The sequence below is a fragment of the Spirosoma harenae genome (assembly GCF_054776975.1).
Genome location: NZ_BAAHBD010000006.1, coordinates 230,687 through 288,357 on the forward strand (window position 1 = coordinate 230,687; position 57,671 = coordinate 288,357).

The window sequence follows — 57,671 nt, forward strand, 5'->3', positions numbered from 1 at the left end:
CAGTCGGGTCTTTTGAAAACGTCATGTAAAGCACCGTGTAACTAGCCGTCAGACGGATATCGGTGACCCGAATATCAGGGTCTTGCGAGTGTCCTAGCCCGCCTTGAGGATCAGGGTAAAGCCGTGGTTGGTATGCCACTACTGGCTGATTAGCCTGGTAATACTCAGCACCATCCGCAGGAGCGTTCACAGTTGCGGGCCGGTTCGAGGTACAGGCCGATAGCAGCAGAAGGAGGGCAACGATGGCTTTCATGGTTTCAAATTAGGTGCTTTTGCCCAAATAACCAAGAATCTACGTCGTCTGTTTAGCCAGGACATCAGCTCCCAGAGTTTCCCATATCTGATCGTATACATCCGTGGCTGACAGCGACTTACCAACGTTTCGGCTACTAACAAATACGGGATGATGTTCGGGTGCAGTCCCTACTCGCCCGTGCGATCCTTTCACAAGGGTAGCGTCGAGTGAAATCACATCCATGAGATACCGGAAACCAAGCAGTTTTCGACCCAATTTATAGCCTGCTCTCAGTTTAATGAACGGATTAGTCTGATCCATAAACATTTCGACAGGATCATAACCGGGTTTCTGGTGAATGGCAACCAGCCGGGCATAATCTGGGGCGCGGGCATCATCGAGCCAGTAATAATAGGTAAACCAGCTATTCGCATCAGCTACGACAACCAAGTCGCCAGAGCGTTCGTGGTCGATGTGATAGGCCTTCTGTTGCTCTTTATCCAGCACTAATTCAATGCCCGGCGTCTTTTCGAGTAGCGAACGTACTTTATCAAAAACCGACGGGTCATTGATATACACGTGAGCGATCTGGTGATCGGGGGTAGCGAAAGCCGGAGAAGCTCCCGCATCGAATACTTCCAAACCACGCTCTTCCCGATACCGTATCATACCGGCTTCGCGCAGAATCCGGTTGATATGAATCGGATTGCTTACGTTCGTAATACCATACTCAGATAAGACAATTACCTCCGCACCTTTTTGCTCGTAATATTGAATCAGGTCGCGGCAAACGTCGTCGATTTCGCGGAGATCAGTAGCAATTTTTGAAAAATCCTGCCCAAATTTTTGCACGCAATAATCCAGATGTGGCAGGTAGATCAGTGTTAGCGTTGGGTTGTGCCATTTGTCTACCAACATCGACGCATCGGCAATCCAACGGCTGCTTTTTATCGTAGTTGCCGGTCCCCAGAATTGAAATAACGGAAACGTGCCCAATTCTTTCGTGAGCCGGTCGCGGAGGTCGCCGGGGTGAGTGTAGCAATCCGGAATTTTCATTCCATCCGATGGATATTGTGGGCGGGGCGTAGCCGAAAAATCTGCGGTGGAATACATATTATACCACCAGAACATCTTTGAAACCGTGAAATTTGGATCTATCTTTTTCGCCCGTTCCCAGATTTTTTCACCCGCTACCAATTTATTGGACTGCTTCCAGAACTTTACTTCACTATCCGTCCGATCGTACCAGCCATTACCAACAATACCCGTTTCGCTAGGCCACTTACCCGTCACGTACGTCGACTGAACTGACGTAGTTACGGCCGGAAGCATAGGATCGATTGTAGCCTGGTGTTTACCGGCAAACCATTGTTTGAGAAAAGGCGTGTGCTCACCAATCAGTGAATACGACAGACCGACAACATCAAGGACTACAGTTTTTTTCATAATGAGGAAGTATAAACGATAAGTGATAAACGATGAGTGATGAACATTTTTTTAATACTCATCACTCATCGTTTATCTCTCATCACTACTAATTGATTTTTGTACCCACTTCATTTCTCGTTCAATCGAATCGACTAAGGATAGTTTTAATTCTTTGGGTAATACTTCCCAGGTATAGGTTTCTACCTCAAGCTGATTGGTAAATTTCCGGTCAGCCTGTAGCCGTAATACCTCGAGAATATCGTCCTGTGTGGATGTCAAGACGCCATAATCGGCCACAAACAAAGGCACATGAAAATGTGATCGCCATTCAACATGATCTTCATTCAAGGCAGCCAGGGCTTCGGGCAAATCGGCAAAATGCAGCAGTTCATCCGTTCTGGTTCGGGCAACTACCTGATGCAGATACGTTGGTTCGTTAAACTGCTCAAACGCCTTCCGAACGATCTCACGACCCGCCTGATCTTCAGGAAACTCTGCTTTTAAAGCCGCACTGATTTGAATTTTACCGACTCGTAAGCCGTATTCTTTAAGTTTATCCAACACATCAGCCGGACGTTCGTAACCCACGGCGAAATGGCAGACATCGAAGCATAATCGAACGTGCGCACAGATGGTTTCTTCGGCTTCCGTATCCGTCATACCAAACTGTTCGCTGATCTGTTCAATGCCCATGGGCAACAGATAGTCCGTGAACCAGGCAATAAACTCGTCTGTATTTTCAATAATACCATCGGCTTCGGGCTCCAGATCGAGGTGCATCAGCCGATCCGTCTGGCGATGCAGTCGAATTAATTCGGCCACTACTTCAATGATATTCTGGGTGGTCTGCGAAAAAATATAATCACGGGCGGCAGGCTGCTCCCATTCAAACCAACGACGGTAGGAAAGTGGCGAGGTAGAAACTCCGCCCTGAATGGCATTGCCCAATTCATCGACAGGCAACAAAACCGACAGAATTCGGAATAACCGCTTGGTATATTCAACCCGTGCTTCGGTTGTCCAATCGGGCGCGTGGACCTGATCTTTTACAACGGTACGATGAAAACCACCGAACGGAAATCCGTTCATGGTGAATACATAACAGTCGTTTTGCGTCAGCCAATGTTGAAAAGCGACCAGGTTTTCGGGCTGTTCCAGCTCTTCACTCGCCTGATTCGATAGACGTAAGCCAATGCCATAGGGCGCATCGGGCGATAGTTGCTGCTTTAGTTCAGGAATAGCCTGTTGTAGGGCCGCAAAATGATCGGACCAGGTTTCACCAGCATGAATGTTGGTGCAATACCCCAAATGTCCCAGGAGGTTTTTCATATATATTTCAGCCCTATATCGTTTCCAGAACTTTATAGGTCTGATCGTTAGACTCTTTTAACGTTGCAATGGCCTGCCGAACAAGAGTAGGATCAATATCGTGTACTTCTACTCCCCTACCAATTCCTTTCAGCAACATAATTGTTAATTGCCCACCCAGATGCTCACGGAATTCGGCCAGGCCTTTCAACAATCCTTCGCTGTTATTGGCATCGAGCATAGGATGATATAAGGAGAAACCAAGTGTTTGTAGCGTTGTCAGAATCCGGGTCGTATCGACCTGCGTAATCCAGCCAAGCTGGGCAGAATAAAGACTATCCAGGGCAATTCCAATGGCAACAGCTTCGCCGTGCCGAATTTCAAAATCAGTGAGTTGCTCCAGTTTATGCGCGCTCCAGTGCCCAAAATCCAGCGGTCGCGATGAACCCATTTCAAACGGATCTCCACTGGCAATGTGGTCTAAGTGCATTTGCGCACAGCGATGAATCAGGTACTGCATAGCCGCCATATCGCGAGCGGCTAACTGCTCGGCATTCGCTTCAATCCACTCGAAGAAGGTAGCATCTTTTATTAAGGCTACTTTTAACGCTTCTGAAATGCCAGCTCGCCAATCACGTTCGTCGAGCGTAGTCAGAAAATGGCTGTCGTTAAATACCGCTATAGGGGGAACAAAGGTGCCCAGGAAGTTCTTTTTTCCCTGATAATTGACCCCATTCTTGACACCTACGCCTGAATCATTCTGCGACAAAACAGTGGTTGGAATACGAATATGCCGAATGCCCCGGTGCGAAATTGCGGCCGCATAACCGACTAAATCCAATATAGAACCTCCACCAATGGCGACTACATACGAGTGCCGATCAATACCGTATTGATCAACGGCGCTAACAATTTTCTCGACAAAATCAGGATTATTTTTCGCCAACTCACCCCCTGGAATGATTAGCAGCTCCGGAATAAGTTCAAGGTTGTCAGCATATTGCGCTATGTAGGTTTTAATAGCTGACGACAGTTCAGGGTAAACCGCTGCGACACCTGAATCTATAACAAAAAGGAGTTTTTTCCGCGTTTCGCCTATTATCTGCTGTTTCAGAAAGTCAGCAAATACAGTGTTGGCGGAATCAAAAAGATGCTCGGTAAAAAAAACAGTATATGTAAACCGAACGCTAAACGACTGATGCAAATGATCCATTCATGGATAAAGGCAATTGAGTAATACCGCCTTTATCCTTCAAAAATACAATCAGATCGTTAATGGTTCATTAAATAGCGTGTAATTATGGGCGTGGGGCAGAGGGTTTAGAGCAGAGGAACCGAAAAAACAGTATTTTACCCTCTGCCCCAAACCCCATGCTCTCTGCTACAGATACAGGACTTTGTATTTTATGGACCCGTACAGGCGCCAGTAAACCGATAAAAAGGGAGTGGCTACAGCAGTAATGATCGTATGTTTAGCGATTGTCCAGGTTAGCGGTTGCTGAGGTAAATGACGCATAATCAGATCCGTCGATAAAATCGTCCAGATACTCAGCCCAATCATCACGAGAGCGGGGGAACGTAAGAGCAGTCCGATCAGTGCTAATGCTGCGCTCAAAACCGATATATAATATTGAAATTTCTGCTGTCGATAGGCCGGAATACGTTCGCGAAATAAGTTTGGGTGCCGTTTATAAAGCAACGCATCGTACGAATTATTCCGCTCGTCGCGCAGAAGACCATACCAGGGGCAGGGACGAATATGATAGATCACGAGAGCTTCAGGACATTTGCTAATCGGAATACCCGCCTGGATAAACTTAAATTGAAGATCACTGTCTTCCCGCCATGCGGTATCAAACGCTTCCTCAAACCCGCCTACCCGCTCCAGTGCCGATTTGCGACAAAAACAGTTCAGGGTCATAAACTCTGCCCGTTTCAAAATAGTAGCCGTACGATCGAGTGGACTCGGCTGATCAGGTAAATGTACGCGCATTTGCCCACTCAATACCTGTGCTCCACGTTGAAAGCAGAGTAAAGCCGACGAAAGCCACTCCGGCTCGGGCAAACAATCGTCGTCCGTAAAGGCAATAATACGCCCACGGGCAGCTTGCCAACCGCGATTTCTAGCGGCTGCCGGTCCCCCACGTTTAGGCTGACTCAGGTAACGAACTTCCAGCGGCATCCCGTCGCGGGCCATTTGTTTCGCAAAAAGCTGAACGGCTGTTTCAGTTTCAGACGATACACCCTCATCTACAACAATAATTTCAAACTGGTCACGCGGGAGCCGTTGACGCCCCAGCGCGTCGAGACACTTAAGCAGCAAAGCCGGTTGCTGATATGTTGGAATGACAACCGAAAATTCAGGGAGCATATAAACAACTAATTACTAGGGTATTGAATACGAGCGTCGTCAAGGTCGGGCGAAGTAGCCGCTTTTCGTTAGATCTGCGACAATTATACTCGTGCAAAAACCTAACCAAAATCAGTAAACACATTTTTTAAGCATAGTGATTAATTAATAAATAGCTGATAAACAGAGACAATAATTTTAATATTTAGATCAAATGGGAAAGGAATTCACAGAATCCTGGCGTGCCGACTGCAAACGTTAGGCGGTTGCGTTATCTTTGTCAAATCACCTTTTTGACCATTCTTATGTCTCGTATTGCCCTTATTACTGGCGCTACCTCTGGTATTGGCCGGGCCACTGCCGATGCTTTCGCTGATCTTAGCTTTCGTCTTATTCTTTGCGGTCGCCGACAGGATCGACTTGATGAATTACAGGAGATTTTAAGTCAGAAAACTGAGGTAACCACGCTCAATTTCGACGTACGCAATTGGGTAGAAGTATACGAATCGATCAATACGCTACCCGAAGAATGGCAAGCCATTGATATTTTGGTGAATAATGCTGGTAATGCGCATGGTATGTCGGCGATTCAGGATGGCGATATTGCCGACTGGGATCAAATGATCGACGGCAACGTACAGGGCGTTCTGTATGTGGCGAAGGCCGTAATGCCGGGAATGGTGGAGCGGAAACGAGGCCATATTGTCAACCTTAGCTCAATAGCCGGTAAGGAGATTTATGCTAATGGTGCTGTGTATTGTGCGAGTAAAGCGGCTGTGGAAGCAATCAGCACGGGCATGCGATTAGACTTAACGCAGCATGGAATCAAAGTCACGAATATTGCTCCGGGTGCCGTAGAAACTGAATTCTCGATGGTGCGTTTCAAAGGCGATCAAGAGCGGGCGTCAAAAATTTATCAGGGTTTCACGCCATTGACACCCGAAGATATTGCCGACGCCATTGCCTACGCCGTAACGGCTCCAGCTCACGTCACTATTGCCGACATGACAATTCTGGCTGGTGCGCAGGCCGGTGCTATGACGATCCATCGGAAACAGCAATAGGCTTATTGCTAGTTATGCAGAATCTCCCGCTCCATACATCAATTCAGTCTGTATGTCTAAAAAACCAGTACAGCTAATAATTCCCAACCCTTGTCAACAACGCTGGCAGGATATGGAAGCGGGAGAAACGGGGCGATTCTGCGCGCATTGCCAGAAAACGGTAGTGGATTTTACCGCTATGAGCGATCAGCAATTAGTGGGCTATTTTCTAGCTCAGCCGAAGAAGGTATGTGGTCGATTTACTGCCGAACAACTCCATCGTGCATCGATCGCTGGGCTATCTGTTCGCACGGGTTCCCGGAGTCAACACTGGATTAATTTAATAGCGGCTGGCTTGATTAGCTGGAGTACAAGTCAGGCGAGCCCAAACCCCCTTTTTAGCCAAGCTCAGGAAGTTAATACAGCTCATTCGCTTTATTCAGTAGACCAAACTGTGGAGCCGCTTCATCCACATACCACGAATGACTCTCTCGGAGTAATTAAAGGGCAGGTACTCAGCCGTGCAGACAATAAACCGCTAGCTGGCGTAATCATACAAGTGAAAGGTACGTCTAGGGGAACATTCACCGACAAAGACGGATCATTTACGCTACCAATTCCTGATTACCAAGACGATAAACTTGTGGTAGTAGCGGTTTTTATTGGCTTCACTACTCAGGAAATACATGTATCAGCCAGTCGTAATGAAGCTTTACTCGTTAAGCTATCGGAAGATACTACCCTTTTAGGAGAAGTCGTTTGTATACCGAAGAAGCCATCGCTCCTGAAAAAATTACGAAATCGACTTCGGAGTACCCGTTAATTTTGTCAATACGTCTGGCTCCACCCGATGACCTCCGTCAAAAGCGGTTATAAGTAAGTTAGGTACTTCCTTCTGCATTCGCTGTAGATACCCTTCAGAATCGGGAAGTTGGTTAATATATTCGTCCTGTTTTCCGTAAACGTAATGCGTCTCCGCTGATACTAATTTTGCAGGATCGATAACATCCGATAAACCGTTTGGAAAAAATCCTGCCCAGAGAATCAACCGATTCACCTGAATATAACCATCGTTCAGCCAGCGACAGGCGGTTGCGGCACCTTGCGAAAAGCCCAGCAAGGTTATCTTAAAGTGGCCGGGATTACGACCACTCAGGATACGGTCGTAGAGTGAATTCAAATAAGCCAGAAAATCAGCGATTTCCTGCTCTTTATCTTCACGAGTCAGCCAGGATGCGCCCACTCGTTGATATTCTCCATTCAGATATAATCGCGATAGACCTTCCGGAACGACGATCAAGGTTCGACCATCGTCCAGCTCCGTGAATTTGCGGCTGAAATAGTGTGCCAATTGCCCAAATCCGTGCAGACAGAACCAGATAGACTGCGTTTGCTCAGTAAGTTGGCCAATCGTATAATAGCGGGCTGTCCGTTGAACAACCAGATGATGTTCCTGTGTCATACGAATTAGCGACGAAAGCTTGATTGTTGCCGATCATTTTTTCGCTGCTCATAATGCGCTTTGTCGGCGATGTAGCATAAGCGTTCGAGTTCAGCATGCACGACTTCGTTTTTATCGACCCAGCGAACCTTGAATACATACTCGGCCTGACCGTTCATAGTCACTTCTTCGCGAATTGCCCGAAGTTGCTCATCTGTAATATCAAAACGCGCATACAGCGTTTGTCGACCGGGTTTGCGAAAGCGAATGCTCGCCGATTTATCCCAAACAACGAATTGCTTACCCAAAATTTTCAGCAGCATCACCATATAAAACGGGTCGGAAGCGGAGAACATACTCCCTCCAAAAATAGTCCCTACGTAATTATACGTCCAGATACTTCGTCGTAGCCGCACATGCACTTCCCGCGAGTCATCCGACCAGAACAAAATATGGCCTCCCGTTCCGAAAAACATCGGATACCAGTTCAATCCAGTCCGAAATAGCCAGGTTTTAGTCGATTCGCGACGCGTTGTTTGCAAAAATGTAGGTTTCATACCTTAAAAATTCAAGTTGTCAATTCAGTTCATCAACTTCTCCGAAAGCACCGAAAGTCCTTCAACAGCTTCCGATCCGAGTTCTTCCCGAATTTGTTGATTCAATACTTTCCAGATTTTATGGCAACGTTTCGCCAGTAATCCCCCCTGCTCAGTCAGAAACAAGCCACTTCGCAGACTATCGGTTAGCCAGCCTTTTTTTTGCAGCAACTGCACATCCCGACTCATCGCCGACTTCTCAATCTGCAATCGTTTCGATAACTCCGCCTGACGAATACCCGGTTTAGCGAAGATGTGCATTAGTAAAGCTGCCTGCGCAAACGTTACACCTTCCGACACAAATGCATCATTATAACGTCCCGTTACAATCCGGGCCAGCATCCGTAAACGCCCCGCTATACAGTAGGTTTCTGAATTCATTTTACAAATGAAAAGAAGTAAAGTTGCATATACAACTTTATCCGTACAGAAAAGCCATCCAATAGTAAAATTGATTGGATGGCTTTTCTGTACGGATTATATAGTTAACGGATTGATCTAAGATACGGACTGAGTAGTCGTTACTTCACTCGCAGCAACTTCTTTAGGTGGTCGCTGGCTCCAGTAGGTAGCCAATAGTGATCCCGTTGTGTTCATGATCGGGCCGAAGAGCGCTGGTGCAAGACCAACGGTTGCTACTTTTCCCATCTGAACAGCAATGCCTGACGCCAAGCCGCCGTTTTGCAGTCCGACTTCGATGGCTACTGTTCGACAGCTTTGTTCATCCATGCCAAAAAGCCGAGCCGACCAATAGCCTAATATAAAACCAGTCAGGTTATGAATCAGGACGCATAGTGCCAGCGTCCATCCCACTGTTAGCAAGCTATCTCGCCCGGCCGCGGTAATAATGGCAACTATCAACACAATTCCACCCATTGAAATCAGTGGCATGATTCGATTCAGAACCATAGCTGATTTATGAAAAATACGATTCAGAATCAGGCCAACGACAACTGGTAAAATCACAATCTGGATAATCTCGACCATCATTTTCCAGAACGAAATTTCGATAAACTGCCCAGCCAGTAATTTCATCAGTGCAGGCATCAGAAACGGAGCCAGCAGCGTCGATAAGGTAGTTACGGTAATCGACAAAGGCACATTTGCCTTGGCGATGAAGCACATAACATTAGAAGCCAATCCGCTAGGTGAGCACCCAATCAACACAACACCGGCCGCAATTTCGGGTGGAAAATTGAAGGTATTTGCCAGCGTAAAACCCAACAAAGGCATGATTAAAAAATGACAGACAACCCCGACAAATACAGCACGCGGTTGCTGAATAACCCCTTCAAAGTCCTTGAGCGACATGGTCGTTCCCATGCCCAGCATGATAATCTGCAAGAGCGGTACAATGAGTTTCTTCAGCGGAAAATCACCAATTTGGGTAAACGGACCCGGAAAAATGAGCGCAATGGTAACAGCACCAATGATGAAAGCAGTATAAATCAGGTTATTATACGAAGAGCGAGCGTTTGTTTCAGCTTTCATTCTTTCTGATGAAAAGGATAAGTCAGGCTACACAATAAAGTCGACCATAAAAGCCTATTGAGCGCAGAACTTACCTGCTTTACTTCATTTGTTATTGGGAGAGCGAAGCAAAGACCCCTTCTTTCAGCGAATAGGTCGAGGTTTTGATCTGCGTAATACCATACGTTTTCAGCACATAATCAATGAGGCAAACGGCTACCACAATCATATCGACCCGCAGTTCGATCATCCCCGGAATCCGCATTCGCTCAGCATGATTTTTAGTAATTAGCAACGCATACGCTCGATAGAACTCGTCAATCGGTAATGTAAAGGTAGCCTGATCGGCGTCGGGCAAGTGGCCTTGTTCGCGCATGAACCACATATCGACTAATGTATCGAACGAGCCCGATGAACCTACCAGTACAGTTGGCTGGTATTGATGAATGGCATTAGCCAGCGGCAAAAGCTGTTCCTGAAAATAGTCGTATAATCGTCGAATGCTGCCAGCACTAATCGGTTCGGGTTGATCAATTGCCCCCGGCATAAATCGGTCGAGCAAACGCTGTCCACCTATTTCAAAACTCTGTTTCCAGAAAATACGGGACCGATTTCCTAAAATAAATTCAACGCTCCCTCCACCAATGTCGACAATCAATGCCGTTGCCTCGTCAAGAGCACCAGAAGCCCGGATACCCTGATAGATATAATCTGCCTCCTGATCGCCCGAAATAACCCGAATTTGTATACCCGTTGTCGCCTGTACCCGGTCAATAAACTCCTGCTGATTTCGAGCAACCCGAATGGCACTTGTGCCTATAGCAACTACCCGCTCAGGTACTATATCAAATTGATCCAGGACTCCACGAAAATAACTTAATACGCCCAACGCCCGCTCAATTCCTGCTTCAGTAATAAACCCCTGATTGATACCTGCCTGACCAATTTTAGCTGGTCGGCTTTCCCGAAACAGAATAGATTGCGTTGAACCGGTCGTTTCGGCAATAAATAGGTGGAATGTGTTGGTTCCTAAATCAATAATAGCTTGTTTCATGTCTGCAAATCTATTATCTTTGCCGTCCGGTTTTAGCTAAAACACAATATTAAAACATGCTTATCATTAACGTAAAAGACAACGAGTCGATTGACAAAGCCCTGAAACGCTTCAAAAAGAAGTTCGAGAAGACGGGTGTGTTACGACAGTTGCGGTCGCGGACGGCTTTCCAAAAACCGTCGATCAAACGTCGCACCGAAATTATCAAAGCCGCTTACAAAGAGAAAATGTACGGCAATCACACCGAGCAATAGGCATTGCCGGTGGGTACAGTGGAAAAAGATTGCTGAATGCGCAGTCAGTAAATCGAAGCCACTAACCAGAACACAGGAGCAGCAGACAGATATGTTTGCTGCTTTTTTATTAGTTGCCAATTGTATATAACTAAAACGGGAGCTATTTAATGGCTCCCGTTTTCATTTATGTATGGTCGTGGCTGGTGTTTAGATACTATAATCTAAAATTTTGCGGTCAGGCCCAGCTTTACAGCCGACACTCCATAACCCAGTTCAGTAAATGCACCAACTTTTGGACTAAACATGAAGCGAGCGCCCAGATGCAGCCCTACCCATACGCCACTATTATACGAACTGGTATAGTAGTAATCAGAATATCCTGAACCGGCATATCGGAAACCAAGCGAAGCACCTATGTATGGATCGAAGCTGCTGGATTGCACATTCAAGGCTTCAGCCAGGTGATAAGATGCGCGGGCACCGAAGTAAGCAAAATTGTAGCCGCTTGAATAATATCCATAGTTGTAATGATAATAGTCGATTGAGCCGCCAACTGAAAAATTGTTTTTCACATCTGCTTCAACTGATACACCTACCGGAAAACCACCGCCATAATATGTTGCCAGGCCAACGCCCAGATTCACGTACACATTCTTATGGCTCCGATAAGATGCCGTTGAACGCGGACGAGTCGGAGCCGAATGCGAAACAGGTTGTGGGCGCGATTCGGCCGGACGAGCGGCAACCGGTGCGGGGGCTTGCGTCTGCGCTGGCTGGGCCTGAGTTTGCGTTTGTGGTTTCGCAGCGGGTGCGGCAGTAGCCGCGGGTTTATTCGCCTGTGTGGTGGCGGGTCGGCTGGTCGATGAGTAAGGGCGAACAGATGGCTTTGCGGTCGTACGTTTTACAGGCTGTTGCGCCAGGGTCGATCCGATCGACAGTGTGATGGCCAAAGCCAACGTTGCAAATTGAGTAATGGTTTTCATTTCGTAGTTGTTGTTTATGTTTTTCTTGAGGAACGATACAAACCTACAACTACCCACTCCGATGTACCAGAGGCTACTGCATGAACTGAGAAAAGAGTCCAATGAACTGTATTGTAAGGTTACTGAAGCGATTCACCCTCATACCTTACCGCTCGACAATCCCTTTTCCGCTTAATAGAGTGATTGAAATTAATACAGGACGGTTTTTGTATATTTGCTTATCCTCTTGAAAACCGTTTTACTCAGTTAATGACTTACGAAGCCTGGTCTCCACTCTTTTTGGGTATGGTACTGGCCATGCTACTGGCGAATTCAGTGCAGTGGTTCATGTATCGGGAGCGCATCTACGGTATCTACTCGATCTACACCCTGACCTGGGCGGTTTACTTCACCATTAATCATTTCGCTTTACCTTATAACATTTCCAATTTTTACAAGCTTCTGCTGTCTTATACAGGCTACATTCTTTATCTGGAACTAGCCAAAATTTTTCTGAATCTTCGGGAGCGACCAAAGCTCTTTCGCTGGGTCAGAATTGTGCAGGGATTGCTAATCACTTACTGCGTTGTCAAAACCTATATTTATCTCTTTACCGATTTTTGGCAAACCAAGCTCCACACTCTCTTACTTCAACCAGTTCGGTTTGCATTGCTGGGTGTTGGAACCTATATCGTTTTTTCATTTTTCCGATCGAAAGATGTGGTGGCTCGTTTCTTTGTAGCAGGAACGGCCTCCCTGTTAATCAACCATTCGATCACAACATTTTTATTAATCCGCTCTCCGAATACCAACGTACAGTTGCCATTCTGGCAGCATCCTGATTTGTTTGTACAGATGGGCGTTGTTCTCGATTTGATCTTTTTTGCACTAGGCATTTCCTACCGACATCGGCGCGAGGCTGTAAATAAAGCAGTTATCGAAAAGGAACTCGAGCGCGAACGTGAACAACATCACCGCGAATTCCTGGAAGCCGATCTGGCCTTACAGCGAATGCAGCAGGAAAAAACGGAGATGCAGATGCGTGCCCTTCAAAGTCAGATTAACCCGCATTTTCTGTTTAATGGATTGAATACGCTCTCATCATTGATTGATGAAAGCCCCGCACAGGCCGGCGAATTTGTCGACGAGCTATCGAGAGTGTATCGCTATTTATTGCGTAGTAATGAAAACGAACTGACGACACTGGGTATCGAATTACGATTTATTCAATCCTACTTTCATTTGCTCAAAACCCGATTTGGCAATTCGGTTAGCTTAGACGTAGCTATCCATGAAACGTATGAGGAAGCCCTACTACCTCCTCTGACCTTACAGCTATTGGTCGAAAATGCGGTTAAACATAATGTAATTCTTCATCAAACTCCCCTACGGATTCGCATTCGAACAACCGAAAATCAGCAACTTATCGTTGAAAATAGTCTGCAGCGAAAAACCATACGAGTTGATTCAAATGGAGTTGGATTGTCGAATATTGCGGTTAAATATCGGCTATTGAATCAACCTGACCTTATCATTGAGGAAAATGATGGCTGGTTTCAGGTGACACTCCCCTTATTAATGCCGCAGTCTGTAGCCGCCAACACGGTCGAATAAACTCGTTAATAAGCCATAAAAAAACCTGCGCGCCATGTGGCTCGCAGGTTTATATTAGACAGCTAAAGGTGTACTGCCAAGGCAGTTACTCAGGTAAAATTAAGTATTTTTTCAGTAACCACAATCCCTTTATCTATATATTACTTTTTATCAAACTCACGGTGGTAGGCCGCCTTATATAGCTCCTCTTCCGGTAGGCTCTTGAAGTATTCGTACGTAATCCGCAAGCCCTCGGCCCGAGCTACTTTCGGTTCCCAACCCAGAATTTCCTTTGCCTTGGTAATATCAGGTTGCCGTTGTTTGGGATCATCTTTTGGTAGATCCTTAAAGATTAATTTCTGGGTTGTACCCGTCAGTTTAATGATTTCTTCGCCAAACTCCTTAATCGTAATTTCGGATGGGTTGCCAATATTCACCGGATAGGGATAATCGCTCAATAAGAGCCGGTAAATACCTTCGACCAGATCATCGACGTAGCAGAACGAACGAGTCTGACTGCCATCCCCGAAAACAGTTAAGTCTTCTCCCCGAAGCGCCTGTCCGATGAATGCCGGCAATACCCGGCCATCATTCAGCCGCATCCGTGGCCCATACGTATTGAAAATCCGAACGATGCGCGTTTCCAGACCATGATAGGTATGGTAAGCCATGGTCATTGCTTCCTGAAAGCGCTTAGCTTCGTCATATACCCCGCGAGGGCCAACTGGATTCACATTCCCCCAATATTCCTCATTCTGCGGATGAACGGTTGGGTCGCCATACACTTCGGAGGTCGAAGCGATAATAACGCGAGCCCCCTTCACCCGAGCTAAGCCAAGACAATTATGAATGCCAAGCGACCCCACTTTCAGCGTCTGAATCGGAATTTTCAGATAATCGATTGGGCTGGCTGGCGAGGCAAAATGCAGGATATAATCCAGATTGCCCGGCACATGAATGAATTTGGAGACATCATGGTGATAAAACTCAAAATTGGGCAAATGGAACAAATGCTCAATGTTACGGATATCGCCCGTAATGAGGTTGTCCATAGCGATCACATGATAGCCTTCCTTAATGAATCGGTCGCAGAGGTGCGACCCGAGAAACCCGGCTCCTCCGGTAATTAGTACACGTTTCATTCGTTACGAGTTGGTAGTGGATAGTTTAGGTAGTCGCCGTAATGCAACTAATCAATACGCTAACCCACAATTCGTGAATATTCAAAATAATAGGCTTACTCCCCTGACTTATGTCAGGCCAATTTAATTAGATTCCTGAAATCACTCAGAATCTCTTCAAACCTACTATCTATATACGACTTTCAAAAGCGGCTAGTTGCTATAATTACTTAGTTTATAAGAATTAACTAGGTAAGTTTTGAAAGCAAAAGGCTGTGTCTCTGAGTTAAAATAGCCTATTAAATGAATAGGTTCTATTTTTGGGCCATTACTGGTAACCAGAAAAGTAGAACCTATGCTATTTTAGCGATTACACCTTTTGCTCAACTGGGGCCAAAACAGGCTCACGTCCTACTGAATAATACGTATAGTTCTGCTCCCGCATCTGATCCAGTTCATATACATTCCGACCATCGAAAATCACGCGGTTCTTCAACAGCAGGTTCATTTTATCGAAGTCAGGGGTACGGAACAGCGGCCATTCCGTAATAACCACCAGCGCGTCAGCATCGTCCAGCGCAGCATATTGCGTATGGGCATACGTCACTGTATTACCAATTTGACCCCGTACATTCTCCATGGCTTCAGGGTCATATACCGTTACTTTGGCGCCTGCTTCTACTAACGCTTTAATGTTGTCCAACGCAGGTGCTTCACGAATATCATCCGTATAGGGTTTAAACGCCAAGCCCCAAACGGCAATGGTTTTCCCTTTTAGATCCCCACCAAAGTGATTGAGAATCAATGGCATCAGTTTGGTTTTCTGCTCATAATTAACTTCCATAACTGATTTTAGCACTTTGAAATCGTAATCAAAGTCCTTTGCCGTTTTGGCCAATGCCTGCACATCTTTAGGAAAACAGCTCCCGCCATAGCCAATACCAGCAAACAGGAAGCGCTTACCAATCCGGCTATCGGTACCAATACCCCGACGAATGTCATCCACGTTTGCACCAGCCCGCTCGCACAGGTTAGCAATCTCGTTCATGAAGGTGATTTTAGTAGCCAGGAATGCATTGGCCGCGTATTTGGTCATTTCGGCAGAACGCTCATCCATAAAGATGACCGGATTGCCCTGGCGCACCAACGGAGCATACAGCTTATTCATCACCGCTTTAGCCCGCTCCGACCTCGTACCGATAACCACACGGTCGGGCTTCATGAAATCTTCAACGGCTACACCTTCCCGCAAAAACTCGGGGTTGGATACAACATCAAAATCGACCTTAGCATTGTCAGCAATATGCGCATATACTTTCTCGGCTGTTCCAACAGGCACCGTACTCTTGTCAACAATAACGGCGTATTGACTTAGAATTGGTCCCAGATCACTGGCGACTTTTAATATATATTTCAGGTCAGCCGATCCATCTTCGCCCGGCGGAGTTGGTAGAGCCAGGAAGATAACTTCAGCGCCTTTTATGCCCTCTTCAAGATTGGTCGTAAATGACAAACGGCCTTCCTCTACGTTTCGATGAAACAGAGTCTCCAGGCCCGGTTCATAAATAGGAACAATCCCGTTATTTAATTTTTCTACTTTTCTGATGTCAATATCAACGCAGGTAACCTGATTGCCTGTTTCAGCAAAACAAGTACCTGTGACAAGACCTACGTATCCGGTTCCAACAACAGCTAATTTCATATAAGTTATACGTTCATATATAAGATGGCTTCCTGCAATACGCTATCTAGACGTATCCTCAGGTCTATTGTCACAAAAATAGGAGTTTTTTAATAATTGCCTCTGCCTTCTAATTAATAATGACTTATCGGTACATTAACTCCTGAAAACCAGAGAGCTTTTTCATACGTATTTTCAGATTACAGTGCATGATACCAGTTTTAGAAAACCGAATATCTGAAGTATAAAAAACTAGATTTTCATCACCAAAATAATTGATTCATTTCCTTTTAAATCGTTAAACCAATGGTTTGCGATCGGCTCTAAAAAACATTGGAGTTCTGACGTTTTTTTCCGATATTCCTACTTATTCGCTGCTCAATGCAGCATACTTTATGACAAACGAAATTGTAGAAAATCAAGAATTAATAGCTCAATCCGTACGAGACCTAACCGAACGGCTCATCCGTCCGAACAGTCGTCAGTGGGATGAAGAGCAACATTTTCCAGCAAATCTGTTTCGCCAACTGGGCGAGCAGGGATTAATGGGCATGTTGGTGCCCATTGAGTATGGAGGTACCGGATTGGGCTATCGTGAATATGTGACAGCTATTGTCGAATTGGCCCGTGTTGATGGTGCCGTCGGTTTATCGATGGCGGCTCATAATTCTTTATGTTCCAATCACATTCTTTTATTTGGCAGTCATGAACAAAAAATGGCCTATCTCCCTCGGTTGGCAAGTGGTGAGTGGCTGGGAGCCTGGGGTTTGACAGAGCCGAATACGGGTTCCGATGCCGGAAATATGCGTACAACGGCGGTGCGTGATGGAGATGATTGGGTACTGAATGGTGCTAAAAATTTCATTACGCACGGTAAAAGCAGTGATGTCGCTGTAGTCATTGCCCGCACGGGTGAGCCGAATACGACACATAACGCCACCGCTTTTGTTGTCGAACGCGGAACGGCCGGCTTTTCAGGAGGTCGGAAAGAAGATAAATTAGGTATGCGTGCGTCTGAAACCGCCGAGATGTTGTTTCAGGATTGTCGAATTCCCGATAGTCAGCGGCTTAGCGAAGTAGGTGATGGTTTCATCCAATCCTTAAAAGTGCTTGACGGCGGCCGTATTTCGATCGCAGCATTAAGCCTTGGCATTGCAATAGGTGCTTACGAAGCAGCTCTTGATTACGCAAAAGAACGGGAGCAATTTGGAAAACCGATCGCTAGTTATCAGGGAATCAGCTTCAAACTGGCTGATATGGCAACAGAAATTGAGGCCGCCAAGCTTTTAACTTATCAGGCAGCTGATTTAAAAGATGCTGGTAAGCCAGTCACAAAAGAAGCCGCAATGGCGAAATTATATGCGTCCGAAACGGCTGTACGCGTCGCAAACGAAGCGGTTCAGGTTTTTGGCGGCTATGGTTATACGAAGGATTTTCCCGTCGAGAAGTTTTATCGGGATGCCAAGCTCTGTACAATTGGAGAAGGGACTAGCGAGATCCAGAAGGTGGTGATTTCGAGGCAGATACTAAAATAAACCGGGATTTAAGGATTTAACTGACCGACTATGCCTTTGCCTGTTCACTTCAACGAAGTGTTTATCTACAAAAGCATAGTCGGTCAGTTAAATCCTTAAATCCCGGTTCAGGACTACACCGTACTACTACGTCCCTTAATAAGGGCAGCAATGCCAAGAATGATAACGGCGCCCACGAAAGCAGTTAGTATTTGATCGATTACGCCACCATCGCGGCCAAAAATCCATCCACCCACAAATCCACCGGCAATACCTAAGAGAATTTCGGCGAATAACGAAAACGAAAACCGTTTAAAAACCAGGTCAGCCAGCCAACCAGCTACGGCCCCTACCAGAATTGATACTAAGATTCCCATAATTGTAGTCGTTGAGTTATTATTCGAATTAAAAACAGATATATAACGACCACCACTCTATTTTGTTTAGGCGTTTATGCCAATTACGGCTAGCATACGCCCTGTTTGCCCCTGCTCGGCCCGATATGAAAAATAATCGCTGTTGTTCAATACAGTCGAGAAAGGCGATATATGAATCTGCTCACTAGGTATGCCAAAATCTCGCAAAAGCTGAGCATTCGCTTTTTTTAAATCCACGAAACTCTTTCCAGACGCGGCATTGTCGCGTTTAAACTCGGAATCAAACTGCTCAGCTACTTCTGTTCCGACTTCAAAAGAACACTCGTCAATGCACGTTCCAATATAAGCATAGCAATGAATTGCCGATGCACCGAACTGCTGTTGCATCTGAACAAGTGTTTTCGTCACAATTTTTCCGACAGTGCCCCGCCAGCCCGCATGAATGGCGGCAACAGCCTGATGTTCCTGATCATAAATGAGAATGGGAACACAATCTGCAACGGTTACACCAATATAGAGTCCGGGGGTATTTGTTATTAAGGCATCGTATCCATCGTAACGGCCGGGTTCAGTGGCCCGTAAAATCTCCGTACCATGAACCTGATGCGAAGAAGCAAATCGATCTACGGTTGCGCCGATAGCCGAAAAGAAACGCCGACGGTTTTCATTGACATTGACAGTATCGTCAGGTGTGTTGATTCCCAGATTAAGCGACGCAAATGGGGCTGGACTAACCCCTCCGTGCCGTGTGCTTTCTGCCGCAATCAGATTAGGGAAATTAGTGAATACAGGTAGAGTCGTATATAAATATGTAGGGGTTGTTTCAGGTATCATAAACGGTTTATTAACGATAGGACTTCCTGAACCACTTTTTTAGCGACTCAAACCCATTAGTCCGACGGTCTTTTCTCAAATATAGTGGGTAAAACAGCCATTTCTACGCTGACCGTTCGCTCAGTCGTCATCGTTTTCCTGCCATTCATCCAATCGGGCTACCGTTCCAGTAGTTTGCAATGCATAGTACCATTTAGTGCCCATAACTTTGGTGCAACAAAACGGGAAAGAAACCCCGACCTGCTTAGAACTAAACACAAACAACAACATACAATGAAAACGCTCGTTAAAACCTTCGCTCTTGCCCTTTCTTTAGGCCTTGTTACCACTGCTGCTACGTTCGCAGAAACCAACCCAGGTAGCCGTCCGGCTGCGGTTGCCAGTTTTAAAACCGGTATTTATACAACAACTAGTGGCAAACTAAATGTTGCTCTGGATAAAGAAAAAGGCGGTACAGTCGATATCGTCCTGAAATCGCCTAGCGGCAAGATTTTATTCAGCGAACACCTGACTAAAAAAGAAGAAAACTACCGGACTCAGTTGAATCTGAGTGAATTGACCGATGGCGTTTACAAACTGGAAGTGACAAACGGAGTTGAAACAACCACACAAACCGTAACCCTGTCAACCCAGCAACCTAGCTCACCCAACCGTGTAATTTCAGTGCAGTAATTCTCACCATTCTTTTATCCACCCCTTCGCTCAATTGCTTGAGCGAAGGGGTATTTTTTTATATAAAAGGTATAATCGTCAACCCATTTTTTATTCTACATTCAAGAAGTTTTTGACCTGAATCAGGTTATGTAAATACGCATAAACTAATACCCATTTAAATGCCCCTTATGGCTACGACTCCTAAAGCCTTATTTTCAGCTACCTCCTGGAATCAACTTCGTTCGGATACCGATTTCTGGACAATGCTGACCCAGATATTATTGCCTGATTATGTAAACACCTGCCGCTGGTTTGCCGGTAAAGCCCGCCAACAGACGGGTTTCGCTATTCCAACAATACATACAGTACCACTTGCCGACGGCGACATTGCTTATTTAGCCATTCTGGAAGTCAGTTATGCCGATGGTGTACCGGAGAATTATTTGTTACCCATCTCATTTATCGCCAGTCATACTGTTCCACCTTCAGCTATTACGCAGGAAGCAATACCCGAGAAAGGGCATATTGGTGAAGCTACTTTGAATGGGCAAACTGGTCTTTTGATTGATGCGATCTACGACGAACGATTTCAGCAGGCACTATTCTCAGCTATTCACGGCGCCCAAACTATTTCACAAACGAATGGGCAGATTGCGTTTCACCGGGGAAAAGGGCTGGAAAAGGCAGACCACACCCTAAAATCGCACGTATTGCCCGTTGATTCAAGTAACTCGGCTATGGTTTTTGGAAATAAATACTTCCTTAAACTTTACCGCAAACTCTTTCAGGAAACAAATCCGGAAGTCGACATGGTCGCATTTCTGACGGATGAAAGCAATTTTCCGCACATTCCTGCCTTTGGCGGCAGCATTATCTGGCAGCGTACCGGCAATCCTGATATTACGCTAGGCATGGTGCAACGAATGGTGCCCAACGATAAAGATTCGTGGATGCAAACCGGTGACTATCTGAATGATTTTTTATACGGCGTTCCCAATCGAATGTTTGCCATTCGGGAGGATGTCTTCGATAAAGTTGAACTACTAGGTCGTCGGACGGGGGAATTACATTGCGCGCTTTATCGACCCAAACGCGCCGGAGTACCCGCCAATCCCGCATTTGATCCTGAGCCATTTACGGATGAATATCGCCAGTTTCTGATTAAGCGATTTGAGGATTTGCTGGAACAACGTTACGCGCTCCTCATCGATAATTACGCGAAACTCGATCCGCAAGCGCAGCGATTGGCCTGGGTGTTTATGGAAGCCAAAGAAATGATCGACACGTTTATTGATGATTTCCGCACCCGCCCGCTCGATTCCTTACGCATTCGCATTCACGGCGATTATCACCTCGGTCAGGTTCTGGCAACGACCAATGATTTTGTCATGATCGATTTCGAAGGCGAACCCGAAAGCACCATCACTGAGCGTAAAATCAAGCATTCCCCTTTGAAAGATGTCGCGGGCATGATTCGGTCGTATCACTACGCTGTATCAGCTAAGCTGTTTAACTCTACGGAGACTGAAGGAATTGAGCCTGAGCATTTACAACGCGTATCGGATCGTTGGTTTTACCTCATTCGCGACACGTTTCTAAACGCCTATCTGGACGTTTTCGGCGCTCCACATCAGCTGTTTAAAAACAACAGTGAGATCAATTTTCTGCTGCTGATTTACCTGCTTGAAAAGGCGGTTTATGAACTAGGTTATGAAATCAGCTATCGGCCATCGTGGGTAAAAATTCCACTCAAAGGAATTATCGACGTCGTACGTGAAATTGAAAAGATCCGCCTTAGCGATGGCGATGTCGTTCCCGATGTACCGATGCTGCAAACGGGGCTGCTACAGGCGAAATAGGTTGAAGGTCGAAAAGTCATTTTCAGAGCAAGGCACAATCTACTTTGCTGAGCTAATAGCATGTTTTGACAATCCTTACTTCATCTCTATCTGCGAGTCGTTCGAGCGCGCCATTTCTGGCGAAAAATAATAGCCTCTTTTGCCCTGCCACTTTTTTTCTAACTTTCCGGCTCTGATTCCGTTCACTAACAGAGGTCTATCAGTTTGAACTTATGGCAAAACGCAAAATTCCTACACCTGCGGCCGAAACCGAACAGCCGGTAACGCCCGTAGTCCCTAAACCATCGAAACCTAAAAAAGCAGTAGCAGTACATTCCCCACCCGCTCCTATTGAGCAACCTCAACAGACAGGTCCTTATTCCCGTTTCACCGACTTCGATGTCCATTTATTCCGGTCGGGAACGCATCATCGACTTTACGAGAAATTTGGTTCGCACGTTGTCGAATATAATGGTGAAGTAGGTACCTACTTCGCTGTTTGGGCGCCATCGGCCAAATATGTAGCCGTTATTGGCAACTTCAACGGTTGGAATCGGGGCAGTAATCCGATGAATGTTCGCTGGGATTCGTCGGGGATTTGGGAAGTATTCATTCCGCATATCGGCGCAGGCGAAACGTATAAATATTTTATTGTTCATGAAGGGGGACGCGAACTCGAAAAAGGCGATCCTTACGCGCATTCGTGGGAAATTCCCCCAAAAACCGCATCAATCGTTCGGGATACCTATTACGAATGGAACGATCAGGAATGGATGGCTAATCGTCATGCGAAAAATGCGCTGAACGCACCCATTTCGGTCTACGAAGTACATCTATCATCCTGGCGACGAGATCCCAGCAATCCCGAACGCGAATTGAGTTACGGCGAAATTGCGGATGCGCTGGTGCCATATGTACAGGATATGGGCTTTACGCACGTAGAGTTCATGCCAGTGATGCAATATCCGTATGCACCTTCTTGGGGATACCAGATTACGGGTTATTATGCGCCAAGCAGCCGTTTCGGTACGCCACAGGATTTTATGCGACTTGTTGAGCGATTGCACCAGGCCGACATTGGGGTTATTCTGGATTGGGTCCCCTCCCATTTTCCCGGCGATGCACACGGTCTGTACGAGTTCGATGGATCGCACCTGTACGAACACCCCGATATGCGCAAAGGCTACCATCCCGACTGGAAAAGCTATGTTTTCAACTACGCCCGGCCGGAAGTTCGTTCGTTTCTGTTGAGCAATGCCTTATTCTGGCTCGACCGCTGTCATGCTGATGGATTGCGAGTGGATGCGGTCGCGTCGATGCTTTATCTGGATTATTCGCGGAATGCGGGTGAATGGGAACCGAATATGTTCGGCGGTCGCGAAAACCTCGAAGCCATTTCGCTCTTCAAAGAATTGAACGAAGCCGTTTACAAAGAATTCCCTGATACGCAGACAGTTGCCGAAGAATCAACAGCATTCCCCGGCGTATCGCGACCCGTCTATACAGGTGGCTTGGGCTTCGGGATGAAGTGGATGATGGGCTGGATGAATGACACGTTACGTTACTTCGAGCGTGATCCGGCGTTCCGTAAATTCCATCAGGACGAGCTGACGTTCAGTACTATTTACGCTTTTACTGAAAACTTCATGCTTCCCCTTTCGCACGATGAAGTGGTTTATGGAAAGCATTCACTGGTTGGTAAAATGCCGGGTGACGAATGGCAACGCTTTGCTAATTTACGGCTTCTGTTTGCGTACATGTTTACTCACTCTGGCACAAAGCTTCTGTTTATGGGTGGTGAATTTGGACAAACGTCTGAGTGGAAATTCGATGCTAGTCTCGACTGGCATTTACTGGAATTCGCTCCACACAAAGGTATGGCTGCCTGTGTGAAAGCGTTGAATAATCTGTATAAAACAGAGCCAGCCCTCTACGAGCGGAATTTCACTGCCGATGGCTTTGAATGGATCGATACTACCGACCGCGAAAATAGCGTGGTTATCTATAGTCGAAAGGGAAATAATCCAGATGATACTGTGCTAGTGGTACTAAATATGACCCCTATTCCTCGTTCAGGATATCGGATCGGTATTCCGTCAGCGGGTACTTATCATGAAATCTTTAATAGCGATGCAATGGAATTTTTTGGTAGTGGGGTTGTCAACGCAAATCCCATTGGCAGTGAAGATCAGGCATGGCAGGGGCGACCTCAGTCGATCCAGTTGTCGATTCCTCCATTAGGTGCCGTAGTATTAAAAATCAAAAAGTAATCACTGCGGGAGAGGCAAGAAATTGCTTCGCTTCTCCCGCTTGGTAGCTTTCCGGCACGCGCTCCACGCATTTCACTAACTTTGTCCGCTCGAACAGTCTGATTCGCCTGCATGAAGAAAATTAGTATTGCCTTTTTACTCTTCGTTTCTGTTACCAGTTTCGCCCAGTCGCCCGTATCCGCCCGGCTTAGTAGTGGCTATGATTTAGGCATGGCTTATGCCAAGAATAACTACAATCCGTCGATCGCCTATTATCAATTACTTAACGTTGGAGAACGCAAACTTTTCTCCTTTGGCTGGACAGCCCGACTAGGTGCTTTCTATGGCGACAATCTCAATTATTATACAGCGCCAGCCAAACTGACACGCGGAAAAACTGGCTTTGCTGCACTCGGCGCTCCTCTCATTAACAACAATATCGACACGGTTCGCTACGATTATGTAACGATGACTTCGCTCAACATTGGCGTTCGGGCGCAGGTAAATCTTGGCAAAGTAGAAGTAGGATTTAGCGCAGACTTGGTTGGGCTAACGTTAGGAAAATCACGAACAGGCCGCTATACTTCCTCAACGGGTAAGTTCATTGTGAAATCGGCTGCTGGCCTTGATTCAGCAACTGTTTTTTTCCAGGGAAACAACGCCTTTCAGCAGGCATCGCCCAGCAATTTCAATGTGCGTTTATTAGGCGATAATGATAGAGGTACGCTGTCAACGGAAGTATACGCTCGTATACATTTATCTCAACGTATAGCCCTTAAAGGTGGTTATCAATGGCTTACAACCGAAACCACCGTCAAAAACCGCGACGTAATTGCCGACAACAATCGATTCCGCAACCGTGCTGGCATGGCCTATCTGGCGGTTACTTTCCCGGTATTTTATTAAAGCAATTTTGTCTTGCTGATGCAGGAAGCATCGAACTATCCTTATTCGAAAGTTTGGATAAATTAAGGTGCTTCCTGCATCAGCAGGATAAAAAATCACTCTTTATACCTCTATCGGTTTCAGATCAAAATAGGTCTGAAAAACAGCAACCCCGACTTCATTCGTTCGAGTCTGGAAGTTGTCGAGATATTGATGCAGGCCCGTTCTGAAAATATCGGCTGTTTCGGTGAATTCGATATCGGTACGTAGCTTGGAAAGCATCCGCTCAGCTGAGTTACCGAAGCCTTGTGTAATGTTATTCCCCGAAATTTCGTAGAGCGATAACTCAGCCTGACGAATGCAATGCGCAACAGCGCGGGGAAACATCTTATCTAGAATCAAGAATTCGACGATACTGGTAGGTGTAAGCGCCCGATACTGCTGTCGGTGCATATTATACGCACTCACCGATTTCAGTACCGCCGACCAGATCATCAGGTCAATAGTCGAGCCAACTAATTCGACTTCGGGCAGCAGTGTGAAATACTTTACATCCAGAAACCGCGACGTCTTATCGGCCCGTTCCAGAAAGCGCCCCAATCGCCCAAAATGCCAGGCTTCGTTCCGGGTGATTGTTGCATCAATAATCCCGTAAAAAAGCTGGATACTATTTCGGATTTCGGTAAAGAAGCTCTGGGTCTGCGTTTCTTCCCACTGCTGCTTCGGCGACGTATCGCGGATCATTAGATAGAAGGTATTGAGGTGTTCCCACATTTCCTTCGAAATAATTTCCCGGATGGTTCGGGCGTTTTCGCGGGCATCGCTCAAGCATGAGACAATCGAGTTCGGATTGCGCTTGTCGAAGGTCATAAAGTGAATGACGTTTTCCCGGGTTGGCTCCTGATAGTATTTTTTAAACAATTCAAGATCAGCCGTTGCCGTCAGAAGGGGCTCCCATTGCTGATCGACATTGGGAGGCAGATCGAGGGCCAGATTGAAGTTTACACTCATAAAACGGGCATAATTTTCGGCCCGTTCAATATAGCGGTGCATCCAGTAAACAGAGTTGGCAACACGACTAAGCATAACGTATAATGTTGGGTTAAAACGGCGGATGACCGACAAAAATAGGGATTAACACTTATTCAGCAAGCCAAGAAAATAGATTAAGGCTTATTAGTCAAAATAATCATCTAAAAAGAACAGAATTAGTATGATAGTTAAAGCTCATTAATATTGCTAAAAACTCAAATCATAGGTACGCAGAAAAGGTTAGAAAAACGCATCAACGTCTTTATATTTAGAAACAACCTCATTACTAGTTACGCAATCCGATGATGCAAACACTATATTCAGTACTAACCGTTAGTCTGTTGCTTAGCACAACCTCTTTTGCTGTGCCGGCTCCAGGCAAGCCGGCTTCAAACAAGCCTAGCACGAAATTCTACGAAGTTCGTATCTACCATCCAACACCCGGCAAATACGCCGAAATTGTGGATCGCTTCCGGCAGTATACGACAAAGATTTTTGAGAAACATGGTATGGAGAATATCGGTTACTGGACGCCAACCGATACGACCAATAAGGAACTCATTTATATTCTGGCTTATCCGAGCCGTGAAGCCCGCGATGCTTCCTGGAAAGCCTTCGGCAGTGATCCGGAATGGAAAGCCGTAGTAGCGAAAACTGAAGCCAACGGAAAACTGGTCGATCACGTAGATCAGATTTTCATGACCGAATCTGACATTTCCCCAGCGATTAAACTGGACAAGAAATCGCCCGAACGTACCTTCGAATTACGCACGTATACGCCTGCTCCTGGTAAGCTAAATGACCTGATCGCTCGTTTCCGTGATCATACCATCAAGCTGTTCAGCCAGCATGGTATGACCCACATCGGCTACTGGATTACACAGGAGAAAGATCCTAATGAGCAGCCTAAGCTGGTTTACATTCTGGCACACCCAAGCGAAGCCGAAGGTAAAAAGCATTTCGATGAATTTCGGAAAGATCCAAAATGGGTAGCTGCTAAAACAGAGTCGGAGAAAAACGGCGCGCTGACTACTAAAGTAGAGTCAGTGTATATGAAGCCTACGGATTATTCGATGATTAAGTAGACTACCTCCCTAAGTTTTTTGAAGTTGGGTAAACATCCCATTTTATCAATCGGTTTCTGACGTAAACTCAACAACGTTATGAAACCGATTGATCGTTTTATGGGCAACTTGCTCACAAATCCGGCGAAGGCTGTCCTATCGCGTCAGGATTTTCTTCAGGTAGCCAGCCGAGGATTAGCTATTGGAGCGCTTGGCAGTACACTCGTGGCCTGCGAGAAAAAGCCGGAAACTACTGCTTCTGCATCTACTCCAAATACCTCAAGTGATCCTGTACCAAAACTACCAGCCACTTCGCCACCCGCTAGTGTACCAGCCGATTCGACAAAACCGATTGAGCTTGAGCAGATAAAAGCCAAAACGGAACAAGAGGAAGGCCCTACTCCTACCCCACTCTCTGACGATCAACGTGTTGGTTATGCTATCGTTGGGCTAGGCCACTTGACACTCAACCAGATTTTACCAGCTTTTGGTGCGTCTAAAAAATCAAAAGTGGTTGCCCTTGTTAGCGGTAGTCCCGAAAAAATGCAGAAAGTGGCTGCCCAATATGGTGTCAAAAAAGAGAGTTGCTATAGCTATAAGGATTACGACAAACTGCGTGACAACCAGGAAGTACAAGCGATTTATATAGTTTTGCCAAACGGCATGCACGCTGAGTATACCATTCGTGGAGCGCAAGCGGGTAAGCATATTTTGTGCGAAAAACCAATGGCAAACACGGTTGCGGAATGTCAGGCCATGATCGATGCCTGCCAAAAAGCAAATCGAAAATTGATGATTGCTTATCGAATTCAATATGAACCACATCACAAAATTGTGCGCGACATGGTTCAGAAAGAGCAGTTCGGGAAAGTAAAGTCGATCATGGCCAACAACGGTCAGAACTCCGATAATCCAGCCCACTGGCGATTCAAAAAAGCGCTGGCCGGCGGAGGTTCCCTACCCGATGTAGGATTATACTGTCTCAATACGATTCGCTATTTGTTGGGCGAGGAGCCCACTGAAGTCGTTGGCTATGTTCATAGTACACCGAACGATCCGAGGTTTACCGAAGTGGAAGAACAGGTGAACTGGCTCATGAAATTTCCGAGTGGTGTTCAGACAAGCTGTGCAACCAGCTATGGCCATCACGACGATAAGAACTATAAAGTACTGGCCGATACCGGCTGGATTAAAATGGACCCAGCGTTTCCGTATAAAGGTCTACAACTCGAAACCAGTCAGGCCCAGGGTAAAGAAGATCAGATTATTCAACACAAAATCAGCGACACCGATCAGTTTGCCGCCGAGCTGGATCATTTCGCTGAATGCATAAAAGATAACAAAGTACCTTATACGCCCGGCGAAGAAGGGCTCCAGGACCAGAAAATTATCGAAGCGATTTATCAATCAGCGCGAGAAGGCCGACCCGTGAAATTAGAAGCGGTATCGAAAAAAGATGCGTTTCGTGGCTCTGAACCGGGATTTAGCTGATTTTTGGATTAACAGGATTTTGTAAAAGAGCGCTTCTTCGAAGCGAAAAACAAAATCCTGTTAATCCAAAAATCCGTTAAATCCCGGTCAATGATGAGGAGTGGCTGCGGGCGGGTTAATCATGATGTGCGCCCGGTGTGTACCAGGGTCCATGATCCAGGGCATACCGGGTGCTTCTGGTTTTAAGGGCAAACCTGTGCTTTCGGCTGTTGCGTAGGGGATGTAAACAACATATCGTAGGTACCCATCTTTGACTTCGCCAGTGGTCGCATTATAGTCCTCATCTTTAGCCGAATAAGAGAATAGTGTTGACGGATGCGAGGGCATCGTTAATTTCTTATCCTTCGTTTCCTGTTCGCGGATAGCCAGAATTTCGGCAGGCTTTTTTCCTTCCTTTTTCAAAATCCGTCCACGTTCCATGAATGGATCTAAATCCTTGTGATAGCAGGATACATTTAGTCCTTTCTGGGCTGGATCATCGGCCAGGCAAATAAATTCATTAGTCCCCTTCCGAAGGATAGCAAATTCATTTTTCGGCGAATAGCCATAGACGGTAGCACCATCCCGTTTATCGGCAGGCGCAGCCAATACAGCGGTTTTGATCTGCATATCGGGCGATGGGATGGTAGGCGTTTGCGCCAAAGCAATAGCACAAAGGCTTTGAAAAGTCAGGCAGGCAGCAATCGTTTTCATAGGTAATGGGTGTTTAGGAAATAATTACATGCACAACATTACATACTCATTTACAGATACGCAAGGAAATCAATTATTGATATCCCCTGGCCTGTAGGCCAAATAGTTCTGCATAGCGACCATCTTTCTCCAGCAATTCGTAATGGCTACCGATTTCGAGCAAGGTTCCGTTTTCCAGTACCAAAATCCGGTCGGCCATACGGACTGTACTGAATCGATGGGAAATAATGACGGACGATTTGCCTTCAGTTAGTTTCGCAAATCGCTGAAAAACTTCGTACTCAGCACGCGCATCAAGTGCGGCTGTCGGTTCATCCAGAATAATTAATTGGGCATCGCGCATATAAGCACGAGCCAGCGCCACTTTCTGCCATTCTCCGCCCGATAATTCGACTCCTTTCCCAAATGAACGACCCAATTGCTGATCGTAACCTTCGGCGAGTTTAGCAATTACTGTATCAGCCAGACTCCGTTGTGCTGACGTTTCGATGCGTGGTTGGTTCGTTCGCTGGTCGATATCGCCAACGGCAATATTGACACCTGCCGACATTTTGAAGCGGGTATAATCCTGAAAAATCACGCCAATATTGCGTCGAAGTTCCGCCAGATCGTACTCGCGAAGATCAACGCCATCAAGAAGGATGCGCCCTTCAGCCGGATCATAAAGTCGAGCTAATAGTTTAACGAGCGTAGTTTTACCAGCTCCATTTTCGCCTACCAAAGCTAATTTCTCACCCGCATGAAGCGTGAAGGATAAGTTGCGCAACGCCCACCGTTCAGAGTTAGTGTATTTGAATCCAACATTCTCAAACACAAACCCTTCGCGAATCGGATTCGGAAATGGTCGCGATGTACTGGGCGAATGAATCAATGGTTTAATGGCGAAATAATCGAAGAGATCCTGCAAATAGATAGCTTCCTGGGTCAGGCTGCTGAATTGAAGTAAAATCCCTTCCAACGAACCCCGAACCTGCCGAAACGAACCGGCTAGAAAGGTTAGATCACCGAGGGAAATTTGGCTATTGACGGCTCGCATCACGATCCAAACGTATGCACCATAATAACCTGCCGTTCCCAGGGCCGTCAGTAACGTTCCCCAACTGGCGCGGCTGATAGCTAGTGCGCGATTTTTCAGATAGTATTCCCATGATAGCGACCGAAATCGATCGATCAGAAAACCCGACAAGCCAAAGATTTTAACCTCTTTAGCCGTTTCGTCGCTCGCACCCACGTATCGCAAATAATCGAGTTCACGTCGTTCGGGGGTCCAGGAACGAGACAGCGAATAACTCCGCTGGTTGAAGTAATTATCACCAATAAACGAGGGCGTTACAGCAATCAGAATCATCAGTAATAGCCAGGGATTATAAACGGCCAGACCAGCCGCCAGAAAACCGACCGAAATCAGTTCCTGAACTTGCCCGAACACGCCGGACAGCAACACTGTACGCCCAGTAGTCTGGCGTCGGGCGCGTTCGAGTTTATCGTAGAACGTCGCATCTTCAAACTGTTCCAGATCGAGGGTAGCTGCGTGTTCCATCAACCGGATCGAGGTTCGGTTGGCAAACAAATCACCTAGTAAACCATCCATCAAAGCAACCGCCCGACCTAATGTTGTTGAAAGAATAGCCAGGACAAACTCAGCAGCTACCAGCCACCACAAATAGCGCGCATCTTCGTGATTGCTGGATTTTGACAGCGTAACAACCTGATCGATAATGAGTTTCCCAACGTACAGTGTAGCCGTTGGAATAGCTGCCCGAATCAGACGCAGGAATGCATTTCCCAGAAATAGACCGGGTGAAACCTCCCAGACCAATTTAAAAAACGCGGGTAAATTGCCCAGCGCGGCAAAGCGTTCGCGCCAGCTTACTTTTTCGGCTGTGTCAGTAGAAGTAGGGGGTGAAAAAGTCCTTTTTGCCATATACAAAAAAGACAAGTACAACGATTGATTAGTTCATCAGAGCAGCCTAACAATCATGTAGTTGGTACTGATAAATCTCACTAGTATACGTAAGACATTTCGCTAATATGGATCAACATTATTAGCAAGAATGCCTGCCTTTTGCATATTTACAGTATGAATTATTCTACGTTTGTATTTCTGCTTTTCGGCCTGACTAGCAGCCTTGCCGAAGAACCAACTGGCATTCGGTTTTTTAGCGGTACATGGCAAGCTGTGATGGCCGAAGCTAAACGTCAGAATAAACCCGTTTATGTAGACGTCTACACGAGTTGGTGTCCGCCCTGCAAACGGATGGCTCGGGAAGCATTTCCGAATACGGCTGTGGGCGAAAAATTCAACGAACACTTCATTAGCTATCAACTAGATGCCGAAGTTGGCGAAGGTTTTGAGCTCGCCAGACGATATGCTGTAGTCAGTTACCCAACTGCTTTATATTTTGTGCCAACCGGTGAACTGGTTCATCGGGCTGTTGGCTACGCGGGCGTGAATGCCATGCTTAAACAAGCGGATATGGTATTAAAGATGCCACAAGTTCGTCGATTTCGTCGTAAGCGACCCAAAAGCGTTGATTTGCCTCCGCCTATTCTTCTGAATCTAATCGACTCAACAAAAACGCAGGAAGTGCCTGATTCGCTTTAAGCACCAATCATAGCCCGACAAAGGCCCATTCTGTCGCTGAAAAAAAGCGTTTGTTCGATTATTTAGTTTATAGATTAATCGAGAGTTAATCCATCGTATGTATCACTTGATCGCATCGGATAACACTCGATAATTAACAGACGATAAAGTTAATTGGCTATAAACGATGAATCGATTATTCATGCTGCTGTTGTTGTTGCTGGTGGGAGTATCAGCAACCGCTCAAACCAAACCGGCATCGACTACACCACCCGATATTGTTTCAGTTGTTGAAGGCGTTACGGGTAAAAGCTTTCAGCCTGACACTACGTATGCCGGTCTATCCGAGGAGGACGCAAGTTTACTGGCTAAAGAGCCAATTGCCAACTGGAGCTTGGCTCAGGAATCTGGCCAGATGGTTTACTACAACCTGGTTGTTGGCACACGATCCTACCAACTCATTGTGATTAAGCCACCTAAAGAGTCGTTTCCGAAAGCTACGTTGTTGCGATTCGCAACGCCCAAATCAAAACCGGAACCGATTGCTCGCGGTGCTCTGAAGCCTAAAGAAGAAAAGCCTAAGTAGACAATGACGAAGATACAGGACATTAAAACGAATTTAATAGTACAATTTCCGTTGAATCTCGTTTTAAGAGAAATTACCTGATATCCCTATGTTCACTAATCCGTCCAAGAATTTCTTTGAGCGATTTGCATCAAGAGCCACCCAGGCTACCGGATCCTCGATAGCTTTTTTGCTTGCCCTACTAACCGTTATCATCTGGATAATAACCGGGCCAATTTTCGGGTATTCCGATACCTGGCAGTTAGTTATTAACACGGGTACGACAATCATCACGTTTCTGATGGTATTTCTGATTCAGAAATCGCAGAATAAAGATTCGCTGGCCATGCAGATCAAGTTAAACGAACTCATTGCGGTAAACCGCAAAGCCAGTAATCGACTGCTTAATGTGGAAGATTTGACCGAACCAGAACTACGCGCCTTACACCGATTTTTTGGTGAATTAGCGGAACGGGCAAAAACAGAAGCCAGTTTATCAGAATCTCATTCGGTTGAAGAAGCTGAAGATATTCACAATGATAAGGTAGAAGCGCTCCACGAACGCCAGGCCGATCGGGGTCGGGAAAAGCGCAAACCTGTTTCTAAATCCGCCAAACCAGCCCGTTCTAAATCGGATACCTAACAATACTAGTCAGCATTTTACACTAAACAGCGTTCCTCAAGCTTTGCAAAACAGTATAGCTTATCAGTGGGTTATAACTCTCCAAGCTTTATTCTTAGCTTAGTTTCCGTTAATTTCAACGCATGAATCAGCCGTTCGATGCTAAGTACACTCAACAAGTCACTGACAATGAAGCTTTATTGCAACGTTCTTACGCTCAGTTGCAAACGGCACTTAGCATTGGTCTGATTGCTACCTGGCTCTGGGATATCGGCAACGATAACGTAGTTGGCGATCAAAATCTGCTGCGTTTTTTCGGCCTGACGGACTCTTCGCTTTCTTCCCGACTTCCGCTTAGTACGTTTACGGATACTATTCATCCTGACGATCAAGCCCGGGTAACACTTCTGATTCAGTCGGCCATACAATCGGGCAATATTTATGAAGCAGAATATCGTATAGTCAGGAAGGATCAGCCTAGTATGTGGATACTTGCCCGGGGGCAGGTGACCTATAATGAGAAGCGACAACCGATTACACTTTCGGGCGTTTTGATTGATGTGACGGAACGAAAGTTGGCCGAAATTCGCTCAAAATTGGCCGAAGATAAACTCCGACTGGCTATTGAATCGGTTCAGCTAGGAACCTGGGATTTCAATCCAATTACCCAGGAGCTAATCTGGTCAGACCGTTGCAAGGAGCTTTTCGGCTTACCCCCATCTGCTTATATCGATTACAGTGTCTTTTTAGCAGGTTTACACCCCGACGACCGGGAACGTACCGATGAGGTTGTGCAGGCAGCGTTGCGGCCGGGCAGTACTGGGTATTATGCTATCGAATACCGAACGATTGGCCTTACCGATGGGCAACTACGCTGGATTCGGGCAAATGGTCAGGCTTTTTTCAATGAAGATGGAATAGCCCATTCATTTATAGGTACCGTTATCGATATTACGGACAGCAAGCGGAACGAAGCTATTCTCCACCAGCGTGTACTGGAGCAAACGCAAAATCTGGAACGCCAGGCCAATCAATTACGAACTACACTAGACGCATCGATCAATAGTATCATCGGTATGACGGCTATCCGGAATGAAACGGGCGCAATAGTCGATTTCATGATGGATACAGCCAACCAAGCGGTTGTGCGAAGTAACTTCATGGAGCCTGATGAAATCATTGGGCGAACATTGCTAACGGTATTTCCTGGTAATGCTGAAAATGGCTTTTTCGATCTGTACATCCGCGTTGTTGAAACCGGTAAGTCGGAGCAAAGCACGCAATTTTATCGGGATGATTTAGGGCTGGAAGGTTGGTTTGAAGTCTCAGCTGTAAAACAGGGAGCGGATGGAGTCGTTGTTACTTTTAACAATATCACTGAACGGACAAAGGCGGAATTAGCTGCTCAGCAACAGGCCATTGAGCTTAAAGCCGCCAACACGGAACTCCGACGGTCGAACGAAAATTTGCAACAGTTTGCCCATATAGCCTCACACGATTTACAGGAACCGCTTCGACGTATTCAGGCATTCAGCGATCTGCTGAAAACGCAGTTTGCCGATAACCTCTCGGATGGAGAGTCCGACATGATCCAGCGTATCCAACGATCGGCCCAGCGAATGCAACTGCTTATCAAAGACTTGCTTACCTATTCGAAGTTAAGTACGCAACGGGAACCCTTTACCCTTATTTCCCTGCGTGAAGTGCTGGACGATGTTGTGAACGATCTTGAAGTAACGATACAGGAAAAACAGGCGGTAATTCAGGTGGGTGAATTACCTAGTTTACTAGGCAGTTCATCGCGTTTACGGCAACTCTTTCAGAATTTAATTACCAACGCGCTGAAGTTCACCAAGCGAAACGATACACCACTTATTCAGATTGATGCCCAACCGGCTCAGCTGAGCGAACTCCCTTCTTATTTGCAGGATCAGCAGGGTAGTCCGTTCTGGTTAATCACGGTAGCGGATAACGGCATTGGGTTCGATGAGCGATATAAAGACAGGATTTTTACACCCTTCCAGCGCCTACACGATACCGCTATGTATAGCGGTACAGGCATCGGCCTCGCGATTTGTCAGCGTGTTGCCGAGAGTCACGGAGGTGCTATTGATGTCACTAGTCAGCTCGGAGAAGGTTCAATCTTTAAGGTATTTTTACCAGCTCTTTAAGGTAAATTATACGCAATAGTTATTTTGAGCCAGTATTTTGAACCTCCTGAGTGAATCGGTTTTTTTCAAAAATAGCCTGATAATCTGTAAATGCCTGTTTCGCTGCGGCTACTACCTCATCTGCATGCGCTTCTCCCTGACGAGTCGCAAAGGCGCCGAAGTTTTTCCAATTTATTCCTGTCAATTGCCCATAGCCCTGATAAAAACGAGCGTGAGATAGTAATGGCTGAATGGCCGGATTTTTTTGTAATAATCGACCAATTACGGTTCCGCCCAGCATAGACCCTTCACTTACGTAAGCAGCACCCAAAAGCGCCATTGGCGACCACTCTACAAATAATTCAGGTTGTAGATCAGGAAGCGATTCGTTCAGATGCGCCAGATCATCCAGCAACCATTGCGTTTTTCGACGACTATCTAGCTCGTAATCCTGAAAAAAGTCGGGGTGACGTTCAATTGCGGTTTCGAGTGCCTGATGAAACGTTAGATGCGTGCGTAGTAAATGGCTATACTCGTCTGCAGAGAGGGTACCATTTTGCAACGCTTCGGTATAAAAAAGGGCTTCGGTTTGTTCGTGCTGAGGGCGCGTTTCGGCCCGTAAACGTTCCAGTAACGTCATTTGTGATCGATTCCGATGTTATTTTCTAACCAGAAATCGCACATACGACTGATTACGGTTCCGGTTCCCTGGTAATTACCAGGTTTCACTACATAAGCGTTCACGCCCATTTCATACGCCGACTCAATATCTTTTGGATTGTCGGATGTACTGAAGGCTACAATCGGCAAAAACCGGGTCTTGTCGTGAGCCCGCGCTTTCTCAATTACCTCAAAACCGCTGATTCCACCCAGGTTCAGATCCATCAGTACCAACTTGGGAAGCGACTGTTTTTGCCCCTGGTATTTACCCTGTCCGGTCAGATAATTAATTGCTTCTGTACCGCTACTTAGTATCGTAAACGTTATTGGACGCCCCAGTTTTCGCATTAGGCGAGTAAATATATCCGCATCGTTCGGATTATCTTCAACATAAAGTACGTCTGCCATAAAGTTCGTTACGAGTGAGAATTAGTTGGAAAAGCGACTGAAAATGTTGTACCCCGCTCTGGTTCGCTATGAAACCATATTTTTCCCTGATGGCGATTAATAATTCGTTTTACAATAGCCAGGCCAACACCAGACCCTTCATATCCTCGTGCATTTTCCAAACGCTTGAAGAGGTCAAACATTTTACCTGCCTGTTTCATATCGAACCCAATACCATTGTCTTCGACAGTGTAAACAACCTCATCATCTGTTTGTTGTCCGTGCACCCGAATAACGGCTTTTGTCATTGGCCGCGTATATTTAGCCGCGTTACTGAGCAAATTTGTAAAGAGTTGCAGAATCATGGTAGAATCGCCGGTTACGGATGGTGTATCGCCAATTTCCATCTGTATCGAACGATCTTTAATGGTTATCAGGATTTCCTCCCGAATCCCTTCGAGCATTTTCTGCATATCGACTACTTCGTTACTAAGTTCCGTACGACCCATTCGCGAGTAATACAGAATGTGCCGAATCAGCGCACGCATCCGGTCGGTAGAGTCAATAATTTTCTGGAAAAGAACCTGTGCATCCGGATCAAGATCTTTTCCATGTTCCTCCATCAGAATTTCGGAGTAGCAACGAATTGACGAAAGCGGTGTCCGTAAATCATGCGATACGGTGTAGCTAAACGCATCCAATTCTTCGTAAGCCACCTGCAATCGTTGGTTGAGCAACCGAATTTCATTCGCCTGTCTGGTAACAATCTGCAAAATATCTTCACGCAGTTTTACGACAGCGCTGATTTCAGCCTCATTCCACGGATTCGACGTATTACGCACAATCTCGGTCCAGGCGGCAAAACTGGTTCGGGGGTTGATTTGCTGGCGCCCATCCTCACTAATCGTTACGGGTTTCTCGGGGTTGCCAGCCCAGGTAACTTCCTGAATCTGTTCGGGTTTAAACCAGAGTAGATACTCATTCAGCTCCCGCGATAGCACAACAGCCAGCATACCTGACCCAACATCTCGAAAGGTTTCGGCAGGCGAATACAGTTTGGGCAGTTGAGGTGTTTCCAGAAACGACTCAATATTGGTTGTATAGAGCCAATCGGCTAAACCTCGTAGCTCAGCTTCGTCGGGCGTTTTGCCCAGTCGATACACTTTATCGCTAAAGATCAGAGCCGCCCCAGTTGCTCCTGTTACGTCGAGTGCTGTTACTGGGAATCGGGTGAGAGAGCGTACTACATCATCACTTAGCAGTAGTTGCTCGTGCAACCGCTGAACGTTCTGATTATAAAGGTCAAAATTTGATCTATCTTCTTCATCTTTCCGAAACTCCAGAGCGGCTGATAAGAGTTGGCTAACGAATTTGGCCGCCTGGCGAGCCGGATAATCGACAAAAAGCGGACTGGTATTATGACACGAAATCAGCCCCCATAATTCACCGCGATAAATAAGCGAAATACTCATAGACGCCTGAATGCCCATGTTTTTCAGGTATTGAACGTGAATGGTCGAAACGGCTCGCAACACCGAATGCGTCAGATCGAGCGGTTTATCGTCAGGCCAATCGGGCAGCGACAGAATCGGTGAGGGCGTACTATGAACGTCAGCTATTAACCGAACCAGATTCAGTTTATATAGCTCCCGAGCCTGACGCGGAATATCTGATGCGGGATAATGAAGGCCCAGAAAAGGCTCCAAATGATCGTCCTTTGCTTCCGCAACCACATGCCCATGCCAATCAGAACTGAATCGATAAACCATGACCCGGTCGTAACCAATAATGGTTTTTACGCGCTGGGCTGTATGCTGCAGGAGATCCTTAAGTGTTCGACTTGCCTGTACTTCTGTCAAAGCCTGGGCAATTAGTTGCTGGTTGGTCAACGCATCCCGTTCGTTTCCAACGGGTTCCCACTCCAGCAAAATTAATCCCTGATACTGGTGGATGATCAGATTCCAGGACTTTCTATTTAGCGTTACTCGGTGCGGATTGATAGCTTCCCACGATTCAGCCCGTCGGCCCACATTCAGCAGTTCGATGAGTGTATTCGCTGGCAAATCCGTATCCGCCAATAATGTCTGAATCGATTGACCCAGTACGTTAGTAGTTGGTATGCCAATGAGTTCTGCAATATTATCGCTGGCATGTACCACTGAGTAGGTATCAGGCTGAATAGCGATCAGATAACCGTGCGATTGGATATGACCGAGGATATGAATCGGTTCACGATCGCAATTCGTCAAGTCTACAGTGGATACATTCATCAAAAATAAAATTGAGTTTTAAAGCCGCTTTAGTAGTAAGTCAATCGCCGTCAATGACAAAAAATTCATACAAACGCATTGCAATATACGCATGCGATGACTCGCGACCTAGTAACCTGACTACAGGCCAGTCAATTAAAACGCTTGGAAACAGTATATTGTTACCCCGCTTCTATTTAGCTGATACAAACTCTAGTATTCATGCCAAGTCAAATTCTGGTCGTCGGTAGTTCAAACACCGATATGGTTGTAAAAACGGTGAAATTACCCGCTCCCGGCGAAACCGTACTGGGCGGTACATTTCTGATGAATCCTGGCGGAAAAGGTGCAAATCAGGCAGTTGCTGCGGCTCGACTGGGCGGTCAGGTACTATTCGTAGCGAAAGTGGGGAATGATTTATTCGGTCAACAGGCTGTAGCTGGTTTTCAAACTGAGGGTATTGATGTCGATTATGTAGTAACTGACAATAGCTATCCGTCGGGCGTCGCTTTAATCAATGTAGATGATTCTGGCGAAAACTGCATTACAGTAGCTCCTGGCGCGAATGCCAATCTTCAACCATCCGAAACCGACAAAGCCATACAAGCTGTTTCTGCTGATTCAATCGTTTTGCTTCAGCTCGAAATTCCACTCGATACAGTTGAGTACGTAGTACGACAGGCAGCCGGTCGAGGTTTACGAGTCATCTTAAATCCGGCTCCGGCGCCAACCGCAACCTTACCAGCTGACTTATTTCCGCATTTGTTTCTGATTACTCCCAACGAAACTGAAGCCGAGTTGTTAACAGGTATTCGCGTAACCGATCTATCGACAGCCGAACAAGCTGCTCAAAAATTGCATAAGCTGGGCGTTTCAAATGTAGTCATCACGCTAGGCTCGAAAGGAGCCTATCTATCGACCGAAACACAGAGCGAATTTATTCCTACAAACCCTGTTAATGCCGTCGATACGACCGCTGCTGGTGATTGCTTCAATGGCGCGCTGGCAGTAGCGTTGTCTGAAAATCAGTCCCTATCAACTGCTATTGCTTTTGCCTGCAAAGCTGCCTCTATTTCCGTCACGCGAATGGGAGCCCAGGCGTCGATGCCGAAGCGGAGTGAAGTTGATTAGTCAGTAGATGAAGATTTCAATACAACTTTTTGTCATTCTGAACGAAGTGAAGAATCTCAGAGTCGCTCATTAGGACAGTTTGAGATTCTTCACTTCGTTCAGAATGACAAAAACCAATCAAACTCGATATCAGTTAACGGTCTCTCTTTTAGGAACCGCTAACTGAACACGAACAAAAGTCCCTTGTCCTTCCTGGCTCTCGATCTGCAAGTGTCCGCCCTGACGCTCCAGCATTTCCCGACAGAGTCGAAGCCCTAGACCAGTCCCTTTCTCGCCTTGCGTGCCTGGCCGTACATCTGGCCTTGTGAATAAATTGGCCACTTGATCAACTGACATACCCAGGCCTGAATCCCGAATTTGTAATTCTACCTGGTCTTCTTTGCGGTACGTCACTAGCCGAATATAGCCCCCTGATGGCGTGAATTTAATGGCATTGCTCACCAGGTTACGTACTACTGCCTGAAGCTGGTATGGATCGCCAAGGGCTACATGATCCCGATTAACCTGATTAATAATCATTAGCTTTTTATGCTCAATTTGGTCGCTAGCCTGACTCAGAACGTCATTAAGTATGTCAACTAGAAGTACTGACTTCAGAGAAGGCTGCATACCTTTCAACTGAATCATCGACCAATCCAGCAGATTCGTTAGCAGGGTTAGCAAATTATCAACCTGCTTATCAAGGCGTTCCATTAACGGGGGCAATTGATCTGGCGGTTGATTAGGCTCCCGAATCTGACGCAAACTATTTTTCATGCTGGCAACCGGGCTGCGCAAATCGTGACCAATCAGCGAGAAAAGTTTATCTTTTACGCTATTCGTCTCGGCTAACTGGCTGGCCGTCTGCTGAAGTAAAGCTTGCTGTTCACTCAAGAGCGCATAATTACGCCGGAATTTGCGTAGGCTGTAGATGGTTAAACCAACCACAACTAAAAGCAAGATAATGAGGGCTAAACCACCCAATTCCGTCCGACGTGCCGATGTTAGCTGTTCTCGTTGGCGAAGGGAGTTAAGCTGATTGATTTGAGCATTTTTCTGCAGCAGTTTAATCGTGTTTTCTTTCGTCTCAGCTTCGAACTGAGCTTGCATTACGGCTATTTTCTGCACGTTGACCTCCGTAAATTTCTGCTCTTTTAGTTGCTGCTCTTCCCGATAGAGTTGTAACGCCTGTCGATAGTCTCCCTGCGCTTCTAAAACCATACCCAAGCCATTGAGTGAAGCTATGATACCATCCCTTTCCTTATTTTGGCGAGCTAACAATAGTGCATAGTTTGCTTCGCGAAGGGCTTCAGGAGTTCTTTTCAATGCCAGATAGATGACAGCTATTTCCCGTTTTGTACTACTCATATGGGAAACACTTCTTATGGATATGGCTCTCTCAAACGCACGTTGAAGTATGATAATTGCCGTCTGGAATCGCCCTTGTTTGCGTAAATTAATTCCCAGAGATTGCAGCATATAGACAGTCCAAAAGTCGGGCATCGCCGTTAGGTTAGCATAATTAAGGCTTTTACGGAACTGCTGCTCGGCTTCTTTTAGCCTCCCTTCCTTTTCTAAATATTCTCCCACATTTAAATACGCCACCATTTTATCTTGTACTGGCCAGAAACGTTTGTCTAGAGCTACGTATTTTTGCCAATACTGATTTGCCATCGCTTCATTTTTCAATTCATTAAACAGTGCTATGATTAACAGGTAATTAGCAGCCCGCATTGGTCCATATTCATGCTTCTGTAAATAGCGCAGGTTAGCGCCTATCTGATCCACCGCTTTCGACAGATCGCCAGCATCCGAATAAAGCACAGCTAAATTATACTGCAGTTGGACGATCCGTCTCGGGTTAGGATTTTGCTGGGCATGATAAAGAGCCTGCTGACTAAATGGAATACCTTTCCTATACTGACCCTTATCCCGATAATATTTAGATAGAAGGTAGTATAGTTCACTGGCATATACATGTGAAGGCGACTTGGTTAAGAGTTGTAAACCACGTTGTACATAAGGATAAAGGTTATCGTATTGCGTTTTCCCATGATAATACTGAGCAATAGTCAGGTAGATCCGTACTTTGGCACTATCAGACTTTACTTGGGCTAACTGCTTCTTCAAGTCGATAACGGATGGCTGCGGAGACCGAGCCATGAGCAGTGGAGTCACAAACAGTAAAGCGACTGTTACAAAAGATCGACGTATCCAACGCATAGTGAAAAGTAGGGCTTGTCGGAAGAGCTTACTACCGAGGAGACTAGTAAGATAGGTAGTAAATACTATTGATACTAGTTTACACCTTCGCTTTTAGGAGTAGCCAACTTTATCCGAATGGATGTACCCTGGTCCGCTTTGCTCTCGATCTGCAACTGTCCGCCCTGACGCTCCAGCATTTCCCGACAGAGTAGAAGGCCTAGACCAGTCCCTTTTTCTCCTTGCGTGCCTGGCCGGATTTCGGGCGTTGTGAACAAAGCAGCAACCTGCTCAACCGACATACCCAATCCCGAATCTCGAATTTGCAACTCCACCTGACCGGCTTCCAGGTACGTCACCAGACGGATATAGCCACCCATTGGCGTGAATTTAATGGCATTATTCACCAGATTACGTACCACTACCTGAAGTTGGTATGGGTCAGCAAGCGCTACATGACCACGATTGACCTGATTAATAATTGTTAGGTCTTTCTGATCAATCTGGTCGCTAGCCTGGCTCAATACATCTTTAATGACCTCGGACATCTGTACCGGCTTTAGAGAAGGTTGTATGCCCTTTAGCTGAATCATTGACCAGTCCAACAGATTCGTCAGCAATACCAGCAAATTATCCACTTGCTTGTCCAGACGTTCCATTAGGATAGCCAACTGTGTCGAATCTTGATTAAGCCCCCGAATCTGGCGCAGGCTATTTTTCATGCTGGCAACCGGGCTGCGCAAATCGTGACCAATCAGCGAGAAAAGTTTATCTTTTACGCTATTTGTCTCGGCTAACTGGCTGGCCGTCTGCTGGAGCAAAACTTTTTGCTCACTCAAGAGCGCGTAATTACGGCGAGATTTTCTCAGACTGTATACGACTAGTCCAACCACTAACAGAAGCAAGATAATGAGGGCTAAACCACCCAATTCCGTCCGACGTGCCGATGCTAGCTGTTCTCGTTGGCGAAGGGAGTTAAGCTGATTGATTTGGGCATTCTTTTCAAGCAGTTTAATCGTGTTCTCTTTCGTTTCAGCTTCGAACTGAGCTTGCATCACGGCTATTTTCTGCAGATTAACTTCGGTAAATTTCTGCTCTTTCAAGTGTTGCTCTTCCCGATAGTATTGTAAAGCCTGTCGATAGTCTCCCTGGGCTTCTAAAACAGCAGCCAGGCTATTGAGTGAAGTAATAATACTGTTTCGTTCGTTATGCTGTCGCGCTAATAATAGGGAATATTGTGCATCCTGAAGTGCTTCCTGAGGTCGATGTAACGCCTGATAGGTTAGGGCCGATTCGCGTTTTATTTTACTCATATCCCCAAACGAATTGATGAGTTTAGCCTTACTAAACGCCCGTTGAAATAACTCGATTGACGTCTGATATTGTCCTTTTTTGCGTGCAATGACGCCTAAGGCGCGTAGTATATAACTTATCCGTACCATTGGATTTGGTACGGATGGTTGATTCGCATAATACAGGGCTTTCCGAAACTGAGGTTCAGCTTCCCTGAATTGACCTTTAGCATCTAAATACTCTGCCATGTTCACATAAGCAAGCATTTTATATTGTGCCGGCCAGGAGCGCTTATCTAGAGCTACATATTTTTGCCAATACTGGTCCTCCATTGCTTTATTTTTCATCTCGCGAAAAAGCGCAATGATTAACACGTAGTTAGCCCCTCGCATTGGTCCATCATCATGCTGTTGCAGATACCGCAGATTGGTTCCAATTTGATCGACCGCTTTCGACAAATCGCCTACATCTGTATAAAGTACAGCCAGGTAATATTGCAGTTCGGCGGTTCGTTTGGGATTGTGGTTTTGCAAGGCCTGCTCGACAGCCTGCCGTCCAAATGGCAGGCCTCTCTTGGGTAGCCCTTTATAGCGGTAATATCTGGACAAAAGGAAATTCAGCTCACTAGCGTAGACAAGAGGTAGGGGTTTGGGGAACAGTTGTAACCCGCGCTGTACATACGGATAAAGGCTATCATATTGCGTTTTGTCATAATAGTATTGAGCAATTGATAAGCAGAGACGCGCCTTGATACTATCAGACGAAGCTTGAGCTAACTGTTTCTGCAAAGTAACCATAGCCTGCTGTGGAGGCCGCGCCATGAGCCATTTGGTTACAAACAGTAAAGCGACTGTTATAAAAGACCGACTTATCCAATACATAATGAAAAAGCTAGGCTTACCAGACGACCATACTATTTAGGGCAAATGGTAAACAAATAGACAGAATTTTAAAGTCTGCCTGCTTAGACATTAATACTTCAGGAAAGTCTCGTTTGGGAGGTTATCCAATCATTTAAATTGCGCTTTCAGCTTGTCAATTATGTCGCGCGTTTCGGTGTGTTTGGCCACTAAGTCGCTGATTGTCTGCACAGCATGAATTACTGTACTGTGATCGCGCCCGCCAAAATGATAGCCGATGGATTTGAGTGAAAGGTCGGTTTTCTCTTTCGCCAGATACATAGCCACCTGACGCGGATGTACGAGTTCGCGCTTGCGGCTTTTGGCTTTCAGGTCAGCGATAGTAACATTAAAGAAATTCGCTACCGCTTCCTGTACTGTATCAATTGTTACTTCCCGATCCGAATCAACTACAATATTCCGCAGGGTTTGCTTAGCCAGTTCGAGATCAATGTCGCGTCGATTGAGCGATGCTTGGGCCATTAGCGAAACAATGACACCCTCTAGCTCACGAACGTTTGTATTTACACTATGGGCCAGGTACTCAATCACATTATCGTCGATGTAAATACCTTCGGCCTGGAGTTTTTTCTGTATAATCGCAATACGCGTTTCCAGATCAGGCGTCTGTAAATCAGCCGATAACCCCCATTTAAAGCGCGAGAGCAAGCGATCTTCCAGGCCGTCCAGCGCACGAGGGGCGCGGTCGGAGGTCATAATGATCTGTTTGCCGGATTGGTGGAGGTGGTTGAAGATGTGGAAGAAAATCTCCTGCGTTTTCTCCTTTTTCTGTAAGAACTGCACATCGTCGATCACCAACACATCGACTTGCATGTAAAATGACGTAAAATCGCGAATACCATCGGTACGAACCGCGTTCAAAAACTGGTTCGTAAACTTCTCCGACGTGACGTACAGGACAAACTTATTCTGGTTATTATTCTTGATAAAATTACCAATGGCCTGTACCAAATGAGTTTTGCCTAACCCTACTCCACCATAAATCATCAGCGGATTGAAGGAAGTAACCCCTGGCCGTTCAGCGACTGCAAACCCCGCCGATCTGGCCAGCCGATTGCAATCACCCTCTACATAATTATCGAACGTATAACTCGGATTCAGATACGAATCGAGCGTTAGCGAATCGAGATCTTTAAGCTGAAAAGGACTTTTAAGAATGTCAGGGTTAACGTTGTCGGGCTTGGCCGTCTGTGTACTCTTCGTCGTCGGTACGTTGACCGTCAGCGGCTTATTCTGTTCATTCCCCTTATCAACGATGATTGAGTACTCTAGCTGCCCAGTAGGGCCAATGGCGGTGTCAAGTGCTTTACGGAGCGCGTGTACAAAGTTTTCCTCAAGCCACTCGTAAAAGAACTCACTCGGCACCTGAATTGTCAGCACTTTCCCGGTAAGTCGCAGAGGCACAATGGGTTCGAACCACGTATTGAAACTTTGCTCGGGTACGATATCCCGGATAACAGTCAGACAGCGATTCCACACCGTCGTTACTTCACGCTGCATGCCTGTCTGAGTAGTTACATTCACGAGGAAACAATTGAGTTACGGTCGAGCAATTCAAAAAAAGGGAGACAAATATGGGGAAAAAATCTGATCAGACCATGCAGAGTCCGTCACGAATTTTGATTACTGCTGCCTCACTTACGCTAATGTTAAGCTAAAATTAAGGGATAAAGTGGGAACATCAAGGCCAGAAAAAAATCCCTTTGAATAATGCAATCAGAAGTTATTAAAAGGGGTTAAAAACGCGGGTTGTCCTCGAAAAGATAAAAAAGATTACTTTTACTCAGGCATCTTTCAAATACACTGGATGGACTTATTTTTTTCGTCATTATTCCCGGCTACTGACAAATCGGACTGGCTAGCCCAGGTTCAGAAAGAACTGAAAGACGTAAACGCTTACGAAAGTCTTCGCTGGAAAACTGAGGAAGGCTTTACGCTGGATTCCTATTATACCACTGACGACCTTAGCCATCTCCCGATTAATCAGATTCAGGCGGTGCAAAAACCTACATCTGGTTGGCTAAATGCGCCTGAATACACCATTTTCGACGAAAAAACAGCGAATATTCGTCTTCGGGATGCGCTGACGCGTGGTGCAGAAGCACTGGTACTTACAGTCAAACCAAAAGCCGATTTAGCGTCGCTTCTGGACGGCATAAAACTCAGTGAAACGCCTGTCTTTTTTCAATTTGACGATGTGCCTGGCGACCAGGAAATCCTTGACTTTATTCATACCCTAAAAACAATTGCTCCTTATCAACTAAAAGGTGGTTTACTGACAGCTTCGGGCATATCCTGCGAAGTCATTACCCTAACGGCTAACTCACCCCAATTTCGGACGGTATGTGCTAGTAGTCACGTGTTTCATAACGCCGGAGCTACAGCTACACAGGAGTTAGCCTTTACACTCGCTTCTTTAGTTGATACTTACGATGCGTTAACGGACAGAGGATTAACTATTGATCAATTGGTAGCGAAGACGCTATTTTCCATCTCGATTGGCACTAGTTATTTTCTGGAAATCGCTAAGCTCCGGGCTCTTCGTGTGCTCTTCCAGCGGCTGGTATCAGCCTATTCTGCCAATACACCAGCATCTACTTTTATCCACACCCAGACCTCAACATTCTATGACTCAACAGCGACCGCCTACACCAATATGCTTCGAACCACTACCGAAGCAATGGCCGCTAGTATTGGGGGTTGTGATGCTCTGACCATTCATCCATACAATGCAGTAACTAGTCAATCAGATGAGTTTCCCGAACGAATCGCTCGCAACGTATCGGTACTTTTAAAGGAAGAAAGTTATTTGGGCAAAGTTGCCGATCCGTCGGCAGGTTCATACTACATCGAAACGGCGACGTCCCAATTGGTCGAAGCAGCGTGGACATTGTTTTTAGATATTGAAGGCCGGGGAGAATTTGCCAAAGTGCTGGCCGAAGGATTTATCCAGTCAGCCATTGAGAACGCGTATCAGACTAAAGTTGAAGCCGTAAAACAGGGAAATGTGTTGGTAGGCGTTACCAAGTTTCGATTTGATGAGAAAAACGCCCAACAGTCTATCAACGAAGTCAGTGAAAATCAAACCAGCTTTCTACCTAATCGAAGACTAGCAGAATCATTCGAGTAAATTGCATATATCCTATGCGACCAGATTTCAGCAACACAATAAGTTCCAAAGAAAATCTCGTAGATGGAATACAGAATCTACCCAATACGTCGCGACCTTTTACAACGGCCGAAGGTATAAAACTAAAACCCAGATTTACTGTAGCTGACATCGTTGATGCAGGTCATACGAATTACGCAGCTGGTGTACCACCTTTTCTGCGGGGTCCCTACGCAAGCATGTACGTTAGGCAGCCGTGGACCATTCGGCAATATGCGGGTTTCTCGACTGCTGAAGAATCAAATGCTTTCTATCGGCGTAATCTGGCGGCTGGACAAAAAGGATTGTCAGTTGCATTTGACCTGGCTACACACCGAGGTTACGACTCTGACCATCCACGCGTAATGGGAGATGTGGGGAAAGCGGGGGTTGCCATCGATTCGGTTGAAGACATGAAAATTCTCTTTGACCAGATTCCGCTCGATCAGATGTCAGTGTCGATGACCATGAACGGAGCCGTCATTCCGATTATGGCGTTTTTTATCGTTGCGGCCGAAGAACAGGGCGTTCCGCCTGAAAAGCTGTCCGGCACGATTCAGAACGACATTCTAAAAGAGTTTATGGTTCGGAATACCTACATCTACCCCCCCGAACCGTCGATGCGAATTGTAGGCGATATTTTTGCCTACACGGCTAAGTATATGCCTAAATTCAACTCCATCAGCATTAGCGGTTATCACATGCACGAAGCCGGAGCACCTGCTCAGCTTGAATTGGCGTATACGCTGGCAGATGGCCTGGAATATATACGGACAGGATTGCTGGCTGGACTGAACATCGATGACTTTGCTCCCCGTTTATCATTTTTCTGGGGCATCGGGATGAATCATTTCATGGAAATTGCCAAGCTTCGGGCAGGTCGATTGCTCTGGGCCAAAATCGTTAAGCAATTCGACCCGAAAAATGCGAAGTCGCTGGCACTCCGCACCCACTGCCAGACGTCTGGTTATAGCCTGACGGAGCAAGATCCGTTCAACAATGTAGCCCGGACAACCATTGAAGCACTGGCAGCTGTATTGGGCGGAACTCAAAGTTTACACACCAACTCGCTGGACGAAGCTATTGCGTTACCCACCGATTTCTCGGCCCGAATCGCCCGCAATACGCAACTTTATTTACAACATGAAACCGACGTCACCCGCGCCGTCGATCCCTGGGCAGGATCTTACTACGTTGAATTTCTAACGAAGGAATTGGTTGAAAAAGCCTGGACACTGATTGAGGAAGTAGAACAATTGGGAGGGATGACCAAAGCCATCGAAACCGGATTGCCCAAACTCCGCATCGAAGAAGCAGCCGCCCGCAAACAAGCGCGTATCGATTCAGGTAAAGACACTATTGTTGGCGTAAACCGCTATAAATCGGATTCCAAGACTGAAATAGATTTACTCGACATCGATAATCAGGCAGTGCGAGAAGCGCAGATTAGACGGCTGAATGAGGTAAAAGCAGAAAGGGATAAACAGAAAGTAGAGCAGGCGCTGGCAGCCTTAACAGAAGCAGCTTCCACCTCACTCCCAACCCCTCTCCTGATATCAGGGGAGGGTAGCGATTTCTTCCCCTCGGCTCCGAGCCCTCGGTCCCGAACCCAAAACCTCCTCGCCCTAGCTGTTGAAGCGGCCCGGCACAGGGCTACACTTGGTGAAATTTCTGATGCTATGGAAAAAGCCTTCGGCCGTCACAAAGCCACGATTCGAGCTGTGTCCGGTGTTTACTCAGCCGAAGTTTCAGACGATGAAAACTTCCGGCTGGCTCGTGAAATGAGCAATCAATTTGCCGAACTCGATGGTCGTCGGCCCCGTATCCTGATCGCCAAAATGGGGCAGGATGGTCACGACCGAGGAGCCAAAGTAATCGCAACCAGCTTTGCCGACCTCGGGTTCGATGTCGATATGGGGCCATTGTTTCAGACACCCGCCGAAGTAGCTCGACAGGCAGCTGAAAATGATGTCCATATTGTTGGCGTATCAAGTCTGGCAGCGGGGCATAAAACGTTGGTTCCTCAACTCATTGATGAACTCCGCACCATTGGACGTAGTGATATTCTGGTCATTGTTGGCGGAGTAATTCCGGCGCAGGATTATCAGTTTCTCTACGATGCAGGAGTTAAAGGCGTATTTGGTCCGGGAACCGTCATTTCAGTAGCCGCCCAGAAGATTTTGGCGGAGTTGATGAAGGAGTAAATTTGTAACTTTACAGAACAATCTGTATTGTTATAACCACCCGATACCTGTTTTTGGCGAAAAGAAGTGGCTGACACGTTTAACGATGATTCGATGCAACATCCAGCTCCGGATTTGGCCATTGAAATTCTTTCGAAAGGTACAGCCAAGCGAGATCGGGGAATTAAGTTCGAAGATTATGCCGCTTATGGTATCCGTGAGTACTGGTTAGTTGATCCGACCCGACAAACCGTTGAGCAATTTCAGATGGACGGGGAGTTTATGGCCTTCGACGCGATTGGCAATTTCCATTTGGCAGATACAATTATAGCCATCACTATACCAGGCTTTACAATTCCTGTCCGAGCCATCTTTGACCCTAAAGCCCAATGCCGAAACGCTAAAAGAACGGTTAGGCTGATTAATCCTCCAGCACATTGCCGAAGATTGTGTTCTTCAGGAACAAGGCGACTAACAGAAAACAAATCCCCCAGTACAAATAAATGCGGTAGTAGTCCTGCACATCTTCGTAAACTCTGACTTGCACTGGGGCTTTTTCCAGACGGTTGATTTGAGCGAATATACCACGTAGGCGGCCCGCATCAGACGCCCGGAAGAAACTTCCATTTCCAATATTGGCAATCGTTTTCAACGTTCCTTCATCAACAGTCGTCATTTTGGCCGAGGAATTAGGTTGACGGCCAACAGCAATTGTATAGAGTCGAATGCCAAACGCTTTGGCTAGTTTGGCGGCTGTAACCGGATCAAGATTACCCGCCGTATTGTCGCCATCACTCAGCAAAATAATAATCTTACTTCGTTCGCTCCATTGGTCAGCCTCAGCCTGGGTAGTGTCGCTCGATATAGCTGACCGATCACGCATTCGATTGATACACCGGGCCAGGGCATCACCAATAGCGGTGCCAGAGGTTCTAATCATTCGGCTGTTGAGATCATCCAGGTACTGTTTTACCAACCCATAATCGGTTGTGAGAGGGCAAAGCGAAAAGGCTTCTCCCGCAAAAACCACCAAACCAATACGGTCATTTTTGCGACTATTTACAAATCGCTGGGCCACCTGGCGGGCAGCCACCAGCCGATTGGGCGGCAAATCCGTTTCACTCATTGACTCCGATATATCAATCGCCAGCATGATATCGATTCCTTTCGATTCTTCATCCCGTTGTTCCCGCACAATTTGTGGCCTGGCTAAGGCTACCAAAAGCAATCCCACCCCAATAAACGTACTAATTGGCAGCAGATAGCGAAGCAAACCCAACCACTGTAGCGTGGTCGTACCCAATTCCCTCGAACGCTGTTGATCCAGTGATATTTTTAGCTGTTGCTGTGCCTTCCGGTACAAATAATAGCGTAGAAAAAACAAAGCCAGCACACCCGGAATCAACGATAAGGCCAGCGGGTAGGCAATATGATACTGTTGCCATTGCGTCGGACTAAACCAGTAAAGTGAATACCACGGTTCCATCTGTTCAGGAAATCGAATGAGTTTCGGTCGGCTCACTAGTAGTCGACTCGGTTGGAGTGGCTATTGTCCGCAATCGGTCCCGACAACGGTGATAAGCTTGCGTAGCTACTTCGCTTAACAATCGCAGCGAGGGTTGCGACTGTGGAGAAAAAGCTCCTCCATAAATCATCCGATCAGCTTCCCGAAGCGCATCCGTAATGTGTTCGCTTCCCATGTGTTCAGCCAGCTCCGAAGTAGTCATCGAAGCATAGGGTTGCGAATCCAGACTTTCCAGGTAGGTTTTCCAGATAATAACGGCCTGATTAGCCACGTCGGCGGCCGTATATGAATTAATGTTACGACTCAATCGATTATATTCTTTCAGAAAACGAATATGCCTGCTCTTTAGCTGGTATAATTTCCATTGACGTCTGATGAGTCGACCAAACAGGGCGTATACAATGAGGGCAGCTAAACCACCTAACAAGAATACAACTGCTAGAGCCAGATAGTTGAATTGCTGTTTTAGACTGGCCAACTGTGTATCTGTTGCCAATTTAGGTCGTTGCAAACGACTTGAATCCAACGAGTTCATGGGCAAAGTTGATCGGAGAAATACCGAGTCAATCCCCGTCCATTGCGCTGTACAATCTGTGTTATTAATGATACGAACAGGCACTTGTAACCGTTGAATTGTGTCTGTCTCAAAGGATATCAACGTATAGACTGCACTATCTACACTAATTGCCGACGGACCGGTTCCTGCTGTTCGGGTAGCAAATACAGCCACTTGCTGCACACGGTATGGATCAAATTGCCGAGCGGTATCCGGAAATAATACATCTTTACTGGCTGCATGTCGATAGGTCAGCGAATAGTGAAACGGACGACCAATTTCAATACTATCGACCAGAAAATAACCTCGCAAACTGGGCGATTTAGGTACCTGCGCCCGAGTCGCTGGTGTCAGAAGTAGCAGAAAAACAAAAAGTCGGATAGCGTAGCTCACAGTATCGTTACTTTCTCACCCTAAATAATTCGACAAGTTTAGGTACAAAATCTTCCTGGGAATCCAGTGCGAGGTAATTGGCATTATATTGTTTGCAGAGTCGTTCCAATCGAGCCTGGTTCTGTTGAAACGTTTCCTGCAACCGCTTCCGAAACGAAACGGATGAGGTATTGACCCAGACCGCCCGGCCCGATTCCGTATCATAAACCGGAATAATTCCGAGTTTGGGCAAATTTACTTCCCGCTGATCGTATAGATGAATAACGACCAAATCATGTTTTTTGGCTAATGCCTTCAAACTATGTTCATACTGCTGATCAATAAAATCAGAAAGCAAAATCACAACGCTCCGACGCTTGAGCACATTCAGCGCAAACGACAACGCATCCGAAATACTCGTCCGGTTTGACTCTGGTTGTAGTTTATAGAGACTTAAAATCAGTTGATAACCTGTTTTTAATCCGTTAGCGGGTTTAATGTATTTTTCTTTCTGATCCGAAAAGCAGTACATGCCTACATGGCTGGCCTCCCGAATGGCCGATAATGCCAGCACTCCACATATTTCCTTAGTAGCCGCTAATTTATCCCGATAACTTGGCCCAACCTGTTGCGATCCACTGACATCAACCACAAAAAAAACGGTCTGATCTTTCTCCTCCCGAAATACTTTTACAAAGGCTCCGTGTCCTTTTGAGGATACGTTCCAGTCGATAGCCCGCACATCGTCGCCGTACTGATAGGTACGTAAGTCCGTGAATTCCAGACCCGTCCCCTTAAATACCGATCGAAAGCTACCGCGCATCTGCGAATTGACGGCCTTGCGAATACGGATATCAAAATAACGGATCTTTGCCAAAAACTCGTCCATAGGAAACAGTCGTTATACTATTTTAACAACCAATCCCGAACTTTGCGGAGACTGATTAGCTTACAAAGCTATTGATTTAAACGTATGCCCCAGAATCGACTACAGTCTCATTTTTGGACCCTGCTACTGAGCGGCTGGCTGGTGGCGGCCTGTACGGCCCCTGAAGATCAACCGCCCAAGAACTTAATTCCTGAAGATCAAATGGCCGATATTCTGACTGAAGTTCACATGGCCGAATCGCGCGTTAGCAGGATGGCATTATCCTCTATCGACTCGTCGAACATGGTGTATAAACGGCTGGAAAAGCAGATTATTAAAAAATTCAAGGTCGATACAGCTGTATATCGACTCAGTTATATTTTCTATTCGTCGCACCCTCAGAATATGGAAGCCATTTATCAGCGGGTTACGAAAAATCTTCAGGACCGGCAAAAGGCCATCACCAAACCCCAAAAGAAATCATGAGAATCGGTATCGTTGGTGGCGGAATTTCGGGCCTGACCCTGGCTTATGAACTTCAAAAAAGGGGTGTTTCTTACCGGTTGTGGGAAGCCAGCGGCCAGCCTGGCGGATATATCCAGTCGCGCCGGGAGACGGGGCCGAATGGGGGTCACTATTTGCGGGAACTAGGCCCTAATTCGCTCCTGGGTGATGCTGATTTGCTCTTGTGGCTGGATGAACTTGGGCTTACGCCAACGCTAAATTTTGCCAAACCAGTCAGTAAAGCCCGATTTATTTTTCGGGATGGTACATACAAACAGCTTCCTTCAGGGCCTTTGTCGCTTGTATTCGGGGATTTTTTTAGCTGGCGAACGAAACTGGCTGTTTTTCGTGAACGAAATAACCACAGTCTGTCGCCAGAAGGTGAAACGTTGGCCCAGTTCTTCCGGCGTCGATTTTCTCAGGAGATTGTCGATTATGCATTAGGACCGTTCGTAGGCGGCATATATGCAGGCGATCCCGAAAAATTGCTGGTTTCGGAAACCTTCCCGATTCTGCTTCAGTACGAAAAAGAGCATGGTTCCGTCCTGCGTGGATTCATCAAAAACCAATCAGCGGCTGGTCGGCGGCAATCGTTTAGTTTTCAGGACGGTATGCAAATGCTGCCCGATGCCATAGCAACCAAACTGAGTGATCTTTCGCTGAATGATCCCGTTCAGCAGATTCGTAAGACATTAGATGGTTGGGAGATAACGGCTCAAAATGGCATCGAAAGCGTAGATACACTAGTGCTGGCGACGGATACAGCTACAAGCGCACGGTTAATGGAATCCGTTAATCCGAGTTTTGCTGGTGCGCTTCGGGCGGTGACCTATCCACCAATGGTCGCTATTCACACGGCTTATAAACGGCAGGATGTCGGACATTCACTCAATGGATTTGGGGGTCTGAACCCGACGGCTGAAGGGCGTTTGGCGGCTGGCCATATCTGGAGCAGTTCTGTTTTTGAGGGTCGATGCCCAGCCGATGAAGTACTTTTCACTACGTTTATTGGTGGGGTAGGTGCTGAACGCAACACTCAGCTTTCTGATGACGTATTAAAATCAGGTGTTCATCAGGAATTAGTTAACGGATTTGAGATTCGGGCTCACGAACCCGTTTTCCAGACTATTCAACGTTGGGAACGTGCCATTCCTCAATACGATGTATCGATTGTAGCGGTAAAAGATAATGTCAAAGCCCTTGAAAATGACCAGTTGTTCGTATGCGCCAACTGGTACGGTGGTGTTTCGCTTTACGATTGTATCCAGAAAGCACAAAAATTAGCCATTCATTTGACGAATCGGACTGCAGTTAACAATTTTTAATGTTTTTTTGTACAAAAACTAACTTTATTAGTGTTGTAGTGATAGCCCTTCACTAACTCAACTGACAAGCTGTGAAAGATCGCCTAGTAGTTATCCCAACCTATAATGAAATTGAGAATATCGAAGCGATTATTCGGAAGGTATTCAGCCTGCCGAAGTCTTTCGACGTGCTTATCGTAGATGACGGATCACCTGATGGTACTGCTCAGCGAGTGCGTGATTTACAGCAGGAATTCCCTGTTACGGGCTCGCAGTGTCGACTACATTTGCTCGAACGACGTGGCAAATTAGGGCTCGGCACTGCTTACATTGATGGCTTCAAATGGGCATTATCTCGTGGTTATCAGTATCTTTTCGAAATGGATGCCGACTTCTCGCATAATCCCGAAGATCTGGTTAAGCTCTACCATGCCTGCGCTGAAGAAGGTGCTGATGTAGCCGTTGGTTCTCGTTATATTCGGGGCGTTAATGTTGTCAACTGGCCAATGGGTCGAGTACTGATGTCGTACTTTGCCGGCGTTTACGTTCGCTTTATCACGAACATGTCCATCATGGACCCGACGGCTGGCTTTGTCTGTTATCGGGCCGAAGTTCTGGAAGTGATCCTGCATAACCCAATCAAATTTGTTGGATACGCTTTCCAGATCGAAATGAAGTTTACCTGTTGGAAATACGGATTCCGTATACAAGAAGTGCCCATTATCTTTACCGATCGTACGAAAGGTGTCTCTAAAATGTCCTCTAAGATTTTCAAAGAAGCTGTTTTTGGCGTAATACAGATGAAAATCAGCAGTTTCTTTCGTCATTATATCCCCCGCCCAGCCAACGATTCTCAAGAGAAGGCAAATAAACTTCAAGAATCTGTGGATGGTATCTAAGTCGTTCTGCCTTATTTGGGCCTACTAAAACGGCATAACGATCCGCCTATACGAACAAATAAGGTAACAAAACCGAGTTGCTTCGGTACATAGATTTTCCTCTCCCCAATTTTGAACAGGCTGTATCGAAAAACTCGACTGCTCAAAAAAGTTACCCAAATTTTCATTTTCTTTCGTAAATGGGTTTGTGCTTTCGTAAAAAGTAGCAGTTGCCTGACGATAAGTCGACTGAACTCATATGCCTCCGTCGTTTTCCAGATGGTAGTATACTCTTCCGCCAATACGCGAATTTCGGAGGACGCTATTTGTGACCGAATGGTTGACGGAAGTTCTATTTTCCAGATTTGTTCGCACCAATATAGGCCCACCAGAAAGACGCGCTCAAAGCCATATTGACGAAGTTCGCGCATCAGCCACGGCCAATTAATCGACTTCGTATGGAGAGAAAAATAAAGGTCGTTTATATAGTAGATGTGCTTCCAAACGTTCGTAACGCCATGATGAGCTACCAATAAAATCAAGCTTTTTTCCGCTAATAAATCAGGTGGGGACCGAACATAGTCCAGATTAAATAATGCATACTTTCTGTTGAATCCCGGCACATTCCAATGCAAGTCAATATCAAAATGACTACCGTTGAGCAAGGATTTAATCAGGCTCACTTCGTATAAATCAGCTAACATATTGCCCTGTCGCCAATGCAGCGCATGTTCCTGATTTAACTGGTAGCCCTGTTGTTGTATTAACAGTATTGCCTTAAATACATCTTCTTTTCTGACCAGTAAATCAACATCACCTACGATGCGCAGGCTGCTATCCGGGTAGTCCTGTTCGGCAAAATAAATCCCTTTCAACGGCAGGTAGTCAATCGCATAATTAACCAACAGGGCCTTAACAGACTGGTAATGATGCAATTTCAATAAATTGTCGGTTGCTATTGTTCGACAGTCAGCCAGCAACGTCGCCAGAAACGCTGCTGAAACAAAAGGAATTTCCTGAAATGTGCGGTATAAAAACGGCTGGATTCGATGGTGAACAGCCAGTTTATAAAGCAAATCCCAATCGATGCTACGCTGATTCAGAAATTGACTTAACTGCTCTTTTCTTTCTGTCGATACATCCAACGTACAGGCCAGCAATAGAATCGCAACTTCGGGCGAATCCTCAATCTTCATGACTCATTTCGGTTTTTAACTCGTCAGCAAAAGCCTGTAGATTGGCAAAGTCGGCTGGGCGATTCATGTTGAACAGCGCGACACTATGCGCCAGAGCGACGCTATTGTCAAAATAATCTTTTAAAACTTTGCCTTCCAGCAATGAGTCGGGTAAGGGGAAATGGCGAAGCAGAGCGATAGGAACCTGATGTTTAGGCAATTGCATCATTGGCCATTCTGACTTTCTGGACTGATTCAGAATAAATATTCGTTCTAATGGCACTGCTGATTCCGTAAATATGCCGGGCTTATGCCATGAATATTTGGTCGTTCCTTCTCGCACAGGTACTAACTCATTTTTGGCCAGTTGAAGACCATCGACCACAGTTTGCCAAACTTTAATCTGCGAGAAAGCGGGAATCAGGAATGGCTGTCCTGATTCGTCAATCGAAATACATACCAGATCATCGCTAACAACTGAAACGTCTTTTTGCGCAAACGCAGCTGCTGTCGTTGATTTTCCAGCTCCGGGTTCGCCTAAAAACACGGCTCCCCTATTATTGATCTGAATAGCGCTTCCATGTAGTAAAAAATAGCCTCGCTGAAACAGAATTAATCCAATAGCCTCACTCAACGTAAATAGGGAGACTAGATTCTCATCAATTAGTGCTGTATCAATCACTAGCTCACTCCCATTGATCGCCATAAACGACATGAGTGGTTCCCAGTGTAGCCACAGCTCCTGAAATCCGTTTTGAGCAAAATGAGCCTGAAAACCAGCACGATAAATTTTTGACAACCGCTTTGTTTTACTTATCGGAAGTTTACCTCGTCGAATCAGGACATCGATCGGACCAGACATTTTCTCAATAAGTGGAGGAAGGGAAATCTCAGAACCGATGGATAGTCCATAAGCGGTGTAGTACTTCATGGTGGTTAGGCGATTACGGCAATTAGATTTTCTTGCCAAAGGCTTGTTAAAAACAGGATGGCTTCCTGTTCATAAACCGACTGTTCGACGGCAAATTCAGTCAGTACTCGTTCCTGAATATCTCTTACACTGATTGCTTTTTCAGTTTGAATAATCGACCAGATAAATCCACCTACTTCATTTAATTCGTAATAATTTCCCTGTTCATAATCGATCAGTATGGTTTCTTTTCCCAGCGACGATGCCGCCTGATTAGACACCATCTGGATTTGTGAATCGCACGTAATAGTCATTGGCTGTTGGAGTAATTGTCGAAAATCCGTTTGAATTCGTATG

52 protein-coding genes (1 of these 52 cut by a window edge) are annotated in these 57,671 nt (G+C 46.1%); 22 read left to right on the forward strand and 30 right to left on the reverse strand.

Translation table 11 applies throughout. The features are described from left to right. The 5 genes from ACYVE4_RS04700 to ACYVE4_RS04720 all read right to left on the reverse strand — a co-directional run. On the reverse strand, nt 1-253 hold the start of the coding sequence (locus tag ACYVE4_RS04700) for a hypothetical protein (RefSeq protein WP_460995766.1). It extends 302 nt beyond the left edge of the window; 253 of the gene's 555 nt are visible here — the first part of the coding sequence; its start codon is at nt 251-253; its stop codon lies beyond the left edge, outside the window. Nucleotides 254-292: 39 nt separating this feature from the next. Then, nucleotides 293-1,681 carry an alkaline phosphatase family protein gene (locus tag ACYVE4_RS04705; protein ID WP_460995768.1) on the reverse strand — a complete coding sequence of 463 codons (1,389 nt, stop codon included), beginning with the start codon at nt 1,679-1,681 and terminating at the stop codon, nt 293-295. Between the two features lie 72 nt (nt 1,682-1,753). Then, entirely contained in the window at nt 1,754-2,992 is a 1,239-nt protein-coding gene (eboE, locus tag ACYVE4_RS04710; protein ID WP_460995769.1) for a metabolite traffic protein EboE, read from the reverse strand. 13 nt (nt 2,993-3,005) lie between these two features. Beyond that, nucleotides 3,006-4,184 (reverse strand): 3-dehydroquinate synthase, encoded by a 1,179-nt coding sequence (locus ACYVE4_RS04715; protein WP_460995770.1) that lies wholly within the window; start codon nt 4,182-4,184, stop codon nt 3,006-3,008. Nucleotides 4,185-4,352: 168 nt separating this feature from the next. Beyond that, nucleotides 4,353-5,342: a glycosyltransferase family 2 protein gene (locus ACYVE4_RS04720; RefSeq protein WP_460995771.1), complete on the reverse strand. Its 990-nt coding sequence runs from the start codon at nt 5,340-5,342 to the stop codon at nt 4,353-4,355. Between the two features lie 284 nt (nt 5,343-5,626). On the opposite strand from ACYVE4_RS04720, the gene ACYVE4_RS04725 reads away from it, so the two are divergent. Together ACYVE4_RS04725 and ACYVE4_RS04730 are read left to right on the forward strand one after the other, a co-directional pair. Next, entirely contained in the window at nt 5,627-6,385 is a 759-nt protein-coding gene (locus ACYVE4_RS04725) for an SDR family NAD(P)-dependent oxidoreductase (RefSeq protein ID WP_460995773.1), read from the forward strand. A 52-nt stretch (nt 6,386-6,437) separates the two neighbouring features. Then, the gene (locus tag ACYVE4_RS04730; protein WP_460995774.1) at nt 6,438-7,187 is read left to right on the forward strand and encodes a carboxypeptidase-like regulatory domain-containing protein; all 750 of its coding nucleotides are present in this window, start codon (nt 6,438-6,440) and stop codon (nt 7,185-7,187) included. Here the strand turns inward: ACYVE4_RS04730 and ACYVE4_RS04735 are convergent. The 5 genes from ACYVE4_RS04735 to ACYVE4_RS04755 all read right to left on the reverse strand — a co-directional run bounded on the left by ACYVE4_RS04735 (nt 7,158) and on the right by ACYVE4_RS04755 (nt 10,925). Further along, the gene (locus ACYVE4_RS04735; RefSeq protein WP_460995775.1) at nt 7,158-7,826 is read right to left on the reverse strand and encodes an alpha/beta hydrolase; all 669 of its coding nucleotides are present in this window, start codon (nt 7,824-7,826) and stop codon (nt 7,158-7,160) included. The two genes, ACYVE4_RS04730 and ACYVE4_RS04735, sit on opposite strands and share 30 nt — an antisense overlap. A gap of 5 nt (nt 7,827-7,831) precedes the next feature. Beyond that, nucleotides 7,832-8,362, reverse strand: a complete 531-nt coding sequence (locus ACYVE4_RS04740) for a DUF4442 domain-containing protein (RefSeq protein ID WP_460995776.1) — start codon at nt 8,360-8,362, stop codon at nt 7,832-7,834. 24 nt (nt 8,363-8,386) lie between these two features. Further along, on the reverse strand, nt 8,387-8,782 hold the full coding sequence (locus ACYVE4_RS04745; RefSeq protein ID WP_460995777.1) for a MarR family winged helix-turn-helix transcriptional regulator: 396 nt from the start codon (nt 8,780-8,782) through the stop codon (nt 8,387-8,389). 117 nt (nt 8,783-8,899) lie between these two features. After that, a complete protein-coding gene (locus ACYVE4_RS04750) occupies nt 8,900-9,892 on the reverse strand; it encodes a bile acid:sodium symporter family protein (protein ID WP_460995779.1) in 993 nt (330 codons plus the stop codon). A 91-nt stretch (nt 9,893-9,983) separates the two neighbouring features. After that, on the reverse strand, nt 9,984-10,925 hold the full coding sequence (locus tag ACYVE4_RS04755; RefSeq protein ID WP_460995780.1) for a Ppx/GppA phosphatase family protein: 942 nt from the start codon (nt 10,923-10,925) through the stop codon (nt 9,984-9,986). 56 nt (nt 10,926-10,981) lie between these two features. Here ACYVE4_RS04755 and rpsU point away from each other — a divergent pair, with 56 nt between their 5' ends. Beyond that, nucleotides 10,982-11,179 (forward strand): 30S ribosomal protein S21, encoded by a 198-nt coding sequence (gene rpsU / locus ACYVE4_RS04760; RefSeq protein ID WP_460995782.1) that lies wholly within the window; start codon nt 10,982-10,984, stop codon nt 11,177-11,179. A gap of 203 nt (nt 11,180-11,382) precedes the next feature. Here the strand turns inward: rpsU and ACYVE4_RS04765 are convergent, their stop codons facing one another. After that, complete coding sequence (locus ACYVE4_RS04765; protein WP_460995784.1) at nt 11,383-12,144, reverse strand: hypothetical protein; 762 nt, start codon at nt 12,142-12,144, stop codon at nt 11,383-11,385. Nucleotides 12,145-12,393: 249 nt separating this feature from the next. Between ACYVE4_RS04765 and ACYVE4_RS04770 the strand changes: the two genes are divergently transcribed. Further along, nucleotides 12,394-13,737, forward strand: a complete 1,344-nt coding sequence (locus ACYVE4_RS04770) for a sensor histidine kinase (protein ID WP_460995785.1) — start codon at nt 12,394-12,396, stop codon at nt 13,735-13,737. A 140-nt stretch (nt 13,738-13,877) separates the two neighbouring features. Here the strand turns inward: ACYVE4_RS04770 and ACYVE4_RS04775 are convergent, their stop codons facing one another. Continuing rightward, nucleotides 13,878-14,858, reverse strand: a complete 981-nt coding sequence (locus tag ACYVE4_RS04775; protein WP_460995786.1) for a UDP-glucuronic acid decarboxylase family protein — start codon at nt 14,856-14,858, stop codon at nt 13,878-13,880. A 349-nt stretch (nt 14,859-15,207) separates the two neighbouring features. Next, entirely contained in the window at nt 15,208-16,539 is a 1,332-nt protein-coding gene (locus ACYVE4_RS04780) for a UDP-glucose dehydrogenase family protein (protein ID WP_460995787.1), read from the reverse strand. Between the two features lie 374 nt (nt 16,540-16,913). On the opposite strand from ACYVE4_RS04780, the gene ACYVE4_RS04785 reads away from it, so the two are divergent. Continuing rightward, complete coding sequence (locus ACYVE4_RS04785; protein WP_460995788.1) at nt 16,914-18,053, forward strand: acyl-CoA dehydrogenase family protein; 1,140 nt, start codon at nt 16,914-16,916, stop codon at nt 18,051-18,053. A 113-nt stretch (nt 18,054-18,166) separates the two neighbouring features. On the opposite strand, the gene ACYVE4_RS04790 is transcribed toward ACYVE4_RS04785, so the two are convergent. Both ACYVE4_RS04790 and pgeF read right to left on the reverse strand, forming a co-directional pair. Then, a complete protein-coding gene (locus tag ACYVE4_RS04790) occupies nt 18,167-18,409 on the reverse strand; it encodes a GlsB/YeaQ/YmgE family stress response membrane protein (protein WP_381497169.1) in 243 nt (80 codons plus the stop codon). A gap of 66 nt (nt 18,410-18,475) precedes the next feature. Beyond that, nucleotides 18,476-19,243 carry a peptidoglycan editing factor PgeF gene (gene pgeF, locus ACYVE4_RS04795; RefSeq protein ID WP_460995789.1) on the reverse strand — a complete coding sequence of 256 codons (768 nt, stop codon included), beginning with the start codon at nt 19,241-19,243 and terminating at the stop codon, nt 18,476-18,478. Between the two features lie 273 nt (nt 19,244-19,516). Between pgeF and ACYVE4_RS04800 the strand changes: the two genes are divergently transcribed. The 4 genes from ACYVE4_RS04800 (at nt 19,517) to ACYVE4_RS04815 (ending at nt 24,890) form a co-directional block, all read left to right on the forward strand. Beyond that, nucleotides 19,517-19,915 carry a T9SS type A sorting domain-containing protein gene (locus ACYVE4_RS04800; RefSeq protein WP_460995790.1) on the forward strand — a complete coding sequence of 133 codons (399 nt, stop codon included), beginning with the start codon at nt 19,517-19,519 and terminating at the stop codon, nt 19,913-19,915. 170 nt (nt 19,916-20,085) lie between these two features. Next, on the forward strand, nt 20,086-21,756 hold the full coding sequence (locus ACYVE4_RS04805; protein ID WP_460995791.1) for a putative maltokinase: 1,671 nt from the start codon (nt 20,086-20,088) through the stop codon (nt 21,754-21,756). 212 nt (nt 21,757-21,968) lie between these two features. Next, a complete protein-coding gene (glgB, locus tag ACYVE4_RS04810) occupies nt 21,969-24,005 on the forward strand; it encodes a 1,4-alpha-glucan branching protein GlgB (protein ID WP_460995792.1) in 2,037 nt (678 codons plus the stop codon). Nucleotides 24,006-24,116: 111 nt separating this feature from the next. Next, nucleotides 24,117-24,890, forward strand: a complete 774-nt coding sequence (locus tag ACYVE4_RS04815; RefSeq protein ID WP_460995793.1) for a hypothetical protein — start codon at nt 24,117-24,119, stop codon at nt 24,888-24,890. A gap of 102 nt (nt 24,891-24,992) precedes the next feature. Here ACYVE4_RS04815 and ACYVE4_RS04820 read toward each other — a convergent pair whose 3' ends face one another. Beyond that, entirely contained in the window at nt 24,993-25,955 is a 963-nt protein-coding gene (locus ACYVE4_RS04820) for an alpha-E domain-containing protein (protein ID WP_460995794.1), read from the reverse strand. A 248-nt stretch (nt 25,956-26,203) separates the two neighbouring features. Between ACYVE4_RS04820 and ACYVE4_RS04825 the strand changes: the two genes are divergently transcribed. Both ACYVE4_RS04825 and ACYVE4_RS04830 read left to right on the forward strand, forming a co-directional pair. Beyond that, on the forward strand, nt 26,204-26,986 hold the full coding sequence (locus ACYVE4_RS04825; RefSeq protein ID WP_460995795.1) for an NIPSNAP family protein: 783 nt from the start codon (nt 26,204-26,206) through the stop codon (nt 26,984-26,986). 78 nt (nt 26,987-27,064) lie between these two features. After that, entirely contained in the window at nt 27,065-28,456 is a 1,392-nt protein-coding gene (locus ACYVE4_RS04830; RefSeq protein ID WP_460995797.1) for a Gfo/Idh/MocA family protein, read from the forward strand. 87 nt (nt 28,457-28,543) lie between these two features. On the opposite strand, the gene ACYVE4_RS04835 is transcribed toward ACYVE4_RS04830, so the two are convergent. Together ACYVE4_RS04835 and ACYVE4_RS04840 are read right to left on the reverse strand one after the other, a co-directional pair. Continuing rightward, nucleotides 28,544-29,149 (reverse strand): hypothetical protein, encoded by a 606-nt coding sequence (locus ACYVE4_RS04835; protein ID WP_460995798.1) that lies wholly within the window; start codon nt 29,147-29,149, stop codon nt 28,544-28,546. Between the two features lie 73 nt (nt 29,150-29,222). Next, nucleotides 29,223-31,073, reverse strand: a complete 1,851-nt coding sequence (locus tag ACYVE4_RS04840; protein WP_460995799.1) for an ABC transporter ATP-binding protein — start codon at nt 31,071-31,073, stop codon at nt 29,223-29,225. 156 nt (nt 31,074-31,229) lie between these two features. Here ACYVE4_RS04840 and ACYVE4_RS04845 point away from each other — a divergent pair, with 156 nt between their 5' ends. The 4 genes from ACYVE4_RS04845 (at nt 31,230) to ACYVE4_RS04860 (ending at nt 35,091) form a co-directional block, all read left to right on the forward strand. Beyond that, nucleotides 31,230-31,754, forward strand: a complete 525-nt coding sequence (locus ACYVE4_RS04845; protein ID WP_460995800.1) for a thioredoxin family protein — start codon at nt 31,230-31,232, stop codon at nt 31,752-31,754. Nucleotides 31,755-31,920: 166 nt separating this feature from the next. Then, entirely contained in the window at nt 31,921-32,319 is a 399-nt protein-coding gene (locus ACYVE4_RS04850; RefSeq protein WP_460995801.1) for a hypothetical protein, read from the forward strand. An 88-nt stretch (nt 32,320-32,407) separates the two neighbouring features. Then, nucleotides 32,408-32,941, forward strand: coding sequence for a low affinity iron permease family protein (locus ACYVE4_RS04855; protein WP_460995802.1), 534 nt, complete (start codon nt 32,408-32,410; stop codon nt 32,939-32,941). A gap of 122 nt (nt 32,942-33,063) precedes the next feature. Continuing rightward, on the forward strand, nt 33,064-35,091 hold the full coding sequence (locus ACYVE4_RS04860; RefSeq protein WP_460995803.1) for a PAS domain-containing sensor histidine kinase: 2,028 nt from the start codon (nt 33,064-33,066) through the stop codon (nt 35,089-35,091). Nucleotides 35,092-35,110: 19 nt separating this feature from the next. Here ACYVE4_RS04860 and ACYVE4_RS04865 read toward each other — a convergent pair whose 3' ends face one another. The 3 genes from ACYVE4_RS04865 to ACYVE4_RS04875 are packed head-to-tail and all read right to left on the reverse strand — an operon-like array spanning nt 35,111 to nt 38,387. Further along, the gene (locus ACYVE4_RS04865; RefSeq protein ID WP_460995804.1) at nt 35,111-35,710 is read right to left on the reverse strand and encodes a biliverdin-producing heme oxygenase; all 600 of its coding nucleotides are present in this window, start codon (nt 35,708-35,710) and stop codon (nt 35,111-35,113) included. Then, the gene (locus tag ACYVE4_RS04870; protein ID WP_460995805.1) at nt 35,707-36,138 is read right to left on the reverse strand and encodes a response regulator; all 432 of its coding nucleotides are present in this window, start codon (nt 36,136-36,138) and stop codon (nt 35,707-35,709) included. The genes ACYVE4_RS04865 and ACYVE4_RS04870 overlap by 4 nt, the downstream gene beginning before the upstream one ends. 8 nt (nt 36,139-36,146) lie before the next feature. Next, nucleotides 36,147-38,387 (reverse strand): ATP-binding protein, encoded by a 2,241-nt coding sequence (locus ACYVE4_RS04875; RefSeq protein ID WP_460995806.1) that lies wholly within the window; start codon nt 38,385-38,387, stop codon nt 36,147-36,149. Between the two features lie 201 nt (nt 38,388-38,588). Between ACYVE4_RS04875 and rbsK the strand changes: the two genes are divergently transcribed. After that, on the forward strand, nt 38,589-39,497 hold the full coding sequence (rbsK, locus tag ACYVE4_RS04880; RefSeq protein ID WP_460995808.1) for a ribokinase: 909 nt from the start codon (nt 38,589-38,591) through the stop codon (nt 39,495-39,497). Nucleotides 39,498-39,626: 129 nt separating this feature from the next. Here rbsK and ACYVE4_RS04885 read toward each other — a convergent pair whose 3' ends face one another. The 3 genes from ACYVE4_RS04885 to dnaA all read right to left on the reverse strand — a co-directional run bounded on the left by ACYVE4_RS04885 (nt 39,627) and on the right by dnaA (nt 45,391). Further along, a complete protein-coding gene (locus ACYVE4_RS04885) occupies nt 39,627-41,699 on the reverse strand; it encodes a tetratricopeptide repeat-containing sensor histidine kinase (protein WP_460995809.1) in 2,073 nt (690 codons plus the stop codon). A gap of 74 nt (nt 41,700-41,773) precedes the next feature. After that, entirely contained in the window at nt 41,774-43,792 is a 2,019-nt protein-coding gene (locus ACYVE4_RS04890; RefSeq protein ID WP_460995811.1) for a tetratricopeptide repeat-containing sensor histidine kinase, read from the reverse strand. A 189-nt stretch (nt 43,793-43,981) separates the two neighbouring features. Further along, on the reverse strand, nt 43,982-45,391 hold the full coding sequence (gene dnaA, locus ACYVE4_RS04895) for a chromosomal replication initiator protein DnaA (protein WP_460996060.1): 1,410 nt from the start codon (nt 45,389-45,391) through the stop codon (nt 43,982-43,984). Nucleotides 45,392-45,698: 307 nt separating this feature from the next. On the opposite strand from dnaA, the gene ACYVE4_RS04900 reads away from it, so the two are divergent. The 3 genes from ACYVE4_RS04900 (at nt 45,699) to ACYVE4_RS04910 (ending at nt 49,762) form a co-directional block, all read left to right on the forward strand. Continuing rightward, a complete protein-coding gene (locus ACYVE4_RS04900; protein WP_460995812.1) occupies nt 45,699-47,021 on the forward strand; it encodes a methylmalonyl-CoA mutase family protein in 1,323 nt (440 codons plus the stop codon). A gap of 14 nt (nt 47,022-47,035) precedes the next feature. After that, nucleotides 47,036-49,243 carry a methylmalonyl-CoA mutase gene (gene scpA / locus ACYVE4_RS04905; protein WP_460995813.1) on the forward strand — a complete coding sequence of 736 codons (2,208 nt, stop codon included), beginning with the start codon at nt 47,036-47,038 and terminating at the stop codon, nt 49,241-49,243. 93 nt (nt 49,244-49,336) lie between these two features. After that, nucleotides 49,337-49,762: a Uma2 family endonuclease gene (locus ACYVE4_RS04910; protein ID WP_460995814.1), complete on the forward strand. Its 426-nt coding sequence runs from the start codon at nt 49,337-49,339 to the stop codon at nt 49,760-49,762. Here ACYVE4_RS04910 and ACYVE4_RS04915 read toward each other — a convergent pair. The 3 genes from ACYVE4_RS04915 to ACYVE4_RS04925 are packed head-to-tail and all read right to left on the reverse strand — an operon-like array spanning nt 49,644 to nt 52,564. Further along, complete coding sequence (locus tag ACYVE4_RS04915; RefSeq protein ID WP_460996061.1) at nt 49,644-50,708, reverse strand: VWA domain-containing protein; 1,065 nt, start codon at nt 50,706-50,708, stop codon at nt 49,644-49,646. The two genes, ACYVE4_RS04910 and ACYVE4_RS04915, sit on opposite strands and share 119 nt — an antisense overlap. Before the next feature lie 4 nt (nt 50,709-50,712). Beyond that, the gene (locus ACYVE4_RS04920) at nt 50,713-51,696 is read right to left on the reverse strand and encodes a hypothetical protein (protein ID WP_460995815.1); all 984 of its coding nucleotides are present in this window, start codon (nt 51,694-51,696) and stop codon (nt 50,713-50,715) included. 7 nt (nt 51,697-51,703) lie between these two features. Further along, nucleotides 51,704-52,564 (reverse strand): DUF58 domain-containing protein, encoded by an 861-nt coding sequence (locus ACYVE4_RS04925; RefSeq protein ID WP_460995816.1) that lies wholly within the window; start codon nt 52,562-52,564, stop codon nt 51,704-51,706. An 84-nt stretch (nt 52,565-52,648) separates the two neighbouring features. Between ACYVE4_RS04925 and ACYVE4_RS04930 the strand changes: the two genes are divergently transcribed. The 3 genes from ACYVE4_RS04930 to ACYVE4_RS04940 all read left to right on the forward strand — a co-directional run bounded on the left by ACYVE4_RS04930 (nt 52,649) and on the right by ACYVE4_RS04940 (nt 55,250). Further along, nucleotides 52,649-53,029, forward strand: a complete 381-nt coding sequence (locus tag ACYVE4_RS04930; protein WP_460995817.1) for a DUF4296 domain-containing protein — start codon at nt 52,649-52,651, stop codon at nt 53,027-53,029. After that, nucleotides 53,026-54,372 carry a protoporphyrinogen oxidase gene (gene hemG / locus ACYVE4_RS04935; protein WP_460995818.1) on the forward strand — a complete coding sequence of 449 codons (1,347 nt, stop codon included), beginning with the start codon at nt 53,026-53,028 and terminating at the stop codon, nt 54,370-54,372. The genes ACYVE4_RS04930 and hemG overlap by 4 nt, the downstream gene beginning before the upstream one ends. A gap of 71 nt (nt 54,373-54,443) precedes the next feature. After that, the gene (locus tag ACYVE4_RS04940; RefSeq protein WP_460995820.1) at nt 54,444-55,250 is read left to right on the forward strand and encodes a polyprenol monophosphomannose synthase; all 807 of its coding nucleotides are present in this window, start codon (nt 54,444-54,446) and stop codon (nt 55,248-55,250) included. 11 nt (nt 55,251-55,261) lie between these two features. Here the strand turns inward: ACYVE4_RS04940 and ACYVE4_RS04945 are convergent, their stop codons facing one another. From ACYVE4_RS04945 to ACYVE4_RS04955, 3 genes are read right to left on the reverse strand one after another with little or no spacing between them, the layout of a single operon-like run. After that, nucleotides 55,262-56,425, reverse strand: coding sequence for a nucleotidyltransferase family protein (locus ACYVE4_RS04945; RefSeq protein WP_460995822.1), 1,164 nt, complete (start codon nt 56,423-56,425; stop codon nt 55,262-55,264). Beyond that, complete coding sequence (locus ACYVE4_RS04950; protein WP_460995823.1) at nt 56,415-57,335, reverse strand: serine kinase; 921 nt, start codon at nt 57,333-57,335, stop codon at nt 56,415-56,417. The genes ACYVE4_RS04945 and ACYVE4_RS04950 overlap by 11 nt, the downstream gene beginning before the upstream one ends. Nucleotides 57,336-57,340: 5 nt before the next feature. Then, nucleotides 57,341-57,628 carry a PqqD family peptide modification chaperone gene (locus ACYVE4_RS04955; protein ID WP_460995825.1) on the reverse strand — a complete coding sequence of 96 codons (288 nt, stop codon included), beginning with the start codon at nt 57,626-57,628 and terminating at the stop codon, nt 57,341-57,343. Nucleotides 57,629-57,671: the final 43 nt, after the last annotated feature.

Bases quoted from the DNA above. Each gene is read 5' to 3' on its own strand.
- ACYVE4_RS04705 (WP_460995768.1), bottom strand. From the start codon at position 1,681: ATGAAAAAAACTGTAGTCCTTGATGTTGTCGGTCTGTCGTATTCACTG.
- eboE (WP_460995769.1), bottom strand. From the start codon at position 2,992: ATGAAAAACCTCCTGGGACATTTGGGGTATTGCACCAACATTCATGCT.
- ACYVE4_RS04715 (WP_460995770.1), bottom strand. From the start codon at position 4,184: ATGGATCATTTGCATCAGTCGTTTAGCGTTCGGTTTACATATACTGTT.
- ACYVE4_RS04720 (WP_460995771.1), bottom strand. From the start codon at position 5,342: ATGCTCCCTGAATTTTCGGTTGTCATTCCAACATATCAGCAACCGGCT.
- ACYVE4_RS04725 (WP_460995773.1), top strand. From the start codon at position 5,627: ATGTCTCGTATTGCCCTTATTACTGGCGCTACCTCTGGTATTGGCCGG.
- ACYVE4_RS04730 (WP_460995774.1), top strand. From the start codon at position 6,438: ATGTCTAAAAAACCAGTACAGCTAATAATTCCCAACCCTTGTCAACAA.
- ACYVE4_RS04735 (WP_460995775.1), bottom strand. From the start codon at position 7,826: ATGACACAGGAACATCATCTGGTTGTTCAACGGACAGCCCGCTATTAT.
- ACYVE4_RS04740 (WP_460995776.1), bottom strand. From the start codon at position 8,362: ATGAAACCTACATTTTTGCAAACAACGCGTCGCGAATCGACTAAAACC.
- ACYVE4_RS04745 (WP_460995777.1), bottom strand. From the start codon at position 8,782: ATGAATTCAGAAACCTACTGTATAGCGGGGCGTTTACGGATGCTGGCC.
- ACYVE4_RS04750 (WP_460995779.1), bottom strand. From the start codon at position 9,892: ATGAAAGCTGAAACAAACGCTCGCTCTTCGTATAATAACCTGATTTAT.
- ACYVE4_RS04755 (WP_460995780.1), bottom strand. From the start codon at position 10,925: ATGAAACAAGCTATTATTGATTTAGGAACCAACACATTCCACCTATTT.
- rpsU (WP_460995782.1), top strand. From the start codon at position 10,982: ATGCTTATCATTAACGTAAAAGACAACGAGTCGATTGACAAAGCCCTG.
- ACYVE4_RS04765 (WP_460995784.1), bottom strand. From the start codon at position 12,144: ATGAAAACCATTACTCAATTTGCAACGTTGGCTTTGGCCATCACACTG.
- ACYVE4_RS04770 (WP_460995785.1), top strand. From the start codon at position 12,394: ATGACTTACGAAGCCTGGTCTCCACTCTTTTTGGGTATGGTACTGGCC.
- ACYVE4_RS04775 (WP_460995786.1), bottom strand. From the start codon at position 14,858: ATGAAACGTGTACTAATTACCGGAGGAGCCGGGTTTCTCGGGTCGCAC.
- ACYVE4_RS04780 (WP_460995787.1), bottom strand. From the start codon at position 16,539: ATGAAATTAGCTGTTGTTGGAACCGGATACGTAGGTCTTGTCACAGGT.
- ACYVE4_RS04785 (WP_460995788.1), top strand. From the start codon at position 16,914: ATGACAAACGAAATTGTAGAAAATCAAGAATTAATAGCTCAATCCGTA.
- ACYVE4_RS04790 (WP_381497169.1), bottom strand. From the start codon at position 18,409: ATGGGAATCTTAGTATCAATTCTGGTAGGGGCCGTAGCTGGTTGGCTG.
- pgeF (WP_460995789.1), bottom strand. From the start codon at position 19,243: ATGATACCTGAAACAACCCCTACATATTTATATACGACTCTACCTGTA.
- ACYVE4_RS04800 (WP_460995790.1), top strand. From the start codon at position 19,517: ATGAAAACGCTCGTTAAAACCTTCGCTCTTGCCCTTTCTTTAGGCCTT.
- ACYVE4_RS04805 (WP_460995791.1), top strand. From the start codon at position 20,086: ATGGCTACGACTCCTAAAGCCTTATTTTCAGCTACCTCCTGGAATCAA.
- glgB (WP_460995792.1), top strand. From the start codon at position 21,969: ATGGCAAAACGCAAAATTCCTACACCTGCGGCCGAAACCGAACAGCCG.
- ACYVE4_RS04815 (WP_460995793.1), top strand. From the start codon at position 24,117: ATGAAGAAAATTAGTATTGCCTTTTTACTCTTCGTTTCTGTTACCAGT.
- ACYVE4_RS04820 (WP_460995794.1), bottom strand. From the start codon at position 25,955: ATGCTTAGTCGTGTTGCCAACTCTGTTTACTGGATGCACCGCTATATT.
- ACYVE4_RS04825 (WP_460995795.1), top strand. From the start codon at position 26,204: ATGATGCAAACACTATATTCAGTACTAACCGTTAGTCTGTTGCTTAGC.
- ACYVE4_RS04830 (WP_460995797.1), top strand. From the start codon at position 27,065: ATGAAACCGATTGATCGTTTTATGGGCAACTTGCTCACAAATCCGGCG.
- ACYVE4_RS04835 (WP_460995798.1), bottom strand. From the start codon at position 29,149: ATGAAAACGATTGCTGCCTGCCTGACTTTTCAAAGCCTTTGTGCTATT.
- ACYVE4_RS04840 (WP_460995799.1), bottom strand. From the start codon at position 31,073: ATGGCAAAAAGGACTTTTTCACCCCCTACTTCTACTGACACAGCCGAA.
- ACYVE4_RS04845 (WP_460995800.1), top strand. From the start codon at position 31,230: ATGAATTATTCTACGTTTGTATTTCTGCTTTTCGGCCTGACTAGCAGC.
- ACYVE4_RS04850 (WP_460995801.1), top strand. From the start codon at position 31,921: ATGAATCGATTATTCATGCTGCTGTTGTTGTTGCTGGTGGGAGTATCA.
- ACYVE4_RS04855 (WP_460995802.1), top strand. From the start codon at position 32,408: ATGTTCACTAATCCGTCCAAGAATTTCTTTGAGCGATTTGCATCAAGA.
- ACYVE4_RS04860 (WP_460995803.1), top strand. From the start codon at position 33,064: ATGAATCAGCCGTTCGATGCTAAGTACACTCAACAAGTCACTGACAAT.
- ACYVE4_RS04865 (WP_460995804.1), bottom strand. From the start codon at position 35,710: ATGACGTTACTGGAACGTTTACGGGCCGAAACGCGCCCTCAGCACGAA.
- ACYVE4_RS04870 (WP_460995805.1), bottom strand. From the start codon at position 36,138: ATGGCAGACGTACTTTATGTTGAAGATAATCCGAACGATGCGGATATA.
- ACYVE4_RS04875 (WP_460995806.1), bottom strand. From the start codon at position 38,387: ATGAATGTATCCACTGTAGACTTGACGAATTGCGATCGTGAACCGATT.
- rbsK (WP_460995808.1), top strand. From the start codon at position 38,589: ATGCCAAGTCAAATTCTGGTCGTCGGTAGTTCAAACACCGATATGGTT.
- ACYVE4_RS04885 (WP_460995809.1), bottom strand. From the start codon at position 41,699: ATGCGTTGGATACGTCGATCTTTTGTAACAGTCGCTTTACTGTTTGTG.
- ACYVE4_RS04890 (WP_460995811.1), bottom strand. From the start codon at position 43,792: ATGGCGCGGCCTCCACAGCAGGCTATGGTTACTTTGCAGAAACAGTTA.
- dnaA (WP_460996060.1), bottom strand. From the start codon at position 45,391: ATGCAGCGTGAAGTAACGACGGTGTGGAATCGCTGTCTGACTGTTATC.
- ACYVE4_RS04900 (WP_460995812.1), top strand. From the start codon at position 45,699: ATGGACTTATTTTTTTCGTCATTATTCCCGGCTACTGACAAATCGGAC.
- scpA (WP_460995813.1), top strand. From the start codon at position 47,036: ATGCGACCAGATTTCAGCAACACAATAAGTTCCAAAGAAAATCTCGTA.
- ACYVE4_RS04910 (WP_460995814.1), top strand. From the start codon at position 49,337: ATGCAACATCCAGCTCCGGATTTGGCCATTGAAATTCTTTCGAAAGGT.
- ACYVE4_RS04915 (WP_460996061.1), bottom strand. From the start codon at position 50,708: ATGGAACCGTGGTATTCACTTTACTGGTTTAGTCCGACGCAATGGCAA.
- ACYVE4_RS04925 (WP_460995816.1), bottom strand. From the start codon at position 52,564: ATGGACGAGTTTTTGGCAAAGATCCGTTATTTTGATATCCGTATTCGC.
- ACYVE4_RS04930 (WP_460995817.1), top strand. From the start codon at position 52,649: ATGCCCCAGAATCGACTACAGTCTCATTTTTGGACCCTGCTACTGAGC.
- hemG (WP_460995818.1), top strand. From the start codon at position 53,026: ATGAGAATCGGTATCGTTGGTGGCGGAATTTCGGGCCTGACCCTGGCT.
- ACYVE4_RS04945 (WP_460995822.1), bottom strand. From the start codon at position 56,425: ATGAAGATTGAGGATTCGCCCGAAGTTGCGATTCTATTGCTGGCCTGT.
- ACYVE4_RS04950 (WP_460995823.1), bottom strand. From the start codon at position 57,335: ATGAAGTACTACACCGCTTATGGACTATCCATCGGTTCTGAGATTTCC.
- ACYVE4_RS04955 (WP_460995825.1), bottom strand. From the start codon at position 57,628: ATGACTATTACGTGCGATTCACAAATCCAGATGGTGTCTAATCAGGCG.